The organism is Streptomyces sp. NEAU-174, from assembly GCF_052665095.1.
This window is the reverse complement of record NZ_JBQTCE010000009.1, coordinates 88,442-146,112: the sequence shown is the minus strand read 5'-3', so window position 1 is coordinate 146,112 and position 57,671 is coordinate 88,442. Positions and strand designations below refer to the sequence as shown.

Genomic DNA, 57,671 nt, shown 5'->3' with positions numbered 1-57,671 from the left:
ATGCTGCCCCTGGAGCTGCCCGAGGTCGAGGACTACTCGCCGCGCACCTTCGACCCGGACGACTCCGACACCTCCCCGGAGACCCCCCTGTCCCGGAACGAGGAATGGGTCAACGTGGTGCTGGACCTGGGCGACGGCCGTGGGCCGCGGCCGTTCCGCCGCGAGACCAACACCATGCCCAACTGGGCCGGCTCCTGCTGGTACGAGCTGCGCTACCTGGACCCGCACAACAGCGAGCGGTTGGTCGACCCCGAGGCCGAGCGCTACTGGATGGGGCCGCGCGAGGGTCAGCCGCACGGCGGTGTCGACCTGTACGTGGGCGGCGCCGAGCACGCGGTGCTGCATCTGCTGTACGCCCGGTTCTGGTCCAAGGTGCTGTTCGACCTGGGGCATGTCTCCTCGGTCGAGCCGTTCCACAAGCTGTACAACCAGGGCATGATCCAGGCGTATGTCTACCGGGACAGCCGCGGTATCGCCGTCCCGGCCGCCGAGGTCGAGGAGCGGGACGGCGCCTACTGGTACCACGGCGAGAAGGTCTCCCGGCTGCTGGGCAAGATGGGCAAGTCCCTGAAGAACGCCGTCACGCCGGACGAGATCTGCGCCGAGTACGGGGCCGACACGCTGCGGCTGTACGAGATGGCCATGGGCCCGCTGGACGTCTCGCGGCCCTGGGACACCCGTGCGGTCGTCGGTCAGTACCGGCTGTTGCAGCGGCTGTGGCGCAATGTCGTCGACGAGGGCACCGGAGAGGTCACCGTCGTCGACACCGAGCCCGACGAGGCGACGCTGCGCGCCCTGCACAAGGCGATCGACGGCGTCCGGCAGGACATGGAGGGCCTGCGCTTCAACACCGCCATCGCCAAGATCACCGAGCTGAACAACCACGTCACCAAGGTGCGCGAGGTGCCCCGCTCGGTGGCCGAGGGCCTGGTGCTGCTGATCTCGCCGCTGGCCCCGCATGTCGCCGAGGAGCTGTGGCGCAAGCTGGGCCACTCCGGGTCGGTCGTCCACGAGTCCTTCCCGGTCGCCGATCCGGAGTACGTCGTGGACGAGACCGTCACCTGTGTGGTGCAGGTCAAGGGCAAGGTCAAGGCCCGGCTGGAGGTCGCGCCCTCGGTCTCCGACGAGGAGCTGGAGGCGCTGGCGGTGGGCGACCCGGCGGTCGTGGCGGCGCTGAACGGCGCCGGCATCCGTAAGGTCATCGTGCGGGCGCCGAAGCTGGTGAACATCGTTCCGGCCTGATCGGCTTTTCACGCGCGGGCGGGTTGGGGGTTCGTCAGGAACCTCTGATCCGCCCGGCGCGTTTACGCTGAGAGGACGACCGCCACCGTGCCGTGACCGCCGCCCCAAGGAGCGCACATGGAAGCCATCTGGATCCTGTTGACGCTTTTCGTCCTGATCATGCTGGCGGGGGTCTACGGGGCCGTTCGCGCGGTCAGGGCGGCCAAGCGCGGTATCGACCGTACGGTGCACCAGGCCCGCGTCACGGTGGAGGAGACCAGACTCCGGGCCCGGCAGCTCGCCCAGCCGGGCGCGGCCGGTGAGCTGGCCCAGCTGCGGCTCTCCCTGCGCGGCTCGATGCGCGCCACCGGGCAGGCGTTGCAGGCGGCCGCCCCGCAAGACCGGTCCCTGTCGGAGTCGTTGGGTCTGTTCCAGCGGCTGAGCAGCCATGCGCTGGACCTGGAAGCGGATCTGAAGCGGCTGGAGCAGGAACCCGACAGGTCCCGGCTCGCCGCCCTGCTGCCCGAGATGCGGGAGCGCACGCAGCGGATCACCCACTCGGCCGACTCGCTGCGCTGGGCGGTGCAGGAGCGTACGCATCGGATGGCGCACGACGATCTGGACTCGCTGGGCCGCGAGATCGAGATGGAGGCGGGCGCGCTGCGGCACTGGACGGCGGTGGAGCCCGACGAGCCGTCGGCGGCGCCCGAGACGGGTGCGCGACCTGGGCCGGGCGTGGGGGCGCGCTCTGGGCCCGAGGCGGGTGCACGACCTGGGGCCGGGGCGGGGCAGGAGCCGGAGCCGCCCCGGCCGTCGCTCGGGACGAGGCCGAATACCGAGCCCCAGGCGTGGCAGAAGCCCTGGCAGAAGTCCCCCCGTCCCGAGAACACGGCCTGAGAACAGGATCTGAGTCACGTCTGAACAGGGCATGATCGGCAAGGCAATTGATCACCCCGTGGGGTCGCGCTGTCGGCAGGCGCCATCCCCCGATAACCTCCCAGTCATGTCCCGCCATGTCGCGATCGTGACCGATTCCACGGCGTACTTGCCGCAGGATGCGATGGAGCGGCACCGCATCACCGCCGTGCCGCTGACGGTGGTGCTCGGCGACCGGGCCCTGGAGGAGGGCACCGAGATCTCGGCCCGGTCCCTCGCGCAGGCATTGCAGAAGCGGAAGCCGGTGACGACGTCCCGGCCCAGCCCGGAGATGTTCGCGGCCGCCTATCGGGCCGCCGCCGAGGAGGGTGCGGCGGGCATCGTCTCCCTGCATCTGTCGGCCGAGTTCTCCGGCACCTACGACGCGGCGGTGCTCGCGGCACAGGACGCGCCCGTTCCGGTGCGGGTGGTGGACAGCGGAATGGTCGCGATGGCGCTCGGCTTCTGCGCGCTGGCGGCGGCCGAGACGGCGGAGGGCGGCGGCACGCTGGACGAGGCCGTGGCAGCGGCGGAGAAACGGGCCGACGGCACGGCGGCGTACTTCTACGTCGACACCCTCGACTATCTCCGGCGCGGCGGCCGCATCGGCGCGGCCCAGGCCCTCCTCGGCTCGGCGCTCGCGGTCAAACCGCTGCTCCAGCTCGACGAGGGCCGGATCGAGCTGCGGGAGAAGGTCCGCACCGCCTCGAAGGCCATCGCCCGGCTCGAGGAGATCGTGGTGGAGCGGGCCGGCCGGAGCCCGGTGGACATCGCGGTGCAGCACCTGGCGGCGGGCGAACGGGCGGCGGCGCTCGCGGAACGGCTGCGGGAGCGGGTGCCGGGGCTGGCGGAGCTGTATGTGAGCGAGGTGGGCGCGGTGATCGGGGCGCACACCGGGCCGGGGCTGCTGGGGGCGGTGGTCTCTCCGCGGTAGCGGAGGGTGGGGGAGGCTCTTCACTCGGCCGGGTGACGGAGTTGTCCACAACGCGGGGGTTATCCCCGGAAATTGATGCGGATCGGTGCGATCGGCCGCATGTGTCTACCGTCAGGTGGCATGAGGTCACGATCACGCACAGTAACCACGGGCCCGGGGCGGGGCCGCCATCGCGACGGCGGGGCGGGCCGCCGTCCACGCCCGTCGTCGGGGGCGGGTCCGGTCAGCGCCGGAAGCCGCCACCGCGGCATCCACTGCCAGACGCACCCCGCCGCATCCTCACGCGCGAGCCGCGCGGCGGCGCTCTTCGCCACGCCACCGGCGCCTCGGGCGTCCCCGGTGGGGGCCGGGTCCATCGCTCTGGGCAGCAGGGACGGACCGAAGGGCATCGCGGGGCCGGCTGCGGCGGCGGAGCAGGTACGGGAGGAGGTACGGAACGAGGAGTCGCCCGAGGAGGGGCACGAGGAGTCGCCCGAGGAGGGGCACGAGGAGTCGCCCGAGGAGGGGCACAGGGCGGGGCACGAGGACGGGCGCGAGGAGGAGGGGCCTGAGAACGCGTCCGGAAACGCGTCCGAAATCGCTCCGCTGCGCAGACGCGACCGGGCAGGGCTGGCCCTGCGCGAGCGGCTGCCGTTGTGGCTTCAACTGCGCTGCGGCATGGAGCTGAAGACGGTCGCTGCCCTGGCGGTCGCCCTGCTCACCGCGGTGGCCTTCGCGGCCTACCACTTCTGGACCGGCCGCCCCCAGACCGTGCGTGCCCCGGCCCCGGAGCCCCCGCGCGCCGCGCCCTCCGAACCCGGTCCCACGCCGGGCGGACAGCTCACCTCGTCCGGCGGCGGCCGGAAGGTCGTGGTGGATGTGACGGGCAAGGTCCGCCACCCCGGCCTGCGGAGGCTGCCGCCCGGGTCGAGGGTCGCCGACGCGCTGGAAGCGGCGGGCGGGGTACGGCCGGGCGCCGACCTGAGCGGGCTGAACCGCGCCCGTCCGCTGGTGGACGGGGAACAGCTCGTGGTCGGCGCCCCCGCGGCAGGACCACCGGCGCCGGGCGCGGCGGTCAGCGGCTCGAACGCGCCCAACGCGCCCAACGCGCCCAACGGCCCCAACGCACCCAACGCGCCCAACGCACCGGCCGGACCGGGGGCACCCGGTGGCTCGGTCAGCCTCAACTCCGCGACCGCCGAACAGCTTGACACCCTCCCGGGAGTCGGCCCCGTCCTGGCCCGGCACATCATCGACTACCGCACCCAGCACGGAGGTTTCCGCTCCATCGATGAACTCCGCGAGGTGAACGGCATCGGCGAGCGCCGGTTCGCCGACCTGCGCCCGCTGGTCCAGCCATGACGTCCGAGCGGCCCCCGCGCACCCGCGCCCCGGTCCATGCCGCGGCCGCGTCCCCGCGCGGTGCGTCACACCCACGCCAGGAGGGCCCGCCCGACCTCCGCCTGGTACCCCCGGCCCTGACCACCTGGGCAGCCGCGGCACTGGCCCTGGACGCATCACCCCTAACGGTGGCCCTCGCCTGCACAGCAGCCACCCTCGCAGCGGTGGCCCTGCTCTTCCGGATCCGCCGACGAGCCCCGACACCGGACGGCCCACGCGCGGTCGCCTGGCGTGGGCGCCGTATGGCAGGGGCGATCGCCGCGTCGCTGTTGTGCGGGGCCGTCGCGGGGGCGGTTGCCGGGCTGCACGGGGCGGACGTACGCCGTGGCCCCGTCCTCGCACTCGCCAGGGAGTACGCCGAGGCCACCGCCGAGGTGACGGTCATGGGGGACCCACGGCTCACCCGGCCACGGGTGCGGGGCGCGGCGCTCGCGCCCGCGTCCGTGGTCCTGGAGGCGGAGGCCGATCGGGTCACCGGCCCCGACGGCACCACGACCACCACCCGCACCCCCGTCCTGGTCACGGTCCACCCCGGGTCCGGCAAGGAGCGGACGGCCTGGCTCGGGCTGCTGCCGTCCACACGTCTGCGGGTCCACGGCCGCTTGGCGCCACCGCTGCGCGACGGGGACCGCGTCGCGGCCGTAGTGCGCGTAAGCGGCGGGCCCCCGAAGGTCACGGGCCCGCCCAGCGCGGTCCAGCGGCTGGCCGGGCGGCTGCGCGCCGGGCTGCGCACCGCGACCGACGGGCTCTCCCCGGACGCGCGGGCGCTGCTCCCCGCGCTGGTCGTGGGGGACACCTCACGGGTGCCGCCCGAGCTGGACGAGGCGTTCCGGGCCACGGACATGCTGCACCTCATGGCCGTCTCCGGCAGCAATCTGACCCTGGTGCTCGCACTGCTCATCGGCCCGCCCCAACTGGCCGGGCGCGCCGAGCGGCGCGGTCTCGCGGGCGCGCTCGGCATCCGGCTGCGCACCACCGCCCTCCTCGGCGGCGGGCTCACGCTCGCCTTCGTCATCGTGTGCAGACCCGAGCCCAGCGTGCTGCGCGCCGCCGCCTGCGGGCTGATCACCCTGCTCGCCCTCGGCACCGGCCGCCGCCGCTCCCTGCTTCCGGCCCTGGCCGCCGCCGTCCTCGCGCTGGTGCTCTACGACCCCTGGCTGGCCCGGAGCTACGGCTTCCTGCTCTCCGTGCTGGCCACCGGTGCCCTGCTCACCATCGCGCCGGGATGGAGCGCGGCCCTCCGGCGCCGTGGCGTACCGCCCCGGGTGGCCGAGGCGCTGGCGGCGGCCGCCGCGGCCCAGGCGGTCTGCGCACCGGTCGTCGTGGTGATGGCCGCGCGAGTGAGCCTGGTGGCGATCCCCTGCAACCTCATCGCCGAGGTGGCGGTGGCCCCCACCACCACCCTCGGCTTCGCCGCGCTCGCCGCAGCCGCCGTCGCACCGCCGCTCGCCCAGTGGATCGCCTGGCCGGCGGGCTGGCCCGCCGAGTGGATCGCCCAGGTGGCCCGCACCGGCGCGGCACTGCCCGGAGCCGAGGCGGACTGGCCGGACGGCTGGCCCGGCGCGCTCCTGCTGGCCGCCGTCACCGTGGCCGTGGTCCTCGCGGGCCGCCGACTGCTGCGCCACCGCCTGCTGTGCGCCGTCTGCGCGCTGCTGGTGCTGCTGGCCGTCGTACGCCCGGCACCCCTGGCCCGGGTCATCACCGGCTGGCCACCGCCCGGTTGGCGGATGGTGGCGTGCGATGTGGGCCAGGGCGACGCCCTGGTCCTGGCCGCGGGCCCCGGCACGGCCGTCGTCGTGGACACCGGCCCCGAGCCACGAGCCGTCGACCGCTGCCTGCGCTCCCTGGGCATCGTCCGGATCCCGCTCCTGATCCTGACCCACTTCCACGCCGACCATGTGGCCGGGCTGACCGGTGCGTTACGCGGCCGGGCGGTCGGCGCGATCGAGACCACCACCCTGGAAGAACCACCAGGCCAGGCCGAGTCCGTACGCCGAACCGCCCGGTCGGCGCATATCCCGGCCATCCCGGCGCAGCCGGGGGAGCGACGACGCTTCGGCCCGCTGGCCTGGCAGGTCCTCTGGCCCCCGCCCCCATCCGCCCCGGCCGCGACCGAGGGCCCGAACGACGCGAGCGTCACCCTTCTCGTCCGCACGGCGGGCCTGACCCTGCTCCTCCTGGGCGACCTCGAACCCCCCGCCCAGCAGGCCCTGCTGACGACCCACCCGGCCCTCCCCGAGATCGACGTCCTCAAGGTCGCCCACCATGGCTCGGCCTACCAAGATCCACAGCTGCTCCGGCACCTCAGCCCCCGCCTGGCCCTGATCTCCTGCGGCGCCGACAACCCTTATGGCCACCCCTCGCCCCGCACCATCGCCGCCCTGCGCGCCCAGGGCGCCGCCGTACTGCGGACCGATACCGATGGCCCCATCGCGGTCACACGCGACCGGGGGCTGCGCGCGGTCCTCGGCGGCCGCGGTGGCGATGCGCGACGGTCCGCCCGGACCACCCAAAGCGGTTTCGGCGCGGGCAGGGCGCCACCGGAGCACGCGTCAGTTGCAGTGGCCGTGGCGGCCGAGGGTCTCCACGGGGGTCGCGCCGGGGCGGGTCCACTGCGGTACGGGGCGGCTGGTCGGGCCCCAGGTGGCGTTCCCGTCCGCGTCCGAGCGCCAGGACCAGCACGCGTCGCGCCCCTCGGGCCAGCCCTCGGGGTTGTCCTCCCACGCCTCGCCGCGGCCGTAGGGCGTCATGTCGAGCAGGCCGAGGGACGCGTTGACCCGCTCGTTGCCACGGCCCGTCGTGGAGTAGGTGAGGAACACGCGGTCGCCGTCGCGCAGGTAGCAGGTGAGAAACCCCATGCTGCCGCCGGCCGGCCCGTCCACGTCGCGTACCGAGTACCAGGGCTGGGTGTAGCCCATGAACTCGACATAGGAGGCCACTTCGTCCCAGCGGCCCGTGGTCAGGACGGCGAACGAGACGCCGCGCGCGTTGAGGTAGTCCGCTTCCTTCAGATGCCAGGCCGTGGTGGTGCAGCCCTCGCACTGCCCCTGGTGCGGTGCGCCGTCGTACCACATGTGCTTGTAGACCACGAGCTCGTCGCGGCCCTGGAACAGGTCCAGGAACGGGACCGGGCCGTCGGGTCCGACGACCTCGACCGTCCCGTCGAACTCCACCATCGGCAGCCGGCGGCGGGCCGCGGCGATGGCGTCGCCCTCGCGGGTGTGGGCCTTCTCGCGGACCAGCAGCTCGTCGCGGGCGGCCTGCCAGGTGGCCAGGTCGACCACGGGCGGGCGGCCGGGCAGCGTGGTGGTCGGGTCGTCCGGTGTGGCCGTCATGGTGTCCTCCGTGATGTCTTCTCGTACCGGGCGGCGTCGTACGGCGTTCTACGACGGTCACCAGAAGAGACTCCCGGCCCGGCCGGAACTCATCGCGGCAGGAGGGCCCGCTCTCAGACGCGGTCCAGGGGGCGGTGGGGTTCGGCGGGGAGCTCGGCTTGGATCAGGTCGCCCGGGCGGACGGTGCCGCCCTCCCGCACGACGCTCATGACTCCGGCCTTGCGGATGATGTTCCCGGCCTCGTCGCGGCCGACGACCTGCTTCAGGAGGCCGTTCTGGAAGTGGTCGATCTGGAGGCAGGGATTGCGGAGGCCGGTGACCTCCAGCACTGCCTCGTCGCCGATGCGGAGCAGGGTGCCGACGGGGAGGGCGAGCAGGTCGATGCCGCGGGTGGTGATGTTCTCGCCCAGGTCACCGGGCAGCACCTTGAAGCCCTCCGCACCGACCTCCGCGAAGAGCTCTTCGTGGATGAGGTGGACCTGGCGCAGGTTCGGCTGGGTGGGGTCCTGGGCGACGCGGGAGCGGTGTTTGACCGTTACGCCGGCGTGGACGTCGCCCTCGACGCCGAGGCCGGTGAGCAGGGTGATGCTGTCCCGGTTCGGCTTGGTGAACGAGTACTCGCCGTTGCTGCTGACTGCCGTCACAGTTCCGCTCATCCTCGGAGCCCCCCTCTTCCGCGACTGTCGGTTGGTCATGAGCCTAAGCGCTCCGCGGGAAGTGCCGCGAAATGCCGTCGTGCGTCTGCGGCCGCATCGTGGCTGGTCGCGCCCGCGCGGCGGAGCCGCACATCAACACGGCCCCGCGCCCCTTCGGGGCGCTGCCCGAACCGTAGCGGACTTCCTCCGACCTGCTTGGTCTCGGACGTTATTCGGCCTCCAGCCAACCGTCGTACTCGTCTGCGAGCGCGTCGAGCGCGGTCGGGTCCAGCCCGCCGGCCGGGTCCTCGATCACCACCAGCCACTGGGCGTCCTCGGCGTCGTCCTCACCCGCCAGGGCGTCCCGTACCAGCTGGGGCTCCTGGGTGATGCCGAAGCGCTCGGGGAGGGCCTCGGCCACCTCCTCCGCCGCGTCGCGGTCGGGGAGCACCAGGATGTGCCGGGCGTGGCGGGCGCCGGTCAGTCCTTCATCGATCACCGGAACATTGTCGGACATCCGGACGGCGGGGCTGTCGGTGGTCCGTGGGATGCTGGACCGCGATGGCCAGGAAGACGACGACCGACGATCCACTCGCCCCGGTGACCCTCGCCGTGGGCCAGGAGGAGCTGCTGCTCGACCGCGCCGTGCAGCAGGTGGTGGCGGCCGCGCGCGCGGCCGACCCCGACACCGATGTGCGCGACCTCATGCCCGACGCGCTCCAGCCCGGCACCCTTGCCGAGCTGACCAGCCCCTCGCTCTTCGCCGAGCGCAAGGTCGTGGTGGTGCGCAACGCACAGGATCTGTCGGCCGACACGATCAAGGACGTGAAGGGCTACCTCGGCACCCCCGCCGAGGAGATCACCCTGGTGCTGCTGCACGCGGGCGGCGCCAAGGGCAAGGGGCTGCTCGACGCCGCCCGCAAGGCCGGGGCGCGCGAGGTCGCCTGTCCGAAGATGACCAAGCCCGCCGACCGGCTGGCGTTCGTACGGTCGGAGTTCCGCGCCACCGGCCGGTCCGCCACGCCCGAGGCGTGCCAGGCCCTGGTCGACGCGATCGGGAGCGATCTGCGCGAGCTCGCCAGCGCGGTCTCCCAGCTCGTGGCCGATGTCGAGGGCACGATCGACGAGGCCGTCGTCGCCCGCTACTACACCGGCCGTGCCGAGGCGTCCAGCTTCACCGTCGCGGACCGTGCCGTCGAGGGCCGCGCGGCCGAGGCGCTGGAGGCCCTGCGCTGGGCCGTCTCCACCGGGGTGCCGCCGGTGCTGATCACCAGCGCCCTGGCCCAGGGTGTCCGCTCCATCGGCAAGCTGGCCTCCGCGCCGCGCGGCGCCCGGCCGGGTGATCTCGCCCGTGAGCTCGGCATGCCGCCGTGGAAGATCGACCGGGTGCGGCAGCAGATGCGGGGCTGGTCGGCGGATGGCGTGGCGATCGCGCTGCGCGCTGTCGCCGAGGCCGACGCGGGGGTCAAGGGCGGCGGAGACGATCCGGAGTACGCCCTGGAGAAGGCCGTCGTCACGATCGCCCGCGCTGCCCGGGCGGGCCGCCGCTAAGCGCTCCGCGGGAAGTGCCGCGAATTGCCGTCGTGCGTCTGCGGCCGCATCGTGGCTGGTCGCGCCCGCGCGGCGGAGCCGCACATCGACACAGCCCCGCGCCCCTTCGGGGCGCTGCCCGAACCGAGACTCCGCCCCGGCTCCCGCTTACTCCTTCATCTTCTCCAGCGTCGCCTTCGCGCTCTTCCTGAGCATCTCGGTGGCCTCTTCCGGCGTTTTGGCCGAGGCGTTGGAGGAGGTCGATACGTACTCCGACCAGGTCGACTGATAGGTCATCCAGCCGTCCCGCACGGCGAGGATCACATAGGCGCCGGTGTTGGAGGTGCTGCTCTTGCTCTCCTGCCGCACCACATACGCCTCTTCGCCCAGCCCCCTGACCGGGCTCACCTCATAGCTGTAGGTGGACGTCTTCTGGTCCTCGTACGACCGGTACTGGGCCTCGAACTCGGGGCCGGGGTCGGTCTTCTTGTGCAGCGACGCCGTCGTGTAGAGCCACACCGAGGAGTAGTCGCTGGTGCTCGCGCCGCTCGGCTCGAAGTCGATGTTGCAGGTCATCGAGTCCAGCGCGGGGTTCTCTGAGCTGCTGTGCTGGGGGTTCGACGACGAGCCGCTCTCGTCCTTCTGCTTGTACCCGGAGTCCTCGATGGCCTGGGGGTCCGTCGAGCCGCACAGGTTGGTCATATAGCGGTAGCCCGCGAGATCGGCCTCCGTCTCGTTCCCGTCGAAGCCTCCCGTGGCGAACAGCACCCCGGCCCAGACCGCCGAGGCGACGACGGCCCCGCCAAGGCCCCACAGCCGGCCCTTGCCGCCGCCCCCGGCCCCGCCCCCGGGGCCCATGGGCGGCGCGCCGGAAGGCATGCCCGGTGCGCCCATCGGGCCGTATCCGCCGCCCAGGGGGACGGACGGCATCGTCGGCTGGGCGTACGGATTGTGCTGGGGCGATTGGCTCTGGGGCGGCACCTGCCCGTACGGGCCGGGCGGCGCGCTCTGCGGTGGGCTCGGCGCCGGGCTTTGCCCCGGCCCCTGCGGCGCGCTCTGCGCCGGGCTCTGCTGAGGCGGCTGAGGCGGTTGGGGCGGCTGTGGCGGCCCGTACGGATTGGGTGTTTCCCCCGGTGTCGACATGACGTGAACATACCCGAATTAACCGCGAAAGCCCCGCGCTGTCCTGGGGAAAAGGACAGGCGCGGGGCCTTCGTATCGATCATGTGCGCCGCACCCGCGTGGCGAACGCAGGCCGCGTGCGGCGCGGTGCCGCTGAAGGGGCTGAAGGTGCTGGAGAGGTTCTCGGCTACCGGTTGGAGCGGGTGAGAGGGACCGCTGTGCCCAAACCGGCTGGAGACCATCCCCGGAAGGCGTCAGCCTTCGAGGTCAGCCCCGGAAGGCATCAGCCCCGGAAGGCGTCAGCCCTGGAGGCTGGAGACCTGCTGGGCGAGCGCCGACTTCTTGTTGGCGGCGTTGTTCTTGTGCAGAACGCCCTTGCTGACGGCCTTGTCGAGCTTGCGCGCGGCGATGCGGATGGCTTCGGCGGCCTTCTCGGCGTCACCGGCGGCCACGGCCTCGCGGGTACGGCGGATGGCGGTCTTCAGCTCGGACTTGACCGCCTTGTTGCGCAGGCGCGCCTTCTCGTTCGTCTTGTTCCGCTTGATCTGGGACTTGATGTTCGCCACGTAAAAGCCTTCGCAGGTTCGTTGGGTTTCACTTGCTTCGTGGTGCGTCCGTGCCCATAGAGGCGTCAGAGGCGTCCGTGAAGACATCCATGGCGTCCCCCGTGGAGATGTCCTTGGAGATCTCCGTGAAAGAGGGGGCACGAGACACAGTCGGCCAGGTTACCAGCAGGGTCCATGGCGTCCCAAACCCGGAAGAGGTCGCCATTCATGGGACCATGGACGGGACTGACCCATACCGATAACACCGAGTCCCGCCTAGACACAGGACCCTGCGTGCCCGCGACCCCTACCAATGTGCCGGAGCCGAGCCGTACCGACCCGGCTCTGATCCGTAACTTCTGCATCATCGCGCACATCGACCACGGCAAGTCGACGCTCGCCGACCGCATGCTCCAGCTGACCGGTGTGGTCGAGCAACGGCAGATGCGCGCGCAGTACCTCGACCGCATGGACATCGAGCGCGAGCGCGGCATCACGATCAAGTCCCAGGCGGTCCGGCTGCCCTGGGCGCCGACGAAGGACGAGGGCGGCGAGCCCGCCACCCACATCCTCAACATGATCGACACCCCCGGCCATGTGGACTTCACCTATGAGGTCTCGCGCTCACTCGCCGCGTGCGAGGGGTGCATCCTGCTGGTGGACGCGGCCCAGGGAATCGAGGCCCAGACCCTCGCCAACCTCTATCTGGCGATGGAGCACGAGCTCACGATCATTCCGGTCCTCAACAAGATCGATCTGCCCGCCGCGCAGCCCGAGAAGTACGCCGCCGAGCTGGCCCATCTCATCGGCTGCGACCCCTCCGACGTGCTGAAGGTCTCCGCCAAGACCGGCGAGGGCGTGGCCGAGCTGCTGGACCGGGTCGTCCAGCTGGTGCCCGCCCCGGTGGGCGTCCACGACGCCCCCGCCCGCGCGATGATCTTCGACTCCGTCTATGACGCCTACCGGGGCGTCGTGACCTATGTGAAGGTCGTCGACGGCACGCTCAGCAGGCGCGAGCGGATCAGGATGATGTCCACCGGCGCCGCCCATGAGCTGCTGGAGATCGGCACCAACTCGCCGGAGATGACCCCCGCCGACGGACTGTCCGTGGGCGAGGTGGGCTATCTGATCACCGGTGTGAAGGATGTCCGCCAGTCCAAGGTCGGTGACACGATCACCCAGGTCAGCGGCGGTGCCCAGGAGCCGCTGGGCGGCTACAAGGACCCCAAGCCGATGGTGTTCTCGGGGCTGTATCCGCTGGACGGCTCGGACTACCCCGAGCTGCGCGAGGCCCTGGACAAGCTCCAGCTCAACGATGCCGCGCTGGTCTACGAGCCGGAGACCTCGGCCGCGCTCGGCTTCGGCTTCCGCGTCGGCTTCCTCGGGCTGCTGCACCTGGAGGTCATCCGTGAGCGCCTGGAGCGCGAATTCAATCTCGATCTGATCGCCACCGCACCGAATGTGGTCTATCGGGTGGAGATGGAGGACGGCACCGAGCACACGGTGACCAACCCCAGCGAGTTCCCGGTGGGCAAGATCGACACGGTGCATGAGCCGGTCGTACGGGGCACCATCCTCGCCCCGAGCGAGTTCATCGGCGCGATCATGGAGCTGTGCCAGAACCGCCGAGGGGTGCTGCTCGGCATGGACTACCTCTCCGAGGACCGGGTCGAGATCCGCTACACCCTGCCGCTCGCCGAGGTCGTCTTCGACTTCTTCGACCAGCTGAAGTCCAAGACCCGCGGCTATGCCTCGCTCGACTACGAGCCCACCGGTGAGCAGACCTCCGAGCTGGTCAAGGTCGACATCCTGCTGCACGGCGACAAGGTGGACGCGTTCTCGGCGATCACCCACAAGGACAAGGCGTACGCGTACGGCGTCCGGCTGGTCGCCAAGCTGCGCGAGCTCATCCCGCGGCAGAACTTCGAGGTGCCCATCCAGGCGGCCATCGGCTCCCGGGTGATCGCCCGTGAGACGGTCCGTGCCATCCGTAAGGACGTCCTCGCCAAGTGCTACGGCGGTGACATCTCCCGTAAGCGGAAGCTGCTGGAGAAGCAGAAGGAAGGCAAGAAGCGGATGAAGATGGTCGGCAGCGTGGAGGTGCCCCAGGAGGCCTTCATCGCGGTGCTGTCCTCCGACTCCGACGGCGGTAAGGACTCCAAGGCGAAGAAGTAGATCAAGGCGAAGAAGCGGATATCGCCCACTGGGGCGGGAGGAACCGCCCGCCGGGGCGGGAGGAACCACCCACCGGGACGGGAGGAACCGCCCGCCGGGGACAGTGTGGTCAGTGGGCCTGGCGTGATGGATGCGCCGGGCCCGCCGCCTTCCGGGGCTTCTCTTGGGCATCTCGTGAGAACAACGTGACCCGGCCCCCTTACGCCGTAAGGATTCGGCCCCTACCCTGATCACCTACTCGAAGGTTACTCGCGAGTCACCAAGCAATGATGCGGGCCCCGGAGGATGCCGTGACCGACACACAGAACTTGCTCGAGAACCGGCCGCCGTCCCTGGCGTCGCACTTCCTCCAGCGAGTCGAGGCGACACCGGACAAGGAGGCGTACCGCTATCCGGTGCCTCCTGCCTCGGGCACGGGCCCCGATGAGTGGCGGCCGCTGACCTGGCGGGAAAGCGCGGATCGGGTCTTCGCCATCGCCGCCGGCCTGATCGATCTGGGCATCCGCCCCGAGGAGCGGGTGGCGCTGGCCTCCTCGACCCGGGTGGAGTGGATCCTGGCCGACCTCGGCGTGCTGTGCGCGGGCGCGGCCACCACCACGGTCTACCCGTCCACCAACGCCGACGAGACCTCCTTCATCCTCTCCGACTCCGGCAGCCGGGTGCTGATCGCCGAGGACGCGGCGCAGCTCGCCAAGGTGCGGGCGCAGCGCGAGGAACTCCCCGAGCTGGCCCATGTGGTGGTGATCCAGGCCGACGACGCGGTCCCCGCCGCGGACGACCCCGAGGGCTGGGTGCTCTCGCTCGCCGAACTGGAGAAGCGGGGCGCGGCCCTGCTGGAAGGGCGGCCGGACGCCGTACGGGAGCGGATGGACGCCCTGCGCAGCGATCAGCTGGCGACGCTCATCTACACCTCCGGTACCACCGGGCGCCCCAAGGGCGTACGCCTGGCGCATGACTCCTGGTCTTACATGGCCATTGTGATCGGCAATCAGGACGGACTGCTCTTCCCCGACGATGTGCAGTACCTGTGGCTGCCGCTCGCGCATGTCTTCGGCAAGGTACTGACGGCGGGGCAGATCTACGTCGGCCACACCACGGCGGTGGACGGCCGGGTCGACAAGATCATCGACAATCTGCCGGTGGTCCGGCCGACCTATATGTGTGCCGTGCCGCGGATCTTCGAGAAGGTCTACAACGGGGTGGCCCAGCGGGCGCGCGAGGGCGGGGCGGCCCAGTACAAGATCTTCCAGTGGGCGGCCGAGGTCGCCCGGGAGTACGCCAGGGTCTCCCAGGACAACTTCCGCCGCACCGGCACCGCCTCCGTGCCCTTCGGCCTCCGGGCCCAGCACGCGGTGGCCGACAAGCTGGTCTACGGCAAGCTGCGCGAGGCGTTCGGCGGCCGGCTGCGGGCCGCGGTGTCCGGCTCCGCCGCGCTCGCGCCCGACATCGGCTACTTCTTCGCGGGCGCCGGGATCAACATCCTGGAGGGCTACGGTCTGACCGAGTCCAGCGCCGCCAGCTTCCTCAACCCGGCGGACTACCGCACCGGCACGGTCGGCAAGGCGTTCCCCGGCCTGGAGGTGCGGTTCGCCGATGACGGCGAGGTGCTGCTGCGCGGCCCCGGCATCATGCAGGGCTACCACGGGCTGCCGGACCTGACCGCGCAGGTGCTGGAGTCCGACGGCTGGTTCCACACCGGGGACATCGGCGAGCTGTCCCCCGACGGCTATCTGCGGATCACCGACCGCAAGAAGGACCTGATCAAGACCTCGGGCGGCAAGTATGTGGCCCCGGCGGAGATCGAGGGCCAGTTCAAGGCGGTGTGCCCGTTCGTCTCCAACATCCTGGTGCACGGCGCCGACCGCAATTACTGCACCGCGCTGATCGCCCTCGACGAGCCCACGATCATGAAGTGGGCGGACGACCACGGTCTCGGCGGCAAGACCTACGCGGAGGTCGTGGACACCGATGAGGTGCGGGAGCTGATCGGCGGCCATGTGCAGCGGCTCAACGACGGGTTGCAGCGCTGGCAGACGATCAAGAAGTTCCGGCTGCTGCCCCGCGATCTGGACGTGGAGCACGGGGAGTTGACGCCCAGCCTGAAGCTCAAGCGCCCGGTCGTCGAGCGTGAGTACAAGGACCTGATCGAGGACATGTACGCGGGCACGCGGGAGGTTTAACGGGCAAGGATACGACCCCTCACCGGATTTCGGGTTGACCGGCCCGCCGGACACATGAATTTTCCCCTTATCGCGGTTCACTTGCGTAACCCGGTGCATATGAGGGCGGTCCGTCTGTCACTCTGTCCGTGCCGGATACGGTTACGGATACGGCGTTATGACGGAGCTTCTTCAGGAGCCGCACAGTGGGGACGTCATCTTCTGCCACTTCTGGTGGGTCGGTTGAGGGCGGTGGGGTGGTTCTACCGGTCGGGGGTGGGGTCGGACCCGTCCGTACCAGCGCATCGGCACGCGTCAGCCTGCCCTGTAGTCCGCTCGCGGCCTCGGCCGCGCGCCGGTTCGTCCGCGCCGCCCTCGCCGACTGGGCCGCGCTCGAGGTCCCGGCCGCCGACCGGGTCACCGACCAGGTGGCGGACGAGGCCGTACTGCTGGTGAGCGAGCTGGTCACCAACGCGGTGGTGCACGCCGGCACCGCCGTCGAGGTGAGCTGTGCGCTGGATGTGTCGGACCGCGAGGGCGAGCCGCCGTCCCTGGTGGTGGAGGTGACCGATCACCATCCCACCCGGGTGGTGCGCGGCGATCCGCCGGATGCGGACGAGCCGCCGGAGTACGCCGGGGGCCATGGGCTGCGGCTGGTGGCCGAGGTGGCCGAGTCCTGGGGGACGACCTATCGGCGGGCGACCAAGTCGGTGTGGTTCCAGATGGCGGTGGCGCCCACGGGCCCGGCCGCCGCGGGTGGCATGGGCTCGGCCTTTATGGACGCCGCGGCCGCCGTAGACGCTATGGACGCCATGGATGCCGTGGACGCGGCGAACGCGACCGCGAGCGCGGCCGCGGCCGGGCCGGACGGCGGCTTCGGGCCGGGGGCCGTCCCGGAGGGCCTGGGGCCCGTCGGTGACGACCGTAAGGAGGCCGTGGAGGCCGTCGAGGCGGTCGAGATCGTCGCGCCCGGGCAGGGCCTCGTCCCGGTCCGCCGCGACCCCGAGTGGATCCAGCGCGGCGCGCTCTCCTTCCTCGCCGAGGCGTCCGATCTGCTGGCCGGGCAGTTCGACGAGGACATGGTCACCTCGCTCGCCGGACAGCTGCTGGTGCCCCGGCTCGCCGACTGGTGCGCGATCTGGCTCGACTCCACCAGCGGTCCGCCGCGTCTCGCCCGGGTCTGGCACGCCAGCGAGGGGCGCATCGAGGGCCTGCGGCAGGTGCTGGAGAAGGAGCCGCCCCATGTGCCCACCGCCGTACGCGGCGGCGCCGTGGAGTGGCCCTGGCCGGCCGACCCCGCCGCGTACGGGCCCGGTGGCGCGGCCCTCGCGTGCCGGCTGGTGGCAGGCGGCCGCGCGCTCGGCACGCTGCTGCTGGGGCGGGCCGGGCTGGTGCGGATGCCGGCCGAAGTGGTCGGCCTGATCGAGGACTTCGCCCGCCGCGTCGCCCTGGCGCTCGCCTCCGCCCGCCGCTACACCCGCCAGGCGACCATCAGCCGGGTGCTCCAGCGCGGGCTGCTGCCGTCCGTGATCCCGCGGATCCCCGGGGTCGAGTCCGCGGTGGTGTACGAGCCGACCGGCGAGATCTCGGCCGGGGGCGACTTCTACGACGTCTTCCCGGCCGGTGACGGCCGCTGGTGCTTCGTCCTGGGCGACGTCTGCGGAAACGGCCCGGAGGCGGCCGTGGTGACCGGCCTCGTCCGGCCCTGGCTGCGGCTGCTCGCCCGCGAGGGGTACGGCGTGGGGGAGGTCCTGGACCGGCTCAACCAGCTGCTGGGCGAGGAGGCGGTGGAGCAGGCCGTCGAGGGCGCCGCGGAGGCCGTGGTGGCCGGTGTGGAGGCCGTGGGAGGCTCCGCCGGGGTCGTGGAGCTGGTGGACGGCGGCCTGGTCGGCGGCGCGGGGCTGCCGGCGGGCGGCGGGGTCGCGCGGTTCCTGTCGCTGCTGTACGGGGAGCTGGAGCCGCTGGGCGACGGCCTGGGGGCGCGCTGCACGCTGGCCAGCGCGGGGCATCCGCTGCCGCTCGTGCTGCGGCCGGACGGCGAGGTGCGGACGGTGGCGGCGCCGCAGATATTGCTGGGCGTTGTGGACGATGTGTCGTACGAGAGTGAATCGTTCGATCTGGCGCCCGGGGAAACGCTGCTCTGTGTGACGGACGGGGTGACGGAGCACCGATCTGGTGATCGGCAGTTCGACGACGAGGACGGCTTGGCGGCGACGTTCGCGCTGTGCGTGGGGCTCAGTGCGCGGCAGGTCGCGGAGCGGGTGCGCCGGGCGGTGGACGAGTTCGCGGCGGATCCGCCGGACGACGATTTGGCGATGCTGGTCCTGAAGGTGCTCTAGGGAGGGTGCTCTAGGGGCGTCCGGTGGGTGGTGACGCCTGCGGCGGGCCGTCCCCCTCCCCGCCCCTTCCCGAAACCGGGACTCCGCCCCAGCCCCCGCCCCCGAGGCTCCGCCCCTGGCCCCGCCCCCGGGGCTCCGCCCCTGGCCCCGCCCCCGGGGCTCCGCCCCTGGCCCCGCCCCCGGGGCTCCGCCCCTGGCCCCCGGCCCGGGGGTTCTGCGCTCAGATCCTGGGCCAGGGGCTCCGCGCTCAGGCCCCGGTCTGGGGGCTTCACGCTCAGGCCCCGGGCCAGGGGCTTTGCGCCCAGATCCCGGACGGGGGTGCCGTCCCCAGATCCCGGTCCGGGAGCTCCGCGCCCAGATCCCGGCCCGGGGGCTCCGCGCCCAGACCCCGGGCCGGGGGGCTTCGCGCCCAGATCCTGGGCTCCGCGCCCTGACCCCGGACCCCGGGGCTCCGCCCCCCAGACCCGGGGCTCCGGGCCCCGACCCTCAGATCCGAGGCTCCGCCCTCAGACACCGGGCCGGGGGCTCCGTCCCCAGATCCCGGACTGGGGGCTCCGCACCCTGGCTCCGGACCCCGGGGCTCCGCTCCTTCCCGCGGCATCGATATGTGGCTCCGCCCCGGACGCCGGGGTCCAGGGGCGGAGCCCCTGGTATCGGGAAGGGGCGGGGAGGGGAAAGCACCGCTGCGCGGAGCCCCCGCGTGGTCCGCCGAACGTCCCGTGGGCCTGGATGCCACGACCCCGGCGTCCGGAGCCGGCTCGCGGTCCCGTGTGGGGGCGGGCGTGCCGGACAATGGGGGCATGCCTTCCGTACTGCCTGATGGTGAGCCCATGCCCGAGGACGGCGCACTGCCCGCGACCGCTTTGGCGGGGGCGGAGCGGCGGCCGCTGGGGTTCTATCTGCATGTGCCGTACTGCGCCACCCGCTGCGGCTACTGCGACTTCAACACCTACACCGCCAGTGAGCTGCGCGGCTCCGGCGGTGTGCTCGCCTCGCGGGACAACTACGCCGAGCAAGTCGTCGAGGAGGTGCGGCTGGCGCGGAAGGTGCTCGGGGACGACCCGCGGGCCGTGGAGACCGTGTTCGTCGGCGGCGGAACCCCGACCCTGCTCGCGGCGGCGGACCTCGGGCGGATGCTGGGTGCGATCCGGGATGAGTTCGGGCTGGCCCAGGGGGCCGAGGTCACGACCGAGGCCAATCCGGAGTCGGTCGATCCGCGGTATCTGGCGGAGCTGCGGGAGGCGGGCTTCAACCGGATCTCCTTCGGGATGCAGAGCGCCCGGCAGCACGTCCTGAAGGTGCTGGACCGTACGCACACCCCGGGGCGCCCCGAGGCGTGCGTGGCCGAGGCGCGGGCGGCCGGATTCGGCCATGTGAACCTTGACCTGATCTACGGGACGCCAGGCGAGAGCGACGCGGACTGGCGCGCCTCACTCGAGGCGGCCCTCGGGGCGGGCCCGGACCATGTGTCCGCGTATGCGCTGATCGTGGAGGAGGGCACCCAGCTGGCGCGGCGCATCCGGCGCGGCGAGGTGCCGATGACCGACGACGATGTGCACGCGGACCGCTATCTGATCGCCGAAGAGACCCTGTCGGCCGCCGGGTTCGCCTGGTACGAGGTCTCCAACTGGGCCACCTCGCCCGCCGGGCGCTGCCGCCACAACGAGCTGTACTGGCGCGGCGCCGACTGGTGGGGCGCGGGCCCCGGCGCGCACAGCCATGTGGGCGGCGTGCGGTGGTGGAACGTGAAGCACCCCGGGGCGTACGCACAGGCCCTGGGTGAGGGCCGGTCGCCCGGCGCGGGCCGGGAGCTGCTGTCCGCCGAGGAGCGCCGGGTGGAGCGGATCCTGCTGGAGCTGCGGCTGGCCGAGGGCTGTCCACTGGAGCTGCTGCGCCCGGCCGGGGCGGCGGCCGCGGCACGGGCCCTGGAGGACGGCCTGCTGGAGCCGGAGCCGTACGGGCGCGGGCAGGCCGTGCTCACGCTCCGGGGGCGGCTGCTGGCGGACGCGGTGGTGCGGGACCTGGTGGACTGAGACGCGGCGCGGCGCGGCGGGGCGGGGCCGCCATCCCGTACGGGAGCCCGTACGGCAGCGGTCAGCCCGTACCCCGGCGGTCAGCCCGTACGGCGGCCGTCAAGCCGTGTACGGCGGCCGTCAGCCCCTTACCGAGACCGTCAGCCCCGTACGGAGACCGCCAGCCCCTTACGGCGGCCATCAGCCCCGTACGCAGGCCGCCACCCCACCCCCGTACGGAACCCTCAAGCCCCATACCAAGACCGTCAGCCCCGCCCGGCGGCCATCAGCCCCGTGGGGCCGTCACGAAGTCGATCAGCTCCTCCACCCGCCCCAGGAGCTCCGGCTGGAGGTCCTTGTAGGAGTGGACCGAGGACAGGATCCGCTGCCAGGCGGCCCCGGTGTTCTCCGGCCAGCCCAGGGCGCGGCAGACGCCCTTCTTCCAGTCCTGGCCGTGCGGCACCGTCGGCCAGGCCGGGATGGAGAGGGAGGACGGCTTCACGGCCTCCCAGATGTCGATGTAGGGGTGGCCGAGGACCAGCACATGCTCGCCGGTGACCTGCGCGGCGATACGGGACTCCTTGGAGCCCGTCACCAGATGGTCGACGAGGACGCCGAGCCGGGCGTCCGGGCCGGGGGCGAAGTCGTCCACGATGGCGGGCAGGTCGTCGACGCCCTCCAGGTACTCCACGACGACGCCCTCGATGCGCAGATCGTCGCCCCAGACCCGCTCGACCAGCTCCGCGTCATGGCGCCCCTCGACATAGATGCGACCCGCGCGGGCGACCCTCGCACGGGCTCCCGGCACGGCGATCGACCCCGAGGCCGTGCGCCGCGGCGCGCTGGGGGCCGCCGCGCGCGGGCGTACGAGCGTGACGACACGCCCCTCGAGCAGAAAACCGCGCGGCTCCATGGGGAAGACGCGATGTTTGCCGAAGCGGTCCTCCAGAGTGACCGTCGGACCCTGGGCGGTCTTCTCACAGCGGATCACGGCACCACAGAATCCGGTGGTGACCTCCTCCACGACGAGGTCCGGTTCGGCGGGGACCTCAGGGGCGGGCCGCTGCCGCTTCCAGGGCGGGGTCAGGTCCGGGTCGTACTGTCGCATCCGGATGACGATAGCGCGCGCCGGCCACCCGCTCCCGCAGACGCGCAACCGGGCGAACGACTAGGCGAACGCCTAGACCGACGGCTACCGACGGCTACCGAAGGCTAAGCGGATCGGTGGAAGTCGGCCGCGGTTCGGGTGCGTCCCGAAGGGGCGCGGGGCTGTGTCGATATGCGGCTCCGCCGCGGCTGTGTCGATATGCGGCTCCGCCGCGTGGGACCAGCCACGACGGCGCCGCAGACGATCGACGGCAGGTCGGGGCACTTCCGGCGAAGCGCTTAGCCGGACACGCCGAAGCGGGCGGCCAGTTCGTCGCGTTGGGCCCGTACGAACGCGGCGTCCACCACGGAGCCGTGCCCCGGGACGTACCGCGCGTCCGTGCCGCCGAGGGCGAGCAGCCGGTCGAGGGCGGCGGGCCAGTGGCCGGGGATCGCGTCGGGCCCGGCCTGGGGCGTCCCGGACTCCTCCACCAGATCGCCGCAGAAGACCACCTCGGGCCGGCCGGGCACCAGGACGGCCAGGTCATGGGCGGTGTGGCCCGGCCCCACATTGGCCAGCAGCGCCGTACGGCCGCCCAGGTCGAGGCTGAGCTCCCCGCAGACCAGGTGGTGCGGGGAGACCAGATGGTCCACCGCCTCGGTGGCGGCGTCCCGGTCCACCCCGTGGCGGATCGCGTCCTCGCGCAGCGTCTCCCGCTCACGGCGCAGCAGCTCGTCCAGGCCCGTGGCCCCGTAGACCTCGCAGCCCGCGAAGGCGGCCGAGCCCAGGACATGGTCGAAGTGCGGATGGGTGAACGCGATCCGGGTGGGGCGGCGGCCGGTCAGCCGGGTGATCCCGGAGCGCAGTTCGGCCCCGGCGCGCAGGGTCGCGCCGGTGTCCACGACGAGGATGTCGGTCCGTCCGACGACCACGCCGACCGTCTCGTCCCACTCCGGCATCCGACGGCGGGCCACACCGGGCGCGAGCCGCTCCCAGCCGGCCTCTTCCCAACACGTCTCCATACCGCGACGCTAGCTCAACGGGGGTGGGGGAGAGTTGCTGCCGACGGCGGCTCTTGCCCATGCCACCGCACCCCGCCGTACACTGGCGGAGGGGCTCTGGCACTCGTGCCCGGTGAGTGCCAGACGGATGACCTGATGAGACCGCTGGACTGGAGGTGCGCGGGGTGCTCAGCGAACGCAGACTCGAGGTGCTGCGTGCCATTGTCCAGGACTATGTGGGGACGGAGGAGCCGGTCGGCTCCAAGGCGCTCACCGAGCGGCATCGGCTGGGGGTCTCGCCGGCCACGGTGCGTAACGACATGGCCGCTCTGGAGGACGAGGGGTTCATCGCCCAGCCGCATACGAGCGCCGGGCGGATCCCCACGGACAAGGGCTATCGCCTCTTCGTGGACAAGCTGGCCGGAGTCAAGCCGCTGTCCAGCCCGGAGCGGCGGGCCATTCAGAACTTCCTGGACGGTGCGGTCGACCTCGACGACGTGGTGGGGCGCACGGTCCGGCTGCTGGCGCAGCTGACCCGGCAGGTGGCGGTGGTGCAGTATCCGTCGCTGACCCGCTCGACGGTGCGCCATGTGGAGCTGCTCCCGCTGGCCCCGGCCCGGGTGATGCTGGTGCTGATCACCGACACCGGGCGGGTGGAGCAGCGCATGGTCGACTGCCCCACTCCGGTCACCGAGGATTCGCTCGCCGATCTGCGCGCCCGGCTCAACAGCCGGGTCGTGGGGCGGCGTTTCGCGGATGTGCCGCAGTTGGTGCAGGATCTTCCGGAGTCCTTCGAACAGGAGGACCGGGGGACCGTCTCGATCGTGTTGTCGACCTTGCTCGAGACGCTCGTGGAGGAGACCGAGGAGCGGCTGATGATCGGCGGCACCGCGAACCTCACGCGTTTCGTGCATGATTTCCCCCTGACGATCCGGCCCGTTCTGGAGGCACTCGAGGAGCAGGTCGTCCTCCTCAAGCTGCTGGGCGAGGCCAAGGACTCGGGTATGACCGTGCGGATCGGGCATGAGAATGCTCACGAGGGGCTGACTGCCACCTCGGTCGTCGCGGTCGGCTACGGTTCCGGCGACGAGGCGGTCGCCAAACTCGGCGTGGTCGGACCGACCCGCATGGACTACCCCGGAACGATGGGAGCGGTACGCGCAGTGGCACGTTACGTCGGACAGATCCTGGCGGAGTCGTAAGTGGCGACGGACTACTACGCAGTCCTGGGCGTGCCTCGTGATGCCTCGCAGGACCAGATCAAGAAGGCATTCCGGCGGCTCGCCCGAGAGCTGCATCCGGACGTGAACCCGGATCCGAAGACCCAGGAGCGGTTCAAGGAGATCAACGCCGCTTATGAGGTCTTGTCGGACCCGCAGAAGAAGCAGGTCTACGACCTGGGCGGGGACCCGAACGCCGGGCCGGGCGGCGGTGGCGCCGGTGGCTTCGGCGCGGGTTTCGGCAACTTCTCCGACATCATGGACGCGTTCTTCGGCACCGCCTCGCAGCGCGGTCCGCGTTCCAGGACCCGGCGCGGTCAGGACGCGATGATCCGGCTGGACGTGGAGCTCAGCGAGGCCGCGTTCGGGACCACCAAGGACATCCAGGTCGACACCGCGGTCGTCTGCACGACGTGCAGCGGCGAGGGCGCGGCGCCGGGCACCTCGGCGCAGACCTGTGACATGTGCCGTGGCCGCGGTGAGGTCTCCCAGGTGACGCGGTCCTTCCTGGGCCAGGTCATGACCTCGCGGCCGTGCCCGCAGTGCCAGGGCTTCGGCACCGTGGTGCCGACCCCGTGCCCGGAGTGCGCGGGCGACGGCCGGATCCGCTCGCGGCGCACCCTTACGGTGAAGATCCCCGCCGGTGTGGACAACGGCACCAGGATCCAGCTGGCCGGTGAGGGCGAGGTCGGACCGGGCGGCGGCCCGGCGGGCGACCTGTACGTGGAGATCCACGAGGTGCCGCACCCCGTCTTCCAGCGGCGCGGCGACGACATGCACTGCACGGTGACGATCCCGATGACCGCGGCGGCCCTCGGCACCAAGGTGCCGCTGGAGACGCTGGACGGCCTGGAGGAGATCGACATCCGGCCCGGCACCCAGTCCGGCCAGTCGGTCCCGCTGCACCAGCGCGGCGTCACCCATCTGCGCGGCGGCGGCCGGGGCGACCTGATCGTGCACGTCGAGGTGACCACCCCGACCAAGCTCGACCCGGAGCAGGAGGAGCTGCTGCGGCGGCTGTCCAAGCTGCGCGGCGAGGAGCGCCCGACCGGCGAGTTCAAGCCGGGGCAGCAGGGGCTGTTCTCGCGGCTGAAGGACGCGTTCAACGGACGGTAGGCACTCCGGGCCGGGAGACGGACCGCGGGGAGCCGCTGATCTCCGCGCCGCCCTTGATCCGGTGGTGAGCCCGTGCGGAGGGCATGACACGATGTGGCCATGTCCTCCGCGCTGACCGATCTCTACCGGTACCCGATCGTGCAGGCGCCGATGGCGGGTGGAGCCTCCTGCCCGCAGCTCGCCGCCACTGTCTCCGAGGCCGGTGGCCTCGGTTTCCTCGCCGCCGGCTACAAGACGCCGGAGGCGATGTATGAGGAGATCAAACAGCTGCGGGGGCTGACCGACCGGCCCTTCGGCATGAATCTGTTCATGCCGCAGCCGCCCAACCCCGACCCGGCCGCCGTCGCGGCCTACGGCGAGCGGCTCGCGGGCGAGGCGGCCTGGTACGAGACCTCGCTGGGCGACCCGGAGTCGGGCTCGGACGACGCGTACGACGCCAAGCTCGCCGTGCTTCTCGACAACCCCGTTCCGGTCGTCTCGTTCACCTTCGGCTGCCCGACCCGCGCCGTCCTCGACGCCCTCGCCAAGGTCGGCACCCGTACGGTCGTCACCGTGACCTCGCCCGTCGAGGCGCAGACCGCCCAGTGGGCGGGCGCCGACGCCGTCTGTGTGCAGGGCGTGGAGGCCGGCGGCCACCAGGGCACGTACAGCAATGACCCGGCCGCGGACGGGATGGGTGTCGGACTCGGGCTGCTGTCGCTGATCACGCTGGTCCGTGAGTACGTCCAGATCCCGATCATCGCGGCGGGCGGGATCATGCGCGGTTCGCAGATCGCCGCCGCGCTGTCCGCGGGCGCGGTCGCGGCCCAGCTGGGGACCGCGTTCCTGGTGTGCCCCGAGTCCGGGGCGAACGCCCTGCACAAGCAGGCGATGACGGATCCGCTGTTCGGCCGCACCGAGCTGACCCGCGCCTTCTCCGGGCGCCCGGCCCGGGGCCTGGTCAACCGCTTCATGCGCGAGCACGCCCCGTACGCGCCCGCCGCCTACCCCCAGCTGCACCACATGACTTCCGGCCTCCGTAAGGCGGCCGCCAAGGCGGGTGACCCCCAGGGGATGGCGCTGTGGGCCGGGCAGGGTCACCGGCTGGCGCGTGATCTGCCCGCCGCGCGGCTGGTGGAGATGCTCGCGATGGAACTCGACGCGGCTCGGGCCGCGTTGGGCCTTCAGCCCCAGCGGGGTGCGGTGTCGTGACCGCCCCGGTGTTCGTGGCCGACTCCCTGGCGGGGGCGGCCGCGGGGGCCCGGGTCCGGCTGGAGGGCCCGGAGGGACGCCACGCGGTGTCCGTAAGGCGGCTGCGCGTCGGTGAGCCGGTCGTGCTGACGGACGGCCACGGTACGGGCGTCCAGGGCACCGTGGCGGCCGTGGAGGGCAAGGACCGGCTGGAGGTCGCGGTGGACGAGGTGCGCCGGGAGACGGCCCCGGACCCGAGGATCACCGTCGTCCAGGCGCTGCCCAAGGGCGACCGGGGCGAACTGGCGGTGGAGACCATGACGGAGACCGGCGTGGACGCCGTCGTGCCGTGGTCGGCCGCCCGCTGTATCACCCAGTGGAAGGGCGAGCGCGGACTCAAGGCGCTCGGCAAGTGGCGGTCGACCGCGCGCGAGGCGGGCAAGCAGTCCCGTCGGCTGACCTTCCCCGAGGTCACGGACGCGATGACGACCCGGCAGGTCGCCCGGCTGCTCGCCGAGGCCCGATTCGCCGCCGTGCTCCACGAGGAGGGCGGCGAACCGCTCGCGACGGCCCAACTGCCCACGAGTGGCGAGATCGTGCTGGTCGTCGGGCCCGAAGGGGGCGTATCTCCCGAGGAGTTGGCCGCCTTCGCCGAGGCGGGCGCGCGGCCGTACCGGCTGGGCCCGAGCGTGCTGCGCACCTCCACGGCCGGAACGGCGGCCGCCGCGCTGCTGCTCGGCCGCACCGGCCGCTGGGGCTGAGAGACCCCTCCGGGGGCCATCCGTCGGGCACGCCCGCACCTGGCCGAGGACGGCCTTCCGGTTGGCGGCGGCCGATGGGAACCTACCCCCATGGGGGTATTGAGCCAGGCAAGGCAGGCACGACGGGCACGGTGGGCACGGCAGGCACGAGGAGGACGGACGCTCTTCGCCGTCGCGGCGGTCGGCGCGGCGGTGGCCGTGGTGACGGCATGTGAGCCCACGGGCGGCGGCATCAGCTCCGTGACGATCGCGATCACCACGGACCAGGTCGCCACCGAGGCGCTGGAGCGGGGCGGTGTCGGCGTCCGCTGGATGAGCTGCAACGCCGAGTTCCGGCACGGCCGTACGGCGGGTGCCGCTTCGCCCTCGCAGAGCGAGCGGGCCGGGGAGACCGACGCACGGGTGGACTGCCACGGCAGGACCGACAACGACAAGGACGTCCGGATCAGGGGCCGGGTCACCTACGTCCGGGAGGACCATTGCGTCCGGGGCGACTTGACCGGCCAGGTGGACGGCCGGAAGGTCTTCGAGGCGAATGTGATCGGGGAGTGCCAGGGCGGCGGCCCGGACACCGAGAGCCCCCGGCCGACCCGTAGTCGCCCCTGGGAGCACCGGACCACGGAGCCCCCTGAGCCGACCCGTAGCCGCCCTTGGGAGCACCGGACGACCGAGGCCCCTGAGCCGACCCGTAGCCACCCCTGGGAGCACCGGACCACGGATGCTCCCGAGCCGACCCGCAGCCACCCCTGGGAGCATCCGACCACCGAGGGCGGCGCCGGCCAGGTCGGTGCCGCCGACGGCGCCGGTGAGGACGGTAAGGGCGGCACCGGAGGCGGCGGCCGGAGCGAATAACCCGCGATCGCTTCCGTCGGCAGGCCCTCCCGGTACCATCCGGACCGTACGTGCCGACGATCCCTGAGGAGCCACCGGTGGCGGGAGAACCGCAGGCCGACTGCCTGTTCTGCAAGATTGTGTCGGGGGAGGTGCCGGCCACCGTCGTCCGCGAGACGGACACCACCGTCGCCTTCCGCGACATAAACCCCCAGGCGCCCACGCACATCCTGGTGATCCCCAAGGTGCACCACCCGGACGCGGCCTCACTCGCGGCGGCCGAACCGCAGGTCACCGCGGATGTGCTGCGCGAGGCGGGCGCGGTCGCCGCGGATGAGAAGCTCGTCGAGACGGGCTACCGCGTGGTGTTCAACACCGGCTCCGGCGCCGGTCAGACCGTCTTCCACGCGCACGCCCACGTCCTGGGCGGCCGCGGGCTCAACTGGCCCCCCGGATAACCCTTGTCCGCGCGGGAACTGATCGTCCTCGGCACCGCCAGCCAGGTGCCGACCCGGCACCGCAACCACAACGGCTATCTGCTGCGCTGGGACGGCGAGGGCCTGCTGTTCGACCCCGGCGAGGGCACCCAGCGCCAGATGCTGAGGGCCGGGGTCGCCGCCCATGACATCGACCGGATCTGTGTCACCCACTTCCACGGGGACCACTCCCTGGGCGTGGCCGGGGTGATCCAGCGGATCAACCTGGACCGGGTGCCGCACCGGGTGACCGCCCACTACCCGGCGAGCGGACAGCGGTTCTTCGAGCGGCTGCGCTACGCGACCGCCTACCGCGAGACGGTGGCGCTGAGCGAGGAGCCGGTCGCCGGTGACGGCGCGCTGCTGGCCCGCACCCCCGCGTACACGCTGGAGGCCGTCCGGCTCTCGCACCCCGTCGAGTCCTACGGCTATCGCCTGATCGAACCCGACGGCCGCAGGATGCTGCCCGAGCGGCTCGCCGCGTTGGGCGTCCGCGGCCCGGACATCGGCCGGCTCCAGCGGGACCGGGTGCTGGAGATCGAGGGGCGCACAGTGGCGATCGAGGAGGTCAGCGAGGTGCGCCGGGGGCAGCGCTTCGCGTTCATCATGGACACCCGGCTGTGCGACGGCGCCGACGCGCTGGCGCAGGGGTGCGATCTGCTGGTCATCGAGTCGACCTTCCTGGACGAGGATGAGGCCCTGGCCGTCGAGTACGGGCATCTGACCGCCGGGCAGGCCGCCCGGCTCGCCGCCGGGGCGGGGGTGCGGCATCTGGTGCTGACGCACTTCTCGCAGCGCTACGGCGACCCCTCCGAGTTCGAGCGCCAGGCGCGGGACGCGGGGTTCGAAGGGGAGCTCACGATCGCCCAGGACCTGATGACGGTGGCGCTGCCCAAACGGCGCTGAGGGCGCCCGGGCGGGGCGTGGGGGCCGATGGGCCGCAGCGCCCCGGCGAGGGCGCCCGGGACCGGTGACCGCCGAGGGTGACGGTGGCCGGACCCCGGCCCGTTGTCGGTGCCATCGTGCACACTGGCCGCACCCGCATCAGACGGCGGCGGGCAGACCGGCAAGACCTGGGAGAGCGCGGTGACGACACACGAGGGCGACAAGCTCACGGCGGGCTACCACCTGCTCGACCCGCTCGCGGACGTGCGCCGCCCCGGCGACGCGGACTGCGACGTCTATCTCACCGGCACGGTCTTCCTGGACATCATCTTCACCGGTCTGGACAGCGCCCCCGTCCGCGGCACCGAGTCCTGGGCACGCGGCATGGGGTCGAGCCCCGGCGGCGTCGCCAATATGGCCACCGCCCTGGCCCGGCTCGGCCTGCGCACCTCGCTCGCCGCCGCCTTCGGCGACGACCACTACGGGGACTACTGCCGGGACGCCCTGGACCACGGCGAGGGCATCGATCTCTCGCTCTCCCGCACGATCCCCGGCTGGCACTCCCCGGTGACCGTCTCCATGGCCTACGAGGGCGAGCGGACCATGGTCTCGCACGGCCATGAGGCCCCGCCGCCCGAGGAGCCCGCGCCCAGCTGCCCGCCCCCGGCCCGCGCCGCCGTGGCCTCCCTGGTGCCCGGCGGCGGCCAGGGGTGGGTCGCCGAGGCCGCCCGCCGCGGCAGCAGGATCTTCGCGGACGTCGGCTGGGACGACACCGGCCGCTGGGACCCGGCCGACCTCGCCGAGCTGGAGCACTGCGAGGCGTTCCTGCCCAACGCCGAGGAGGCGATGCGCTACACCCGCACCGACTGCCCGCGCGCCGCCGCCCGGGCCCTGTCCGACCTGGTGCCGCTGGCCGTCGTCACGCTCGGCTCCGAGGGGGCGTACGCGGTCGACGGCCGCACCGGCGAGACCGCCGAGGTGCCCGCGATCTCCGTGGAGGCCCTGGACCCGACCGGGGCCGGGGATGTGTTCGTCGCCGGTTTCGTCACCGGCACGCTCGCCGGGTGGCCGCTCGCCGACCGGCTGGCCTTCGCCGGGCTGACCGCGGCGCTGTCGGTGCAGGAGTTCGGCGGCTCGCTGTCGGCGCCCGGCTGGGTCGAGATCGCCGCCTGGTGGCAGCACGCCCGCGCCTACGACGACCAGCCCGCCCGCGCGCTGCGCCGCTACGCCTTCCTCGACCGGCTGCTCCCGGCCGCCGCCCGCCCGTGGCCGCTGCGCCGGGCCGTGCCGACGATCGGTTTCCGCCAGGCGTAGCGCGGGCCGCGTGGCGGGCGTGGCGGGCCCCGGATGAGCGGGGCGATGAGCGGATAGGAGTAAAAGCGCTCGGGTGTTGTCGGTGCTCCGTCGTACCCTGGAACCCAAGGTTGTCGAGCGGCGAGAACCCTGTAGCGGGAGGTAGAAGCAGGCCAGAGAGCCGGCCCATGACGCAACCAACCACAGCACCGCAGGCGCATGCGCAGTTCACGGTCCCGAGCAAGCACCCCATGGTCATGGTCCTGGGATCCGGTGACGCGCTGCTCCGTGTGATCGAGAACGCGTTCCCGGCGACCGATATTCATGTACGGGGCAACGAAGTCAGCGCCACCGGGGATCCGACGGAAGTAGCCCTGGTCCAGCGTCTGTTCGATGAGATGATGCTGGTGCTCCGCACCGGTCAACCGATGACGGAGGATGCGGTGGAGCGCTCGATCTCCATGCTGCGCGCGGCTGAGAACGGCGGGAGCGAGGTGCAGGAGACGCCCGCCGAGGTGCTCACCCAGAACATCCTCTCCAACCGCGGCCGCACCATCCGCCCCAAGACGCTCAACCAGAAGCGCTATGTCGACGCCATCGACAAGCACACGGTCGTCTTCGGCATCGGCCCCGCGGGCACCGGCAAGACCTATCTCGCCATGGCCAAGGCGGTCCAGGCGCTGCAATCTAAGCAGGTCAACCGGATCATCCTCACCCGGCCCGCGGTCGAGGCGGGGGAGCGGCTCGGCTTCCTGCCCGGCACCCTCTACGAGAAGATCGACCCGTATCTGCGGCCGCTCTACGACGCGCTGCACGACATGCTCGACCCCGACTCCATCCCGCGCCTGATGGCCGCGGGCACGATCGAGGTCGCGCCGCTGGCGTACATGCGTGGCCGTACGCTCAATGACGCGTTCATCATCCTCGACGAGGCCCAGAACACGAACCCCGAGCAGATGAAGATGTTCCTCACCCGGCTCGGCTTCGACTCCAAGATAGTGATCACCGGCGACATCACCCAGATCGACCTCCCCGGCGGGACCAAGAGCGGTCTGCGCCAGGTGCGGGAAATCCTGGACGGCGTCGACGATGTTCACTTCTCCATGCTCACCAGCACCGACGTGGTCCGTCACAAGCTGGTCGGCCGGATCGTCGACGCATACGACCAGTACGACAGTCGCAACGGAAAGTAACCGCGAACCCCCATGGCGATCGACGTCAACAACGAATCCGGTACCGATATCGACGAGCGGGCGGTGCTGGACATCGCCCGCTACGCGCTCGCCCGGATGCGTATCCACCCGCTCTCCGAGCTCTCGGTGATCGTCGTCGACGCCGACGCCATGGAGCAGTTGCACATCCAGTGGATGGATCTGCCGGGTCCGACCGATGTCATGTCCTTCCCGATGGACGAGCTGCGCCCGCCGGCCAAGGACGACGAGGAGCCCCCGCAGGGCCTCCTCGGGGACATCGTGCTCTGCCCCGAAGTGGCCAAGAAGCAGGGGGAGGAGGCGCCGACCGGGCACTCCATGGACGAGGAGCTCCAGCTGCTCACCGTCCACGGCGTCCTCCACCTCCTCGGCTATGACCACGAGGAGGCGGACGAGCGCGCCGAGATGTTCGGCCTCCAGGCCGCCATCGTCGACGGCTGGCGCGCGGAGCAGGGCGTCACCGGCCCCTCCCCGGCCCCCACCGTCCGATGAGCGCGCAGCTCGTCACCGCGGCCGTCCTGCTGGTCGTGGTGGCCTGGCTGGCGGCGTGCGCGGAGGCCGGTCTCGCCCGCACCACCCGGTTCCGCGCCGCGGAGGCCGTGCGCTCCGGGCGCCGGGGCAGCGCCAAGCTGATGCTCGTCGCCGAGGACCCCACCCGCTATCTCAACGTGGCCCTGCTGGTCCGGGTCGCCTGCGAGGTCGCGGCGGGCGCGGTCGTCACCTTCGCGAGCCTGCGCGAGTTCCCCGAGACCTGGAAGGCGCTGACCGTCGCGATCGGCGTGATGGTCCTGGTGTCGTATGTGGCCGTCGGCGTCTCCCCGCGCACCATCGGCGCCCAGCATCCGCTCAACACCGCGACCGTCGCCGCCTATGTGCTGATCCCGCTGGCCCGGGTCATGGGCCCCATCCCGCCGCTGCTGATCCTCCTCGGTAACGCGCTGACGCCCGGCAAGGGCTTCCGCAAGGGCCCGTTCGCCTCCGAGGCCGAGCTGCGCGCCCTGGTGGACCTCGCCGAGCAGGAGTCGCTGATCGAGGACGAGGAGCGGCGCATGGTCCACTCCGTCTTCGAGCTCGGCGACACCCTGGTGCGCGAGGTGATGGTGCCGCGCACCGACCTCGTGGTCATCGAGCGCTTCAAGACCATCCGGCAGGCCCTCACCCTCGCGCTGCGCTCCGGCTTCTCCCGGATCCCGGTCACCGGGGAGAACGAGGACGACATCGTCGGGATCGTCTACCTCAAGGACCTGGTCCGCAAGACGCATATCAACCGCGAGGCCGAGGCCGAGCTGGTCTCCACCGCGATGCGGCCCGCCGCCTTCGTCCCGGACACCAAGAACGCGGGCGATCTGCTGCGCGAGATGCAGCAGGAGCGCAACCACGTGGCCGTGGTGATCGACGAGTACGGCGGCACGGCGGGGATCGTCACCATCGAGGACATCCTGGAGGAGATCGTCGGCGAGATCACCGATGAGTACGACCGCGAGCTGCCGCCCGTCGAGGACCTCGGCGACGGCACCCACCGGGTGACCGCCCGGCTCGCCCTGGGCGACCTGGGGGAGCTGTACGGCACGGAGCTGGAGGACGAGGACGTCGAGACGGTGGGCGGGCTGCTCGCCAAGGCGCTGGGCCGGGTGCCGATCGCGGGCGCCAAGGCCGAGGTCGACGTCCCCGAGGGCGGGGTGGACCCCGCGCTCAAGGCGCTGCGGCTGACCGCCGAGTCCCCGGCGGGCCGCCGCAACCGCATCGTCACGGTGCTGGTCGAGCCGATTCGCGAAACCGCCGCGGCCGAGCCGGAGTAACCCGCGCGCACGCCGTGATGCGGCCCCGTCCACACCCCGTGGGCGGGGCCGCGCTGTGCTCCGGCCCGGCCCGCCTGCCGCGCGCTCCCGCCTCCCGCGCTCCCGCCTCCCGCCTGCCGCGCGCTCCCGCCTCCCGCGCTCCCGCCTCCCGCCTGCCGTGCTCCCGCCTGCCGCGCTCCCGCCGTACGCGCCGGGGCGCGGCGCCCGCCCGTACGACAGCGGGCCGTCGCGCCAGCGCATCGGCAACGCGCGGGCCGCGCTGCGCCATCCGGGTGGAATAGCCGTCCGCTCCCTGGCCCATCTGGCGTAGGCGCCCGCTTACTTGCAGATACCGACTGGTGGGTCGCCCATACCTCTGTCGGGGGACAGTCGGCCTGTCTGCTTTGACGTAGACAGGTCGGCCGTATGGGCACCCCCGCACAGAGGCCATGGCTCCGCGCGGCAGGTTCCGCGCGGAGCCGGGCGGCTCATCCCCCTGAGCTCAGGAAAGGGCGGCCGCTTCCATGTCCACCACCACGGTGACCTCCACGCCGAATCCTTCCGTCTTCGGTCAATCCGTCACCTACACCGCCACCGTCACCGGCATCACCGCCGGAACCCCTCCATGGGGCGATGTGACCTTCGTCATCGCCGGTGGTCCGACCATCGGCCCCGTGGCGCTCACCCAGACCGGGGTCGACTCCGGCACGGCCAGCGTGACCGACTCCAGCCTCGGCGTCGGCTCCCATCTGGTCACGGCGAACTTCGTCAACTCCAGTGATCCTCTGGACAATTCGTCCGGCACGACCATCCAGCAGGTCAACCAGGCCGCGACCACCACCACCGTCACCTTCGTCCCACCCGCGCCCGTCTGCGGCGAGACCGTGACCCTGACCGCCAGTGTGGCGGCGGTGCCCCCGGGCAGCGGCACCCCCACCGGTACGGTCACCTTCATCATCAGCGCGGACGGGCCCACGGTGACCGGGGCCCTCGACGGGTCCGGGAACGCCTCCGTCACCGTTCCCGCCCTGAGCGTGGGCACGCACCAGGTCGCCGCGTTCTACAACGGCGACACCAACTTCGCCCCGTCCAACTCGCCCTTGACGCCGCTGACCATCAACCCGGCGTCCTCCACCACGACCCTCACGATCTCCCCCGCCTCGCCGGTCTGCGGTGAGGCGGTGACCCTGTGCGCGCAGGTGACCACGACACCGCCCGGCACGTGCGCGCCGACCGGGACGGTGACGTTCACGATCGCGGGCGGTCCGACCCTCACCGGGACGCTTGACGCGACCGGCCAGGCGTGCGTGACGACCAGCGCCATCCCGGTGGGTACCCATGCCGTGACGGCCACCTACGCCGGAAACGGAGATGTCGCGGCCTCGACCGACACCGGCTCGGTCACGGTCGGTCAGGGAGCCTCGACGACGACGGTCTCGGTGTCCCCCGCTTCGCCGGTCTGCGGTGAGGCGATCACCATCTGCGCCCAGGTGACAGTGTCGCCCCCGAGCACCTGTACGCCCACGGGCACGGTGACCTTCGTGATCACCGGTGGTCCGACCCTGACGGGCACGCTGAACGCGAGCGGCCAGGCGTGCGTGACCACCAGCGCGCTGACCGCAGGGTCGTACACCGTGACCGCCACGTACGGTGGCAGCACGGACATCGCGGGCTCCACCGGCACGGCGTCGGTCACCGTGGGCCAGGGCGTCTCGGGTATCTCGGCGAGCATCTCGCCCAGCCCGTCCGTCTGCGGTGAGCCGGTGACCATCTGCGCGGACGTGAGCGTCGCGCCGCCGAGCACATGTATCCCCACCGGGAACGTGACGTTCGCCGTCTCCGGTGGCCCGACCCTGACGGGCACGCTGGACGCGGCCGGTCAGGCGTGCGTGACGACCAGTGCCATTCCGGTCGGCACCCACAGCGTGACCATCACCTACCCGGGCGACGGGGACGTCCTGGGCTCGGCGACGACGCTCCCCCTGACGGTGAATCAGGCGTCCTCGACGACCACGCTGACCATCACACCCCCCTCGTCGTCGTGCGGAGAGTCGGTGACCCTGTGCGCGCAGGTGACCACGACACCGCCCGGCACCTGCGCGCCGACCGGGACGGTGACGTTCACGATCGCGGGCGGTCCGACCTTGACCGGGACGCTGAACGGCAGTGGTCAGGCGTGTGTGACGACCAGCGCCATTCCGGTCGGCACCCACGCGGTGACGGCCACCTACTCCGGTGACACCGGCGTCGCCGGTTCGTCCGCCTCCGGGTCCGTCACGGTCAACCAGGGCGTCTCCACCACGACGCTGAGCTTCCTGCCCACCTCTCCGGTGTGCGGCCAGCCGGTGACCCTGTGCGCCCAGGTGACGGTCTCGGCGCCCAGCACCTGCACCCCGACCGGAACGGTGACGTTCACGATCGCGGGCGGTCCGACCCTGACCGGAACGCTCGACGCGACCGGTCAGGCCTGTGTGACGACCAGCGCCATTCCGGTGGGCACGCACGCGGTGACGGCCGCGTACGCGGGCAACACGGGCGTGGCGGGCTCCTCGGCCTCCGGATCCATCACCGTCGGCCAGGCCGCGTCCACGACCGCGCTGACCATCACGCCCGCCTCCCCGGTGTGCGGCCAGCCGGTGACCCTGTGCGCGCAGGTGACCACGACGTCGCCCGGCACCTGCACCCCGACCGGGACGGTGACGTTCACGATCGCGGGTGGTCCGACCCTGACCGGGACGCTGAACGCCAGCGGTCAGGCGTGCGTGACGACCAGCGCCATCCCGGTGGGCACCCACGGCGTGACGGCCTCGTACGGGGGCAACACGGGTGTGGCGGGCTCCTCGGCGTCCGGCTCCGTCACCGTCGGCCAGGCGAGCACCACGACCACGCTCACCTCCTCGCCGAACCCGTCCGCCCCCGGCCAGAACGTGACCTTCACCGCCACCGTGACCGCGGTGCCGCCGGCGACGGGCATCCCGACCGGGAACGTCACCTTCGTGATCAGCGGCGGGCCCACCCTCATCGGCACGCTCAACGGCGCGGGACAGGCCACCGTCAGCACCAACACCCTCACCACCGGCGCGCACACGGTCACCGCCACCTACGGCGGCGACACCTGCTTCGCCGGTTCCACCTCGCCGACCATCACCCAGAACGTGGTCGTGGCGCCGACCGGGACCACCGTGACCGCCACCCCGGCCACCATCCGGCTGCGGATCAACGGCACGCTGATCATCCCGACCCTGAGCGCGACGCTGAGGGACGCGTCGAACAACCCGATCCCCGGCCAGACCCTCACCTTCGTCGCCAACTCCGTCCTGGGCCCGATCGCGCTGGGCAGCGCGGTCACCAACGCCAGCGGTACGGCGACGCTCAGCAATGTCACCGTCTCACCGACCGTGCTCACCGCCTCGACGTACACCGCCTCCTTCGCGGGGGCTCCGGGCCTGAGCCCGTCGTCGGGTTCGGCCTCGCTGACCTTCCAGCCGTCGCCGATCCTCCCGTAAGGAGCCGACCCCCCGTAGGGAGCTGAGCACAACCGCGAAACGCGCACACAACCGCGCATCGCCCGCGCCGGGCCGCCGTACCGCGGCCCGGCGCGGGCCGCCGTGTGCCCACCGGCGTCACCGCCGGTCAACGCCCCGCATATGCTCATCCGCATGAGCGAAGCAGCGCAGTTGGACCCCGAAGACCGCAAGATCATCACGCTGGCCCGCTCCGTGCGGGCCCGCAACTCCGTGCCGGAGGGCGCCGCCGTCCGTGACGAGACGGGGCGTACGTATGCGGCCGGGACCGTGGCCCTCGACTCGCTGAAGCTGAGCGCCCTCCAGACCGCCGTCGCCATGGCCGTGGCGAGCGGTGCCACGTCCCTGGAGGCCGCGGCCGTGGTGACCGACGCGGAGAGCACCTCGGAGGAGGACCGCGCGGCCGTCCGGGACCTCGGCGGGGCCGGGACCCCGGTGCTGCTGGCGGGCCCCGACGGCACCCTGCGGGCCACGTTGGACGCCTGACCCCGGCCCACCCGCCCCCGGCGGCCGTACGAGGCCGGGAAGGCTGGTCCGAGCGGGTCGGGGCATCGGGGAGAATGGGGGCCATGACTGCCGGTACCTCCCCGTCCCCGACCGAGCAGCGGGAGACCCCGCACCGCTCGGGCTTCGCCTGCTTCGTCGGCCGCCCCAACGCGGGCAAGTCGACCCTGACCAACGCGCTGGTGGGGACGAAGGTCGCGATCACCTCGAACCGCCCGCAGACCACCCGTCACACCGTCCGCGGCATCGTGCACCGCCCCGACGCCCAGCTGGTGCTCGTGGACACCCCCGGTCTGCATAAGCCGCGCACCCTGCTCGGCGAGCGGCTCAACGATGTGGTGCGCACCACCTGGGCCGAGGTCGACGTCATCGGCTTCTGCCTGCCCGCCGACCAGAAGCTGGGCCCCGGCGACCGCTACATCGCCACCGAGCTCGCGGGGATCAAGAAGACCCCCAAGGTCGCGATCGTCACCAAGACCGACCTGGTCGAGCCCCAGCAGCTGGCCCAGCAACTGATCGCCATCGACCGGCTCGGCAAGGAGCTGGGCATCGAGTGGGCCGAGATCGTCCCGGTGTCGGCGGTGGGTGCGGAAAAAATGGGGGCGGGACGCAGTCCCTCGGCTGAGGGTGGTGGTGGGAGAGGGGCTGGCCAGGTGGATCTGCTGGCGGATCTGCTGGTCCCGCTGCTGCCCGAGGGCCCGACGCTGTACGCCGAGGGCGACCTCACGGATGAGCCAGAGCAGGTCATGGTGGCCGAGCTGATCCGGGAGGCCGCGCTGGAGGGGGTACGGGACGAACTGCCGCACTCCATCGCGGTGGTGGTGGAGGAGATGCTGCCCCGCGAGGACCGCCCCGCGGACCGGCCGCTCCTGGACATCCACGCCAACCTCTACATCGAGCGGCCCAGCCAGAAGGGCATCATCATCGGCCCCAAGGGCCGCCGCCTGAAGGACGTGGGCACCAAGTCCCGCAAGCACATCGAGGCGCTGCTGGGGACGCCGGTCTTCCTGGACCTGCATGTGAAGGTCGCCAAGGACTGGCAGCGCGACCCGAAGCAGCTGCGGAAGCTGGGGTTCTGACCCCGGCGCGTAGGGCCCTGCCCGCGTAGGCCCCATCCGCGTAGGCCCCGCCCGCGCGGGCCCCTACGCGCCCTCCTTCAGCACCGCGCGGATCAGTTCCCGCTGAGCGTCGCTCAGCTGGGGATCCGCGGCGTGGACGGTGCGGCCGTCGATGGTGATCTCGTACTGGAAGCCGTCCGGGACGCCGCGGGGCGCCGTGGTGTGGCCGGTCTCGACGGCCTGGTGGGCCAGGGCGTCCAGATGGGTGGCGTCGGGCCGGCCGGCGGTGTCCAGCTCGGCCCGGCGCTCGATTCCGGCGAATCCGCCGGTGCGGGTGACGGAGATGCGCATGGCTCCATCACTACCCGATGGCGCGCCCTAGCGCGCGCCCACGTGGGCCCGCAGATCGGTGATGCCCACCCCGGCCCATGCCTCCCGCACCGCCGCCTGCTCCTCGCCCTCGCCGTACCGGGCGTGCGCCGCGGCCACCGTGAGCTGGGCGAAGTCGGCGAACTCCGCGTCGGAGGCCAGATCGCCGCCGGTCAGCACGTCGTACCAGATCTGCCCGGCGCGCTCCCAGGCGTTGCCGCCCAGGGCGGTGGCGGCCAGGTAGAAGGCGTGGTTGGGGATGCCGGAGTTGATGTGGACGCCGCCGTTGTCACGTGCGGTGTGGACGTAGTCGTCCATCGTGCCCGGCTGCGGGTCCTTGCCCAGCACATCGTCGTCGTACGCCGTGCCCGGGGCCTTCATCGAGCGCAGGGCCACCCCGGTGACCCGGTCCGTCAGCAGCCCCGCGCCGATCAGCCAGTCGGCCTCCTCGGCGCCGTGGCCGAGCACATGCTGCTTGACCAGGGAGCCGAAGACGTCGGACATCGACTCGTTGAGCGCCCCGGACTGGCCGAAGTACTCGAGGTTGGCGGTGTACTGCGTGACGCCGTGGGTGAGCTCGTGGGCCATCACGTCGACCGGGAGGGTGAAGTCCAGGAAGACCTCCCCGTCCCCGTCGCCGAAGACCATCTGCTCGCCGTCCCAGAAGGCGTTGTTGTAGCCCTCGCTGTAGTGGACGCTCGCGTTCAGCGGCAGCCCGGAGTCGTCGATCGAGCGCCGGCCGTACGCCTTGAAGAAGAGCTCGAAGGTCGCGCCCAGCCCGTCGTACGCGCGGTTCACCGAGTCGTCCCCGCCCGCCTGGTCGCCCTCGCCGCGCACCTTCCTGCCCGGCAGTGAGGTCCTGTGCTGGGCGTCGTAGATGGTGCGCCGGGGCTTTTCGGAGGGCGCGGCGGCCCGCGCGGCGGGGACGCCGCGCACGGTGGTGATCCGGCGGCGGGTGCGCTGGAGGGCGTCGTGCTCGAGCGTGCGGCGGGCGGGTTCGGCCAGCGACGCGTCCTCGGCATGGGACAGCTTGTCCAGGACGTGCGGCGGCACGATCGTGCAGAAGGCGGTGTGGCGGTGACCGCGGGCAGTGCGGGTCCGGCGGGCATTGGCAATGGCGTCCATGGCTGGCAATGTCGCATCGCGTGACGCCCGTGTCACGCCTTGCGGTCATGATTGCTGAAATCGAGTGGAAGATGTGTATTCCTCCGAAGCACATGCTTCGGTCCGCATAGTGATACGGGTCCGCTCCGCCCGCGCGTCTCGGTTAGGCTGCTCTCCATCATGCGTTTCGGGCTGCTTCTTCTTAGCTGCCGCGGCGAGGGCCTGTAGTCGTAGGCCGACCCCCTCCCCGCGGAGTTCGGTGTTGCGGTGTTTTCGCCCCGTCGGCCGCCCAGCGGACATACGAGGAGCCCTACGCATCATGAGCACGTCTGATCATTCCGCGAGCGCCCAGAGCCCCGTCGGCCGTCGTACGCCGATCACCGCCGCGACCGTCACCCAGCGCCCCTCGGGGATGCCGATCCACAAGTACGGCCCGTACGAGGCCGTCGACATCCCGGACCGCACCTGGCCGGACAACCGCATCACCGTCGCCCCCCGCTGGCTGTCCACCGATCTGCGGGACGGCAACCAGGCGCTGATCGACCCGATGTCCCCGGCCCGCAAGCGCGAGATGTTCGACCTGCTGGTGCGCATGGGCTACAAGGAGATCGAGGTCGGCTTCCCCTCCTCCGGCCAGACCGACTTCGACTTCGTACGGTCGATCATCGAGGAGGGCGCGATCCCGGAGGACGTGACGATCTCCGTCCTCACCCAGGCGCGCGAGGAGCTGATCGAGCGCACCGTCGAGTCGCTGCGCGGGGCGCACAAGGCCACCCTGCACCTGTACAACGCCACCGCCCCCACCTTCCGGCGCGTCGTCTTCCGTGGCACCCGGGAGCAGGTCAAGCAGATCGCGGTGGACGGCACCCGGTTGGTGGTGGAGTACGCCGACAAGATCCTCGGCGATGACACGGTCTTCGGCTACCAGTACAGCCCGGAGATCTTCACCGACACCGAGCTGGACTTCGCGCTGGAGGTCTGCGAGGGCGTCATGGACGTCTGGCAGCCCGAGGAGGGCCGCGAGATCATCCTGAATCTGCCGGCCACCGTCGAGCGCTCGACCCCGTCCACCCACGCGGACCGCTTCGAGTGGATGTCACGCCATCTGTCCCGGCGCGAGCACATCTGCCTGTCGGTGCATCCGCACAACGACCGCGGCACCGCCGTCGCCGCCGCCGAGCTGGCGATCATGGCCGGGGCGGACCGCATCGAGGGCTGCCTGTTCGGCCAGGGCGAGCGGACCGGCAATGTGGACCTGGTGACGCTGGGCATGAACCTGTTCTCCCAGGGCGTCGACCCGCAGATCGACTTCTCGCAGATCGACGAGATCCGCCGCACCGCCGAGTACTGCAACCAGATGGAGATCCACCCGCGCCACCCCTACGCGGGCGATCTGGTCTACACCGCCTTCTCCGGCTCCCACCAGGACGCCATCAAGAAGGGGTTCGAGGCGCTGGAGGCGAGCGCGGCCGAGCAGGGCAAGACGGTGGACGAGATCGAGTGGGCCGTCCCGTACCTGCCCATCGACCCCAAGGACGTCGGCCGCTCCTACGAGGCGGTCATCCGCGTCAACTCGCAGTCCGGCAAGGGCGGCATCGCCTATGTCCTGAAGAACGACCACAACCTGGACCTGCCGCGCAGGATGCAGATCGAGTTCTCCAAGACGATTCAGGCCAAGACCGACGCCGAGGGCGGCGAGGTCACCCCGGGCCAGATCTGGGCGGCCTTCCAGGACGAGTACCTGCCGACCGACGACAACCAGTGGGGCCGGATCTCGCTGCGCAGCGCGCAGACCTCGACCACCACCGAGGGCACCGACGCGCTCACCGTCGAGGCGGTCGTGGACGGCGCCGAGACGGTGCTGACCGGCACCGGCAACGGCCCGCTGGCGGCCTTCTTCGACGCCCTGGGCGCGATCGACGTGGACGTACGGCTGCTGGACTACTCCGAGCACACCCTGAGCGAGGGCGCCGCGTCCCAGGCCGCCGCGTACATCGAGTGCGCGATCGGCGGGCAGGTGCTGTGGGGTGTCGGCATCGACGCCAACATCGTGCGCGCCTCCCTGAAGGCCGTCGTCTCCGCGGTGAACCGGGCGCGCCGGTGATCCTTTCGGAATCCTTCGGATTCCTTTCAGATGCGTAGGTGATCTTTCACCGGTCTGATCGGATGACTTCATCACCCCGTTGACCTGGTCACCCACATGGGCCCCGTTCACCCCGCGAGGTGGGCGGGGCCTCGGGTTTGGCCTGTTGTCTCCGTTCGGGGTACTGACGTCACATCATGGATGTGGCTAGCATCACGTCAACGCGGCAACGTGGCCGAAGCGTTATGGAGGTGTGACGTGGTGCACCGGCGAGCCCGCCGTGACCGGGACCTGTGTGTGGTAGGCGTACGCACTCTGTGGCGGACCGTCGGCGATGGTGAGTTCTTCTGCCCCGAATGCGGAGGTGACCGCAATTACCGCCGCCGTACCGGCCGTCGCCGCATCGTGGTGCTCGGGCTGCCGGTGCTGCCGCGCGGACCGGTCGCGCCCATCGTGGAATGCGCGGCCTGCGGCAGCCGCTACGGCACGGAGGTGCTCGACCACCCCACCACGACCCGCTTCTCCGCGATGCTGCGCGACGCGGTGCACACCGTGGCCCTCGCGGTCCTCGCCGCGGGCGGCACCGAGGCGACGGCGGTGCGGCAGGTCGCGGTCGGCGCGGTGCGCGCCGCCGGGTTCGCCGACTGTAGCGAGGAGCAGCTGCTCGCGCTCATCGAGGCCCTCGCCGCCGACACCGGGCGGCTGCCGGGCGCGTGCGGTGAGCGCGACGGCCTGGACCCGTGCGGCACGGCGCTGGCCATCGAGCTGCACGAGGCCCTGGAGCCGCTGGCCCCGCATCTGGCCCCCACCGGCCGGGAGGCCATCCTCCTCCAGGGCGCCCGGATCGCCGTGGCCGACGGCCCGTACCGCCCGGCCGAGCGCGCGGTCCTGGAGACGGTCGGCCGGGCCCTGATGATCTGTCCGGACGACACGGCCCGCCTGCTCGCCGCCACAAGGGCGGCGTTCTGAGCGGAGGGTTCCGGTCCGCTCTCCGTACTCCCCAGGGAGTAATCACCCCCGTCCCGCCCCCGGCGTAGTAGTCGCCATTTCCGTCGTCGGCGCGAGGTATCGGCGCACGGGCGCCGGAAGCCTGGGGGCATGCAGACGACATCGTCAGGGATCGCTGGAGATCCCCAACAACCGGACGCGCCGCCGCCCGCCGCGGCCGGCGGCAAGCGGCGGCGCTCGCTGCCCTGGGCGGTCATCGCGGGCTGGGTGCTGCTGCTCCTCGTCGCCGTCCCCTTCGCGGGCAAGCTCGAGGGCGCCAAACGGGACACGGCCGTCGACTACCTCCCGGCGGGCGCCGACTCCACCCAGGTGGCCCGGCTCCAGGAGCGGCTGCCCGGCGGCGACACCATCGACCTCGTCCTCGTCTTCCACCGCGACGGCGGGCTGACCGACGCCGACCGTAAGGCGGCCGGCGGGCGGGTCGCCGAGGTGGCGGGGCGCCATGACCTCGTCGGTGGCACGGCCCCGCGCGCCGTCCCGTCCAAGGACGGCACGACCGTGATGTACCCCATGGCGCTCACCGGCCTGACGGACGAGAAGGAGCGGGCCGACGCCGTCAAGGACGTCCGCGCCGAGCTCGCCTCCCACCCCGAGGGCCTGACCGTCCAGGTCGGCGGCCCCGGGGCGCTCAGCGCCGACTCGCAGGAGGTCTTCGCCTCCACCGACGGCACGCTGATGTTCGCCACCGCCGGGGTGGTCGCCCTGCTGCTGATCATCACCTATCGCAGCCCGCTGCTGTGGCTGGTGCCGCTGGGGGTGGTCGGCGTCGCCGCCATGGCCGCGATGGCGATCGTCTACGGCCTCGTCCAGGGCTTCGACCTCATCGTCACCAGCATGAGCTCCTCGATCATGACGGTGCTGGTCTTCGGCGCGGGCACCGACTACGCCCTGCTGATCGTGTCCCGCTACCGCGAGGAGCTGCGCCGCCATAACGCCCCCTACGACGCGATGCGCGAGGCCCTGCGCGGCTGCGGTCCGGCCGTGCTCGCCTCCAGCGGCACCGTGGCCGCCGGGCTGCTGTGTCTGCTCGCCGCCGACCTCAACAGCAGCAGCGGACTGGGCCCGGTCGGCGCGGTCGGGGTCATCTGCGCGCTGGCCGCGATGATGACGCTGCTGCCCGCGGTGCTGGTGCTGCTGGGGCGGCGGGTGTTCTGGCCGCTGATCCCCGTCCACGGCAGTGAACCGCGGGCCACCCGGCGCGGGTTCTTCGAGGCGATGGGCAGCTCGGCCCGCCGCCGCCCCGGGGCCGTACTCCTCGGCGGTGCCGCGCTGCTGGGCGTCCTCGCCCTCGGGGTGCTCAATCTGCCGGGCAACCTCAAGCAGGAGGACACCTTCACCGACAAGCCCGAGTCGGTGGCCGCCACCCAGACCCTCGCCGACGCCTATCCGGACAGCAGCAGCCAGCCCATCAGCGTGATGGCGCGCACCGCGGGGGCGGACGAGGTGCTGCGGCGGGCGCGGGACACGGAGGGGGTCGCGCGGGCGGACACCGGGCGCAGCGGCGGCGGCTGGACCGAGATCGACGTCTTCCCCCGGGGCGCCCCGCAGTCGGCGGAGGAGACGGCCGCGCTGCACGCCCTGCGCTCGGGTCTGGTGCGGGTCGAGGGCGCCGACGCGCTGGTCGGCGGGCCCAGCGCCCAGCAGCTCGACCTGAAGGACACCAACGCCCGCGACCGGATGCTGGTCATCCCGCTGGTGCTGATCGCCGTACTGCTCATCCTCGCCGCCCTGCTGCGCAGCCTCGTCGCGCCGCTGGTCCTCGTGGTCGCCGTGGTCGCCGTGTGGGGCGCGGCGATGGGGCTCGGCGGGCTCTTCTTCGACCCGGTCTTCGGCTTCGCCGGGGTCGACCCCGGACTGCCGCTGTTGTCCTTCGTCTTCCTGGTCGCCCTCGGCGTGGACTACGGCATCTTCCTGATGCACCGGATGCGGGAGGAGTCGCTGCGCGGGGCGGACGTCCCGGACGCGGCGCTGACCGCCCTGCGCACGACGGGCGGGGTGATCGCCTCGGCCGGTCTGGTGCTGGCGGCGACCTTCGCGGTGCTGGCCACGCTGCCGATGGTGATGCTGGTCGAGATGGGGTTCGTGGTGGCGGTCGGCGTGCTGCTCGACACGTTCCTCGTGCGGACGTACCTGGTGACGTCGGCGAGCCTGCTGCTGAAGCGGTGGGTGTGGTGGCCGGGCGCCCTCTTCCGCCGTACGCCCGCCTCGGCGGCCCCGCCCGCCCAGGACGGGCCGGCCGCCGGGTCCCCCGGCGGGTCCCGTCCCGAACCGGCCGTACGCGGCGGCTGACGCCCTTCCTCGGCCCGGACCGGCCGCACAGGGGACGGCCGGTCCGGGACACGCTTCGTGCTGCCCCTGGCCGCACCTGGCCGCTCTGCGGCCGCTCTACGGGGGCCGTACCGTCCCATGGGATCCATGGGATCCGTACCGCCCTATGGAACGCATACAGCCCCATGGCAGCCCTATAGACAGCCCTATGGCAGCCCTATGGATCGGCCCGAGGCGGATCCCCGAGGATGGAGCCCGTGCCCGTACCTCCTACGACCCACTCGCCGACCACCCCGCCGGAGCGTGCCGCCGACGCCCGGTACCCCGCCGCGCGCGCCGCCGTCCACCGCGCGATCGCCTCCGCGTCGCGCGCCCTGCACAACGGCCCCCGTCCCGCCGAGGCCCCGGAGGAGGCCCGCAGGCGGCGGCGGGTGGACGCCCGGATCGCCGGTGCGGTGCTGGTCCTCCAGGTCGTCCTGGCGCTGCTCAACCCCGACCGGAACGGCCACCGCCCGGACGCCTTCGGGTGGGTGCTGCTCGCTGCCAGCGCCACGGTGCTCATCGGGCGGCGGCACAGCCCGATGGTGGTCACCGTGCTGGTGGTGTTCATGGTCGGGCCGTACCACGCCATGGACAACGTCCATCTCGCGGTCGTCCCGGCCGGGCTCCTCGCCGTCTACACGCTCGCCGTCATGGGCCCGCCGCTGCGGTCCTTCCTCACCGTCACCGCCGTGATCTCGATCATGGTGTCGGTGATGGCCCTGAGCGGGAAGCCGCACGCCGGTCTCGACATGCTGCGCACCTCGGGCTGGGTGCTGTCGGTCGTGGTGATCGGCGAGGCGGTCCGCATCCACCGCAAGTACATCGCCGCGATCCTGGAACGGGCCGAACGCGCGGAGCGGACCCGCGAGGACGAGGCGGCCCGGCGGGTCGCCGAGGAACGGCTGCGCATCGCCCGCGATCTGCACGATCTGCTCGCGCACAGCATCACCCTCATCGGCGTCCAGACCTCCGTCGCGGCGCATGTCCTGATCGCCGACCCCGAGCGGCTGGACCGCGAGGCGATGGCCAAGTCTCTCGACTCGATCGCCGACACCTGCCGGGACGCCCGCGCCGAGCTCCGGGCCACCCTCCAGGTGCTCCGCGGCGGCGCGGGTGGCGACGCCGAGCGCGCGGACGAGGAGGACACCGGGCCGCTGCCGGGGCTCGCCGGACTCGCCGACCTGGCCGCGGCGGCGGAGGCGGCGGGCGTCCGTGTGGACCTTACGGTCGACGTGGAGGCGTCGGAACTGTCGCCCGCCGTGGGCGCGGCCGCGTACCGGATCGTGCAGGAGGCCCTGACCAACGCGGTCCGCCACGCGCCCGGTACGAGGGTGCGGATCACGCTCGTACGGGACGAGGGGGAGCTGAGCGTCGCCGCCGTGGACGACGGGCCGAGGGGCGAGGACGCGCCCCTTACGTCGCCCGCGGAAACGGGCTACGGCATCGTGGGCATGCGCGAGCGGGCCCGCAGCGTCGCGGGCACCCTGTCCGCAGGACCGCGCGAGGACGGGCCCGGCTTCGCGATCAGGGCCACGCTGCCGTGGGGGAGGAGCGGCCCGCCGGGCGGCCGTACGGCCGCTGGCACTGGTACGGGGGCTGGCACTGGTACGGGAACGGGCGCTGGTACAGGCGCTGGCACCGGCAGGGGTCCTGCCACCGCCGCGGGCACCGCGACCGGTACTGGCACGGGCACGGGCGCTGGTACGGGCACGGGTACCGGCACGGGCCCTGTTACCGCCGCGGGAACCGGCACCGGTACGGGCGCCGGTACTGGCTCTGCCACCGGCACCGGCACCGGCACCGGCACCGGCACCGGTACGGGCCCTGCCACCGCCGCGGGCACGGGTACTGGCTCTGCCACCGGCACCGGTACCGGGCAGACCGCCGTACCGCCCAGGGAGGCCACCGCATGACCACGCCACCGGACCCGGCGTCCGGGACCAGCCCCGCCGACCCGTCCTCAGGGGCCACCCCACCGGCCCCCGCGCCCGGGGCCGCCGTGCCGATCAGGGTGTTGCTCGCGGACGACCAGACGCTCGTCCGTTCCGCCTTCGCCATGCTGGTGTCCTCGGCCCGCGACATGGACGTGGTCGGGCAGGCGGGCACCGGTCGCGAGGCCGTCGAACTGGCCCGTACCGCCCGCGCCGACCTCGTGGTCATGGACATCCGGATGCCCGATCTCGACGGCATCGAGGCCACCCGCCGCATCGCCGCCGACGAGGATCTCGCCGGGGTCAAGGTGCTCGTGCTGACGACGTACGACACCGATGAGCACATCGTCGAGGCGCTGCGCGCGGGCGCGTCCGGCTTCCTGGTGAAGGACACCAGGCCCGCCGAACTCCTGGACGCCATACGGACCGTGGCGGCGGGGGAGTCCCTGCTCTCGCCCGGTCCCACCGCCCGGCTCATCGCGCGTGTCCTGCGACTGCCGGAGGCCCCGCCGACTGGCGTTCCCGCGCCCGCCGCGCTGGCCGCGCTCTCCGAGCGCGAACGGCAGGTGCTCGCCCTTGTCGCCCGGGGCCTCAACAACGCGGAGGCCGCGCAGACCCTCGGGCTCTCACCGCTCACCACCAAGACGCATGTCAGCCGCATCATGGGTAAGTTGGGCGCCCGCGACCGCGCCCAACTCGTCATCGCGGCCTATGAGTCCGGCCTGGTGACTCCGACTTGTCGGTCGGAATCTCCTTGATCTCGGCCGTCGGGGCGCCGGCGGGTGTCTTGTCGCCTGCGGCGGGCTGCTCCCCTCCCCGCCCCTTCCCGAAGCTGGGGCTCCGCCCCGGACCCCGCTCCTCAAGCGCCGGAGGGGCTGGAAAGCGGGGTTTCGCCCCGGACCCCGCTCCTCAAGCGCCGGAGGGGCTGGACAGAGCCCGCTCCTCAAGCGCCGGAGGGGCTGGATGGCGGGGTTTCGCCCCGGACCCCGCTCCTCAAGCGCCGGAGGGGCTGGAAAGTGGGGTTTCACCCCAGAGCCCGTTCGTCAAGCGCCGGTGGGGTTGGGTGGTGGGGTTTGGTCCCGGGTCTCGTTCGTCATGTGCCGGTGGGGCTGGGTGGTGGGGTTTGGCCCCGGATCCCGCTCCTCAAGCGTCGGAGGGGCTGGATGGTGGGGCTCTTCGCCCCCAACCCCGCTCCTCAAACTCCCCCAGCCACCGCTGGGAGGTGCCCCCGGAGGGGCTGGAAGGTGGGGCTCCGCCCCAGGCCCTGGGGTCCAGGGGCGGAGCCCCTGGTAGCGGGAAGGGGCGGGGAGGGGAGAGCACCGCCGCCTCGGCCCCCAAACCACCGCAGAGCGGGCAATGCGGGCTCGCACTCCCGCAGCCCTAGGACGGCACGCCCAAACCGCGTCAGGATGCGCCGAACAGCGCGCGGCACGGCTCCAGTCCGGCGGTCTCGACCGGTGTGGCGCGGTGCTCCTCCCAGGCCGCGCGGTCCAGCCGCAGTCGCTGAAGGGTGCGGGCCTCGCCCCGTACGGCGAGTACGGACAGCCCGTCGGGGCGGTAGCCGAGCCGCCGGGACACCCCCAGCGAGCGGCCGTTCTCCACCATCGCGCCCGAGACCAGCGACCGCGCGCCCAGCCCCTCGAACGCCAGGTGCGCCACCGCCGCCCGCATCTCCGTGCCCAGCCCCTTGCCCTGGTGGGCGGTGCCAAGCCAGGAGCCGGTCTCGGCCTCCCGCGTGACGGCGAACTCGGTCGCGAACAGGTCCTGCCGCCCGATCACCGCCCCCTCGTGCAGCACCGCGAGGCTCAGCGTCCACTGCTCCGGCCGCCATTCGGCGATCGTGCGCAGCACATGCTGGAAGGTGCCGCGTCCGCGCTCCTCGGGGGGCGCGTCGGTCCACGGGACGCCGAAGGGCATCTCGTCCGGATCGTGCACCCCGCCCGCCGCGACGGCGGCGAGTTCGTCGAGCAGGGGGACGTCGGGAAGCCGCAGCTCCAGGCGTGGCGTACGCAGGCGAAGCCCGTACAGGGGCCAGTAATGGGGGTCCATGACGGGAGGTTGCCGGAGCCGCGGCCGCCGAGTCGAACCAATTACGGCCGCCCGCGCCGCCCGCGCCCCCCGCCCCGACTGCCCCGCGCGCCAGCGCACAATCCGTTTGCCGTGGTGCGGTATCCGGACGCATCCTGACCCGATGCTGATCCGACGAGAGACCCGCTCCGACATCGACGCCGTACGGACCGTCACCTCGGCCGCGTTCGCCAAGTCGGACACCTCGGACACCGTGAACGGCCCAACCCCGCCACCGCCGATCGAGGCCACGCTGCTGGACGAGCTCCGGATCAGCGACGGCTGGTTGCCCGCGCTGTCGTTCGTCGCCACCGGCGACCGCGGTGAGGTGATCGGACATGTCGTGTGCACCCGCGGCCATGTCGGCTCGGATCTGTCCCTCGCCCTCGGCCTCGGCCCGCTCAGCGTGCACCCCGCCCACCAGGGCCGTGGTGTGGGCCTCGCGCTCGTCCACGCGGTGCTCGGCGCCGCGGACGCGTTCGGCGAATCGCTGGTCGCCCTGCTGGGCAGCCCCGCCTACTACGGCCGGTTCGGCTTCCGCCCGGCGTCCGAGTACGGCATCACGGCCCCGGATCCGGCCTGGGGCGAGTACTTCCAGGTCCGGACCCTGACCGCCTACCAGCCGACCGTCAAGGGCCCCTTCAAGTACGCCGAGCCGTTCGACCACGTCTGATCGCGGCAGGTCGCTCCGCCGGGGCTCACTGAAGCGGCGCGTCGGGCGGCGGCAGCCGGACGATCCGCTCCCGGTCCACCGACTCCACCCCGTCCACCGCCTCCAGCACCGGGATCCGGTCCTCCGCGATCGTCCCGGACAGCGAGCCCAGGATCGGCTGCTCACCGGTGACCGTCAGCCCGACCCGGCGCGCGGCCTCCACCACCTGCGCGAACCGGTCCGGGTCGACCGAGAGGATGACCCCGACCGGCCCGGACCGCGCCGTCCGCCCCATGGCGCCGCCGCTCACGGGGCCTGGAGCAGACCGGCGCCGATGTCCGCGCCCGGTTGCGCCAGCGGATGGGCGCCGGACAGCAGACGGGTGCTCAGGTCGGCCGCCGAGGCGTCCGGATGCGCCTGCGCCAGCAGCGTCACCACACCGGCGGCATGCGGCGTCGCCATGCTGGTGCCGCTCATCGTCTGGTACGTCCCGTCGGGCGCGGCCGAGAAGATGTCCACCCCGGGCGCCGCGATATTGACCTCCCCGCCCGCGCCGTTGATGGCGCCGCAGGAGAAGAACGCGGTCCCCAGGTCCTTGCCGAGCGCCGCCACCGCCAGGATGGACGGGCAGTTGGCGGGCCGCCCCACCGGCGCCACGAAGCCGGGCCGCCGGCTCTCGTTGCCCGCCGCGGCCACGATCACGGTGCCGCGCCGCAGCGCGCGCCGCGCCACGTTCTCGTACGTCTGCGGGAACAGCTCGCCCGGCTCCACCGGAGCCCCGAGCGACATGGAGACCACCCGGGCGCCCTGGGCGACCGCCCAGGCCATCCCCGCCAGGATCCCGCCGTCGGAGCCCACGCCCTGGTCGCTGAGCACCTTGCCGACCAGCACCCGGGCCTCACCTGCCACGCCGTACCGCGGCGCGTGCCCGGGTTTGGCCGGACCGGCCACGGTGCCGACGCAGTGGGTGCCGTGGCCATGGCCGTCCTCGACGCTCGCCCCGGACACGAAGGAGGCCGTCGCCTCGACGCATCCGGTCAGATCCGGGTGGTCGGTGTCCACCCCGGTGTCCAGCACGGCGACCTTCACCCCGCTGCCCGTCAGATGCGACCAGTTGGCGCGGATCCCCTGGATACCCCAGGTGGTGTTCTGCTCGTCCCACGCCGGTCCCAGCGAGGTGGCGAGCTCGGCCCGGGTGTGCCGGGACACCTCGTCGTCGTCGCTGCGGTACGTCGGGAAGAAGCCGGTCAGCGTGCGCTGTGGCTCCGTGATCACCGACGCGTACACCACGCGCTCCGGCTCCGTCGCGACGATCGTCGGCTCCGCCTCCGCCGTGGTGACCAGCGCATGGCGCTGGTCCGGCTGCACATCGACGACGGCGACGCCGAGTTCGTCGAAGACCACCGACACATCGGTGCGCCCCAGCAGCTCCGCCGCCCCGGGCTCGGCCCCGCGGACGCGCTCCACGGACGAGATCCCCACGGACGAGCGCAGCGCCTCCATACCGCGGTCGGGCTCCTGCTGATCGAGCAGGACCACATACCGCCCGGTGTATTCGGTCTGCTGCGCCCCCAGCGGCATTCCGGCCCGCTGCTGCGGCCGCTCCCCGTTCGGCCCCTTACCCATGGGCCCCACGGGCCCAGGTCCGTTCGTCATTGCCTTTCTCCGCTCCTGTGCGCGGTCAGTGTGCTCCCCGGGATGTCAGTGCGCTCCCCGGGGTGTTTCACCCGCCCCACAGCCCCCGAGCCCCCACAAGCTCCCCGAGCCCCCACGTCCCCCTTATGCCCACCGTCACCCCCCGCGTGGGGGCCCGCAACTCGGGGCCCGGTCACCCCGCGCATCGATTGATCCGAGCGCCCGTCACGCGCCGCTCGGCGCGGCGCGTGACGGGCGCTCCGGGCTCCGGGCGCAGGGCTCCGGGCCTCAGCCGAACTGGCCGGGCTGGTAGTCGCCGGCGGGCTGCTGGACGATGACGTTCAGCCGGTTGTAGGTGTTGATGATGGCGATGATCGACACCAGAGCGGCGAGCTGCTCCTCGTCGTAGTGCTCGGCGGCCTTCGCCCACGCCTCGTCCGTGACACCACCGGCCGCGTCGGCGATGCGGGTGCCCTGCTCGGCCAGCTCCAGGGCGGCGCGCTCGGCGTCGGTGAACACCGTGGCCTCGCGCCAGACCGCGACCAGGTTCAGGCGCGTCGAGGTCTCCCCGGCCTTCGCGGCGTCCTTGGTGTGCATGTCGGTGCAGAAGCCGCAGCCGTTGATCTGGCTGGCGCGGATCTTCACCAGCTCCTGCGTCGCGGCGGGCAGCGACGAGTCGCCGATCACCTTGCCCGCGGAGTTGAGGTGCTTGAGGAACGTGCCGAGGAGCGGGTTGCCGAAGAGGTTCAAGCGAGCGTCCATGATGGGCTCTCCTATGTGGTTGCCGTGGTTACACCTCCCTGACGGAACGGCTCGGAGAGATGTGACAGGCCCGAATGTGACCCGCGTCTCTCCGGGATGGGTGAGCCGCCGTCCCCGGGCCCCGGGCCCCGGGGACGGCGGCTTCTCGGCCTCGCTGCCGCGCTGCGGGCCCCGCGGGGGGCCTCAGCAGGTCGGAGGAAGTCCGCTACGGGCTACGGTTCGGGCAGCGCCCCGAAGGGGCGCGGGGCCGTGTCGATGTGCGGCTCCGCCGCGCGGGCGCGACCAGCCACGATGCGGCCGCAGACGCACGACGGCATTTCGCGGCACTTCCCGCGGAGCGCTTAGTGCGTCAGCGCGTACCAAGCGGTGCTGCCCACCGTGATGCACACGGCCCAGGCCCACCGCAGCGCTTTGGGGGAGATGCGGACGGAGAAGGTCACGTGCTCGTCGAGGTTGACCTCGAGGTGTCGCCGGCGCTTGCGTTCGGCCATACAGGTTCTCCCTGGATTTCATGGCCCTCGGTCATGTGCCGGGGCCCGTCTGGTGAGGGGCTGACGGGGTGTTCGGCTCCAACTGCCAGGAAGGGGGGAACACCACGTCGGAACGTACGCCTGCCCGCGGACAGGTGTCGTGTAGTTAACGCAGCCACGTCGCTCGACGCAACTAAACCCGCACTAACCACTGACAAAGCGTCAGCCGTCGGCTGTCGGAGGGTGTCACTACAATTCCCCTCCGCTTCAGGGACATTGACCGCATAGCTCTCATCGCACGCCATAGTGGCCATACTTACCGGCGGGTATTCCGCAACTTTGCGATAGGGAGCGCATGTAAATGCACTTAACGCGCCACTTGGCCCCTCGTTCGGTATGGCCAACGCCACATACGAAACACCTCAAGGGCCGCTTGGCTCGCATATTCGGCGTGTCTTCGCGAAGGCGTCATGTCCGGCATGGGGTGCGGCGACGCTCAGCAGGAGTTTTTGGCTCTCCGGCGTCGGCTAATTGCCACTCAAATTGGCGGCTGCCTGCCGCTCGGCTAAGTGATTGCCCGGGCGATCTATCCATAGCGCATGCAACGAGATGATCGCGAATGCAAATCATCTGTGGATGGTGCGCGTGAGTGATGAGCAATGACGGTGTTGGCCGGAAACCGCCGCCCCTCCCTTCCTGGCAGTTGGAGCAGGGGCGGCGGCCCTCACCAGACGTGGAGAACCACGCCCGCTTACTTCGTCGTTGACCCCACGGATGTGCGGGCAGCGTCGCTGTTCCGGCCTCCGCCCAGTCAACGACTGGACCGAGGATAGTGTTTTTCTGTGCGGTTCGGATGCACTACAAGGGGTGAATATGTGTTATTCGCAACACTGTTCTGACCGTTCAGAAGAATGAAAAACCTCGGTTCTGGGCCCGATCTATCGACGCGTTCTGATAGCGGAACCTCTGATCCCGCCAGGGGGTCGAGGGGCCGCATGATGAGCATGTGGCCGGTTTTCGTCACCTTCTAATAGGGCGGCCGAATTGCCGATGGTCGCCCCGTCCCGCCGGTGACCCGCCCACCCCCTCGGGCCGTTTTGACCTGTACGCCGACGGCCTGGCCGATCTGGTCGATCAACTCGACAGGAGCTTGCTCCCGCAATAGGCGGCGCTTGCAATCATCTGCGTGTGCAACTATCGTCTCGAATCATCTCGCGTATCCGCGAAACAACCCGCGAACGGAACGGCTGGAGCGATGACGACCCGGACCCCCGAGCAGATCTTCCATGACCACGGCCAAGCGCTCGGCTCGGGCGACCTGGACAGGATCAGCGCCAACTACGCGGAGGACGCGGTCTTCGTCACGCCCTCCGGTGTGCTGCGGGGCCGCGAAGGGGTGAAGCGGGGCATCGGCGCGCTGCTCGGCGATCTCCCCGACGCCGCTTGGGAGTTGAAGCCCCAGTTCGCGGATGACGTCCTCTTCCTCGAATGGTCGGCGGCCACCGCCCATGCGCGGGTGGAGGACGGAGTCGACACCTTCGTCTTCCGTGACGGCCTCATCCAGGCCCAGACCGTGCGCTACACGCTGGTCGCCGAAGAGGGCTGACCCGCCGCGCCCAGGGAGTGTCCGGCGGGTCGTGGCGCCTGCGGCAGGCTGTCCCCTCCCCGCCCCTTCCCGACACCTGACGATATGCGGCTCCGCCGCGTGGGGGGCTCCGCCCCGGGCCCCGTGCCGGGCTCCGCCCCGGGCCCTGTTCCGCCGCGCGGGCGCGACCAGCCACGACGGCGCCGCAGTCGGCCGACGACGCATCGCGACACTTCCAGCGGAGCGCTTAGCGCACCAGGGGGAGGAAGACCGTGTCCACGATCTCTTCGAGGGCGTCGTCGGGCACAGGGGCGAAGGTCGTGAGGATTTCATGGCGCAGCAGGTCGAAGGGGAGCGACTTGACGCGCTCGGTGAGGCGTTCCGGTGTGACCTCGCCGCGGTCGACGGCGCGGGCGAAGAGCGCGTCGAGAGCTTCCGCGCGTCCCGTCACCAGGGGGTCGCGCAGATCGCCGGGGCTGTTTCCGGTCGCCTGGTGGTAGTCGGCCAGGTGCATGCTCATGATGGTGATGAACTGGACGCGGGTGGAGTTGATCTCCCGCATGAGGGTGAGGACGTCCTCCCGCAGGCTCCCCGTGTCGGGAACGTCGAGGCGGGACTCCTTCAGGGTGTGGACGATGGCCGCCCGGACGAGGTCGTCGCGGTTGGACCAGCGGCGATAGAGAACGGGCGGGCTGGTGCCCGCGCGCTTGACGACGGCATCCATGGTGAACCTGGCGTAGCCGGTGTCCGCGAGTTCTTCCCAGGCTGCGTCGAGGAGCGCCTTCTCCAGTGCCGCTCCGCGGCGTCGCTCGGGCATGCGCCCCTCCCTTAGATAGACTTGTCTTTCTTATCCTAGCGCCTTACCCTGTCCGCCGTAAGATAGATCGCTGTATCTTAAGGTGGCTGCTCATGAGCACTCCTCCCAACCGGTCCGACCCCACATCCGCGGCGGCGGACCCCGATCGTGTGGCTCCCGGTCGCGTAGACCCCGATCGCGTGGATCCTGATCGCGTAGGTGCCGATCGCGTAGATCCCGCCGTGTGGCGCATGGCGATCACCCTCATCGTGGGCGCCCTCGCCGCCGTCTTCGACACCACCATCGTCAGCGTCGCGCTCAACGACCTGGCGAGGGAACTCGACGCCCCGCTGGCCACCATCCAGTGGGTGAGCACCGGCTATCTGCTGGCGGTGTTCGTGACCATCCCACTCGCCGGATGGGCCCAGTCGCGGCTCGGCGGCCGGCATCTGTGGATCGCGGCCCTGGTCGTGTTCCTGCTCGGCTCGGTCCTGAGCGCGCTGGCATGGAACGCGCCCAGCCTGATCGCCTTCCGCATCGTCCAGGGCGGCGCGGGCGGCATGATGATGCCGCTCATGGCCACGTTGCTCATGCAGGCCGCCCGGGGCCGCAATATCGGCAAGGTCATGGCCATCATCACCGTGCCCACCGCACTCGGCCCGATCCTCGGCCCGGTGCTGGGCGGCCTCATCCTGCATCTGGCCGACTGGCGCTGGCTGTTCTTCGTCAACATTCCCTTCTGCGTCGTCGGCGCCTGGCTCGCCTGGCGCAATCTGCCCGACGACCGACCGGCGCCCGACCGCCCCCGCGCCCGTCTGGACACCGTCGGCCTGCTCCTGCTCTGCCCGGGCTTCGCCGCCCTCGTCTACGGCCTCTCCCAGGTCGAGGGCAGCGCGGGCTTCGCCGACGCCAAGGTCCTCGTCCCGCTGGTCGGCGGACTGGTCCTGGTCGGGGGCTTCACCGCCTGGGCGCTCACCCGCACCACCGCCGCCCTGGTCAATGTGCGGCTGTTCCGCCATCGCGCGGTGGCTTCCTCCGCCACCCTGCTCCTCCTGGGAGGCATCTCCCTGTACGGGTCGATGATGCTGCTGCCCCTGTACTTTCAGCAGGTCCGCGGCGAGGACGCCCTCGGCGCCGGGCTGTTGCTCATCCCGCAGGGCGTCGGCGCGCTCCTGGCCCGCGGCTTGGCGGGCACGTACACCGATCGCATCGGCCCCCGAGGGGTCGCCTTCGCGGCATTCGCCTTCGTCGCCGCGGCCACCGTGCCGTTCGCCTACGTCACCGCCGACACCAGCGAGGCCCTGCTCATGGCCGCGCTGTTCGTCCGCGGCATCGCCTTGGGCGCCGCCATGATCGCGCCCATGGGCGCCGCGTACGTCGGGCTGGAGCACGGGGAGATCCCCGACGCCAGCATCATCACCCGCGTCGCCCAGCAACTCGGTGGCGCGGTGGGTATCGCCGTCCTTGCCGTCATCCTCCAGCACAGCACCGGCGGCGCCCACACCCCGGGCGCCCTGGCCGACGGCTTCGGCACCGCCTTCTGGTGGTCGGTGGCCCTCACCGCCGTCGCCGTCCCGCTGTGCCTGCTCCTGCCCAGCCTCCCGGAACCGGCGGCCCCCGACGACGCCGTTGAAGCGGAAGCCGCCGCCAAGGCCTGAAACGCGACCGCTGGGCCCGACCCGAATGGCCGCGGACGGCGTGCACCCGGCGCCGGCCGGTCACGCCGCACTCGCGTCGCCTGGCCGCGCCTGGTCGCCTGATCGTGTCGCGTCCTTGTCCCTGCTCACGGCCGTGTCAGCCGTGTTAGCCGACCGTTAGCGGGGCGGCAGCCTCGCGGTAGCGGGCCCGACCAGAGTTGGTGAGGCACCGAGAAGACCACCACATCGACTGCCCCCGGGGGGACCCGAAATGAGCTCCAACACCGCCGTCCGCACCGTTCGTCGCCGCACCCTGCGCGTTGCCGCCGCGGTCCTGATCGCAGCCGCCGGCTTCAGCCTGACCGCCTGCAACGACTCGGACGCCGCGAGCTCGAAGCCCGCGGCCTCCTCCGCGAGCTCCGGCAGCGCGGACTCCTCCACCGGTGCGAAGGACTCCGGTGGCAACGGAGCGAACGGCTCGGACGCCAAGACCGACGCCAAGACTGACGCCAAGACCGACACCGAGTCGGGCGCCGCGGACGAGGCGGCATCCCCGGACCGCACCGAGACCCTGGCGGACGGCAGCACGGGCGAGATCTACAAGCTCGGCGACCAGCACTATCGCCTCAAGATCGTCAACGACGGTGACGTCCTGGCCACGTTCGAGGCGAACGGGCAGGACGCCGGGCTCGACGGCAACGGCATGTATGTCGTGCTCACGATGGGCGGCGAGGTCCAGTCCTGGATGGGCGGCGAGCACCAGGGGCCGGGCACCTTCGAGCTCGCGGGCGGTTGGACGGCCAAGGTGACGAAGGTCGGCGAGGGCCACTTCCGTGCGGAGATCATTGGCCACGGTGACGTCATGGGCACGATGGAGGCGAACGGACACGACGCCGGGCTCGACGCCAACGGCGTGTACATCGTGCTCAGCGCCGGCGGTGTGATCAGCGCCCACGAGTAGCTCACGAGTAGCCCACGAGAAACGTCAATGCCCGCCCGGCCGCGGGGGGGGGGGGTGTTTTTCTTTTTTCTTCCCCCCCCTCCC

General features: G+C 71.9%; 48 protein-coding genes and 1 pseudogene (1 of these 49 cut by a window edge). 34 read left to right on the top strand and 15 right to left on the bottom strand.

All coding sequences use genetic code 11. From position 1 onward, the window contains the following. The 5 genes and pseudogenes from leuS to ACT2CW_RS26470 form a co-directional block, all read left to right on the top strand. On the top strand, positions 1-1,242 hold the end of the coding sequence (gene leuS, locus ACT2CW_RS26490; RefSeq protein WP_445518501.1) for a leucine--tRNA ligase. It extends 1,635 nt beyond the left edge of the window; only the last 1,242 of its 2,877 coding nucleotides appear in the window; its start codon lies beyond the left edge, outside the window; its stop codon occupies positions 1,240-1,242. Positions 1,243-1,359: 117 nt separating this feature from the next. Next, positions 1,360-2,118: a hypothetical protein gene (locus tag ACT2CW_RS26485; protein WP_445518500.1), complete on the top strand. Its 759-nt coding sequence runs from the start codon at positions 1,360-1,362 to the stop codon at positions 2,116-2,118. A 106-nt stretch (positions 2,119-2,224) separates the two neighbouring features. After that, a complete protein-coding gene (locus ACT2CW_RS26480; protein ID WP_182470368.1) occupies positions 2,225-3,070 on the top strand; it encodes a DegV family protein in 846 nt (281 codons plus the stop codon). A gap of 339 nt (positions 3,071-3,409) precedes the next feature. Beyond that, a complete protein-coding gene (locus ACT2CW_RS26475) occupies positions 3,410-4,411 on the top strand; it encodes a helix-hairpin-helix domain-containing protein (protein ID WP_445518499.1) in 1,002 nt (333 codons plus the stop codon). Beyond that, positions 4,408-6,924 (top strand): annotated as a pseudogene (locus ACT2CW_RS26470) (ComEC/Rec2 family competence protein); the annotation flags it as partial. The gene ACT2CW_RS26475 and the pseudogene ACT2CW_RS26470, both read left to right, overlap by 4 nt. Positions 6,925-7,002: 78 nt before the next feature. Here ACT2CW_RS26470 and ACT2CW_RS26465 read toward each other — a convergent pair. The 3 genes from ACT2CW_RS26465 to ACT2CW_RS26455 form a co-directional block, all read right to left on the bottom strand. Then, a complete protein-coding gene (locus ACT2CW_RS26465; RefSeq protein ID WP_445518498.1) occupies positions 7,003-7,785 on the bottom strand; it encodes a DUF899 family protein in 783 nt (260 codons plus the stop codon). Positions 7,786-7,898: 113 nt separating this feature from the next. Then, positions 7,899-8,441, bottom strand: a complete 543-nt coding sequence (locus tag ACT2CW_RS26460) for an MOSC domain-containing protein (protein WP_086886446.1) — start codon at positions 8,439-8,441, stop codon at positions 7,899-7,901. Positions 8,442-8,649: 208 nt separating this feature from the next. After that, positions 8,650-8,937, bottom strand: a complete 288-nt coding sequence (locus ACT2CW_RS26455) for a hypothetical protein (RefSeq protein WP_164429525.1) — start codon at positions 8,935-8,937, stop codon at positions 8,650-8,652. A 44-nt stretch (positions 8,938-8,981) separates the two neighbouring features. Between ACT2CW_RS26455 and holA the strand changes: the two genes are divergently transcribed. Further along, complete coding sequence (gene holA / locus ACT2CW_RS26450; RefSeq protein WP_020871375.1) at positions 8,982-9,971, top strand: DNA polymerase III subunit delta; 990 nt, start codon at positions 8,982-8,984, stop codon at positions 9,969-9,971. A gap of 147 nt (positions 9,972-10,118) precedes the next feature. On the opposite strand, the gene ACT2CW_RS26445 is transcribed toward holA, so the two are convergent. Together ACT2CW_RS26445 and rpsT are read right to left on the bottom strand one after the other, a co-directional pair. Next, complete coding sequence (locus tag ACT2CW_RS26445) at positions 10,119-10,880, bottom strand: hypothetical protein (RefSeq protein WP_445518497.1); 762 nt, start codon at positions 10,878-10,880, stop codon at positions 10,119-10,121. Between the two features lie 491 nt (positions 10,881-11,371). Then, a complete protein-coding gene (rpsT, locus tag ACT2CW_RS26440) occupies positions 11,372-11,638 on the bottom strand; it encodes a 30S ribosomal protein S20 (protein ID WP_138915696.1) in 267 nt (88 codons plus the stop codon). 273 nt (positions 11,639-11,911) lie between these two features. Here rpsT and lepA point away from each other — a divergent pair, with 273 nt between their 5' ends. From lepA to hemW, 4 genes are all read left to right on the top strand, one after another. Continuing rightward, positions 11,912-13,792: a translation elongation factor 4 gene (lepA, locus tag ACT2CW_RS26435; RefSeq protein WP_164429519.1), complete on the top strand. Its 1,881-nt coding sequence runs from the start codon at positions 11,912-11,914 to the stop codon at positions 13,790-13,792. Positions 13,793-14,082: 290 nt separating this feature from the next. After that, positions 14,083-15,972 (top strand): AMP-dependent synthetase/ligase, encoded by a 1,890-nt coding sequence (locus ACT2CW_RS26430; RefSeq protein WP_445518496.1) that lies wholly within the window; start codon positions 14,083-14,085, stop codon positions 15,970-15,972. A 236-nt stretch (positions 15,973-16,208) separates the two neighbouring features. After that, positions 16,209-18,290 (top strand): SpoIIE family protein phosphatase, encoded by a 2,082-nt coding sequence (locus tag ACT2CW_RS26425; protein WP_445518495.1) that lies wholly within the window; start codon positions 16,209-16,211, stop codon positions 18,288-18,290. A gap of 800 nt (positions 18,291-19,090) precedes the next feature. Next, positions 19,091-20,323 carry a radical SAM family heme chaperone HemW gene (hemW, locus tag ACT2CW_RS26420; protein WP_445518494.1) on the top strand — a complete coding sequence of 411 codons (1,233 nt, stop codon included), beginning with the start codon at positions 19,091-19,093 and terminating at the stop codon, positions 20,321-20,323. 265 nt (positions 20,324-20,588) lie between these two features. Here hemW and ACT2CW_RS26415 read toward each other — a convergent pair whose 3' ends face one another. Next, positions 20,589-21,410 carry a DUF3097 domain-containing protein gene (locus ACT2CW_RS26415; protein WP_037946008.1) on the bottom strand — a complete coding sequence of 274 codons (822 nt, stop codon included), beginning with the start codon at positions 21,408-21,410 and terminating at the stop codon, positions 20,589-20,591. A 278-nt stretch (positions 21,411-21,688) separates the two neighbouring features. After that, positions 21,689-22,411 (bottom strand): MBL fold metallo-hydrolase, encoded by a 723-nt coding sequence (locus ACT2CW_RS26410; protein WP_330807824.1) that lies wholly within the window; start codon positions 22,409-22,411, stop codon positions 21,689-21,691. 164 nt (positions 22,412-22,575) lie between these two features. On the opposite strand from ACT2CW_RS26410, the gene hrcA reads away from it, so the two are divergent. The 15 genes from hrcA (at position 22,576) to ACT2CW_RS26335 (ending at position 38,238) form a co-directional block, all read left to right on the top strand. Beyond that, complete coding sequence (gene hrcA / locus ACT2CW_RS26405) at positions 22,576-23,592, top strand: heat-inducible transcriptional repressor HrcA (protein ID WP_086884076.1); 1,017 nt, start codon at positions 22,576-22,578, stop codon at positions 23,590-23,592. Continuing rightward, a complete protein-coding gene (gene dnaJ, locus ACT2CW_RS26400) occupies positions 23,593-24,726 on the top strand; it encodes a molecular chaperone DnaJ (RefSeq protein ID WP_037946013.1) in 1,134 nt (377 codons plus the stop codon). It begins immediately after the preceding gene. A gap of 99 nt (positions 24,727-24,825) precedes the next feature. Next, complete coding sequence (locus ACT2CW_RS26395; RefSeq protein ID WP_445518493.1) at positions 24,826-25,917, top strand: nitronate monooxygenase; 1,092 nt, start codon at positions 24,826-24,828, stop codon at positions 25,915-25,917. Further along, on the top strand, positions 25,914-26,657 hold the full coding sequence (locus ACT2CW_RS26390) for a 16S rRNA (uracil(1498)-N(3))-methyltransferase (protein ID WP_414084238.1): 744 nt from the start codon (positions 25,914-25,916) through the stop codon (positions 26,655-26,657). The genes ACT2CW_RS26395 and ACT2CW_RS26390 overlap by 4 nt, the downstream gene beginning before the upstream one ends. A 90-nt stretch (positions 26,658-26,747) precedes the next feature. Further along, entirely contained in the window at positions 26,748-27,509 is a 762-nt protein-coding gene (locus ACT2CW_RS26385) for a hypothetical protein (RefSeq protein WP_445518492.1), read from the top strand. A 77-nt stretch (positions 27,510-27,586) separates the two neighbouring features. Beyond that, a complete protein-coding gene (locus tag ACT2CW_RS26380; RefSeq protein WP_037946019.1) occupies positions 27,587-27,946 on the top strand; it encodes a histidine triad nucleotide-binding protein in 360 nt (119 codons plus the stop codon). 3 nt (positions 27,947-27,949) lie between these two features. Continuing rightward, the gene (locus ACT2CW_RS26375; protein WP_182470378.1) at positions 27,950-28,870 is read left to right on the top strand and encodes a ribonuclease Z; all 921 of its coding nucleotides are present in this window, start codon (positions 27,950-27,952) and stop codon (positions 28,868-28,870) included. Positions 28,871-29,050: 180 nt separating this feature from the next. Continuing rightward, positions 29,051-30,163 (top strand): carbohydrate kinase family protein, encoded by a 1,113-nt coding sequence (locus ACT2CW_RS26370; RefSeq protein ID WP_182470379.1) that lies wholly within the window; start codon positions 29,051-29,053, stop codon positions 30,161-30,163. 167 nt (positions 30,164-30,330) lie between these two features. After that, complete coding sequence (locus tag ACT2CW_RS26365; RefSeq protein ID WP_164429506.1) at positions 30,331-31,335, top strand: PhoH family protein; 1,005 nt, start codon at positions 30,331-30,333, stop codon at positions 31,333-31,335. Positions 31,336-31,347: 12 nt separating this feature from the next. Further along, positions 31,348-31,845 (top strand): rRNA maturation RNase YbeY, encoded by a 498-nt coding sequence (gene ybeY, locus ACT2CW_RS26360; RefSeq protein ID WP_020871394.1) that lies wholly within the window; start codon positions 31,348-31,350, stop codon positions 31,843-31,845. Continuing rightward, complete coding sequence (locus ACT2CW_RS26355; protein WP_164429504.1) at positions 31,842-33,152, top strand: hemolysin family protein; 1,311 nt, start codon at positions 31,842-31,844, stop codon at positions 33,150-33,152. The genes ybeY and ACT2CW_RS26355 overlap by 4 nt, the downstream gene beginning before the upstream one ends. 157 nt (positions 33,153-33,309) lie before the next feature. Then, positions 33,310-33,462, top strand: coding sequence for a hypothetical protein (locus tag ACT2CW_RS26350; protein WP_445518491.1), 153 nt, complete (start codon positions 33,310-33,312; stop codon positions 33,460-33,462). A gap of 193 nt (positions 33,463-33,655) precedes the next feature. Further along, a complete protein-coding gene (locus tag ACT2CW_RS26345) occupies positions 33,656-36,637 on the top strand; it encodes a beta strand repeat-containing protein (protein ID WP_445518490.1) in 2,982 nt (993 codons plus the stop codon). A 153-nt stretch (positions 36,638-36,790) separates the two neighbouring features. Continuing rightward, complete coding sequence (locus tag ACT2CW_RS26340; protein WP_445518489.1) at positions 36,791-37,141, top strand: cytidine deaminase; 351 nt, start codon at positions 36,791-36,793, stop codon at positions 37,139-37,141. Between the two features lie 83 nt (positions 37,142-37,224). Then, positions 37,225-38,238: a GTPase Era gene (locus ACT2CW_RS26335; RefSeq protein ID WP_445518488.1), complete on the top strand. Its 1,014-nt coding sequence runs from the start codon at positions 37,225-37,227 to the stop codon at positions 38,236-38,238. 63 nt (positions 38,239-38,301) lie between these two features. On the opposite strand, the gene ACT2CW_RS26330 is transcribed toward ACT2CW_RS26335, so the two are convergent. Both ACT2CW_RS26330 and ACT2CW_RS26325 read right to left on the bottom strand, forming a co-directional pair. Continuing rightward, positions 38,302-38,568 carry a protealysin inhibitor emfourin gene (locus ACT2CW_RS26330; RefSeq protein WP_164429493.1) on the bottom strand — a complete coding sequence of 89 codons (267 nt, stop codon included), beginning with the start codon at positions 38,566-38,568 and terminating at the stop codon, positions 38,302-38,304. Positions 38,569-38,595: 27 nt separating this feature from the next. Next, positions 38,596-39,711: a M4 family metallopeptidase gene (locus ACT2CW_RS26325; protein ID WP_445518487.1), complete on the bottom strand. Its 1,116-nt coding sequence runs from the start codon at positions 39,709-39,711 to the stop codon at positions 38,596-38,598. Between the two features lie 298 nt (positions 39,712-40,009). Here ACT2CW_RS26325 and leuA point away from each other — a divergent pair, with 298 nt between their 5' ends. From leuA to ACT2CW_RS26300, 5 genes are all read left to right on the top strand, one after another. Next, the gene (gene leuA, locus ACT2CW_RS26320; RefSeq protein ID WP_182470384.1) at positions 40,010-41,794 is read left to right on the top strand and encodes a 2-isopropylmalate synthase; all 1,785 of its coding nucleotides are present in this window, start codon (positions 40,010-40,012) and stop codon (positions 41,792-41,794) included. Between the two features lie 237 nt (positions 41,795-42,031). After that, positions 42,032-42,742 carry a TerB family tellurite resistance protein gene (locus ACT2CW_RS26315; protein WP_044575485.1) on the top strand — a complete coding sequence of 237 codons (711 nt, stop codon included), beginning with the start codon at positions 42,032-42,034 and terminating at the stop codon, positions 42,740-42,742. Positions 42,743-42,871: 129 nt separating this feature from the next. After that, positions 42,872-45,070, top strand: a complete 2,199-nt coding sequence (locus ACT2CW_RS26310) for an MMPL family transporter (protein ID WP_445518486.1) — start codon at positions 42,872-42,874, stop codon at positions 45,068-45,070. Positions 45,071-45,306: 236 nt separating this feature from the next. After that, positions 45,307-47,004: a sensor histidine kinase gene (locus ACT2CW_RS26305; RefSeq protein WP_445518485.1), complete on the top strand. Its 1,698-nt coding sequence runs from the start codon at positions 45,307-45,309 to the stop codon at positions 47,002-47,004. Positions 47,005-47,147: 143 nt separating this feature from the next. Beyond that, positions 47,148-47,780 carry a response regulator transcription factor gene (locus tag ACT2CW_RS26300; RefSeq protein ID WP_233361691.1) on the top strand — a complete coding sequence of 211 codons (633 nt, stop codon included), beginning with the start codon at positions 47,148-47,150 and terminating at the stop codon, positions 47,778-47,780. A gap of 646 nt (positions 47,781-48,426) precedes the next feature. On the opposite strand, the gene ACT2CW_RS26295 is transcribed toward ACT2CW_RS26300, so the two are convergent. Next, positions 48,427-49,071, bottom strand: a complete 645-nt coding sequence (locus ACT2CW_RS26295; protein ID WP_445518484.1) for a GNAT family N-acetyltransferase — start codon at positions 49,069-49,071, stop codon at positions 48,427-48,429. A 142-nt stretch (positions 49,072-49,213) separates the two neighbouring features. Between ACT2CW_RS26295 and ACT2CW_RS26290 the strand changes: the two genes are divergently transcribed. Continuing rightward, positions 49,214-49,762, top strand: a complete 549-nt coding sequence (locus ACT2CW_RS26290) for a GNAT family N-acetyltransferase (RefSeq protein ID WP_445518483.1) — start codon at positions 49,214-49,216, stop codon at positions 49,760-49,762. Between the two features lie 25 nt (positions 49,763-49,787). Here the strand turns inward: ACT2CW_RS26290 and ACT2CW_RS26285 are convergent, their stop codons facing one another. The 4 genes from ACT2CW_RS26285 to ACT2CW_RS26270 all read right to left on the bottom strand — a co-directional run bounded on the left by ACT2CW_RS26285 (position 49,788) and on the right by ACT2CW_RS26270 (position 52,629). Next, positions 49,788-50,036: a hypothetical protein gene (locus ACT2CW_RS26285; RefSeq protein ID WP_037946045.1), complete on the bottom strand. Its 249-nt coding sequence runs from the start codon at positions 50,034-50,036 to the stop codon at positions 49,788-49,790. Positions 50,037-50,047: 11 nt separating this feature from the next. Beyond that, positions 50,048-51,397, bottom strand: a complete 1,350-nt coding sequence (locus tag ACT2CW_RS26280; RefSeq protein WP_164429483.1) for a S8 family peptidase — start codon at positions 51,395-51,397, stop codon at positions 50,048-50,050. A gap of 267 nt (positions 51,398-51,664) precedes the next feature. Next, positions 51,665-52,138: a carboxymuconolactone decarboxylase family protein gene (locus ACT2CW_RS26275; protein ID WP_164429481.1), complete on the bottom strand. Its 474-nt coding sequence runs from the start codon at positions 52,136-52,138 to the stop codon at positions 51,665-51,667. A 341-nt stretch (positions 52,139-52,479) separates the two neighbouring features. Beyond that, positions 52,480-52,629 (bottom strand): hypothetical protein, encoded by a 150-nt coding sequence (locus ACT2CW_RS26270; protein WP_164429479.1) that lies wholly within the window; start codon positions 52,627-52,629, stop codon positions 52,480-52,482. A 1,234-nt stretch (positions 52,630-53,863) separates the two neighbouring features. On the opposite strand from ACT2CW_RS26270, the gene ACT2CW_RS26265 reads away from it, so the two are divergent. Further along, positions 53,864-54,214: a nuclear transport factor 2 family protein gene (locus ACT2CW_RS26265; protein ID WP_138915716.1), complete on the top strand. Its 351-nt coding sequence runs from the start codon at positions 53,864-53,866 to the stop codon at positions 54,212-54,214. Positions 54,215-54,440: 226 nt separating this feature from the next. Here ACT2CW_RS26265 and ACT2CW_RS26260 read toward each other — a convergent pair whose 3' ends face one another. Beyond that, on the bottom strand, positions 54,441-55,010 hold the full coding sequence (locus tag ACT2CW_RS26260) for a TetR/AcrR family transcriptional regulator (RefSeq protein WP_445518482.1): 570 nt from the start codon (positions 55,008-55,010) through the stop codon (positions 54,441-54,443). Between the two features lie 230 nt (positions 55,011-55,240). Between ACT2CW_RS26260 and ACT2CW_RS26255 the strand changes: the two genes are divergently transcribed. Then, entirely contained in the window at positions 55,241-56,647 is a 1,407-nt protein-coding gene (locus ACT2CW_RS26255) for an MDR family MFS transporter (protein WP_445518481.1), read from the top strand. Between the two features lie 250 nt (positions 56,648-56,897). After that, on the top strand, positions 56,898-57,587 hold the full coding sequence (locus ACT2CW_RS26250; RefSeq protein ID WP_445518480.1) for a hypothetical protein: 690 nt from the start codon (positions 56,898-56,900) through the stop codon (positions 57,585-57,587). The last annotated feature ends 84 nt before the right edge of the window (positions 57,588-57,671 follow it).

What these genes read in the sequence shown, in the direction of transcription:
- leuA (WP_182470384.1), top strand. Translation starts at nt 40,010, where the DNA reads ATGAGCACGTCTGATCATTCCGCGAGCGCCCAGAGCCCCGTCGGCCGT.
- ACT2CW_RS26410 (WP_330807824.1), bottom strand. Translation starts at nt 22,411, where the DNA reads ATGGAGACGTGTTGGGAAGAGGCCGGCTGGGAGCGGCTCGCGCCCGGT.
- ACT2CW_RS26290 (WP_445518483.1), top strand. Translation starts at nt 49,214, where the DNA reads ATGCTGATCCGACGAGAGACCCGCTCCGACATCGACGCCGTACGGACC.
- ACT2CW_RS26335 (WP_445518488.1), top strand. Translation starts at nt 37,225, where the DNA reads ATGACTGCCGGTACCTCCCCGTCCCCGACCGAGCAGCGGGAGACCCCG.
- ACT2CW_RS26295 (WP_445518484.1), bottom strand. Translation starts at nt 49,071, where the DNA reads ATGGACCCCCATTACTGGCCCCTGTACGGGCTTCGCCTGCGTACGCCA.
- ACT2CW_RS26345 (WP_445518490.1), top strand. Translation starts at nt 33,656, where the DNA reads ATGTCCACCACCACGGTGACCTCCACGCCGAATCCTTCCGTCTTCGGT.
- ACT2CW_RS26385 (WP_445518492.1), top strand. Translation starts at nt 26,748, where the DNA reads ATGGGGGTATTGAGCCAGGCAAGGCAGGCACGACGGGCACGGTGGGCA.
- ACT2CW_RS26480 (WP_182470368.1), top strand. Translation starts at nt 2,225, where the DNA reads ATGTCCCGCCATGTCGCGATCGTGACCGATTCCACGGCGTACTTGCCG.
- ACT2CW_RS26445 (WP_445518497.1), bottom strand. Translation starts at nt 10,880, where the DNA reads ATGCCGTCCGTCCCCCTGGGCGGCGGATACGGCCCGATGGGCGCACCG.
- ACT2CW_RS26460 (WP_086886446.1), bottom strand. Translation starts at nt 8,441, where the DNA reads ATGAGCGGAACTGTGACGGCAGTCAGCAGCAACGGCGAGTACTCGTTC.
- ACT2CW_RS26455 (WP_164429525.1), bottom strand. Translation starts at nt 8,937, where the DNA reads ATGTCCGACAATGTTCCGGTGATCGATGAAGGACTGACCGGCGCCCGC.
- ybeY (WP_020871394.1), top strand. Translation starts at nt 31,348, where the DNA reads ATGGCGATCGACGTCAACAACGAATCCGGTACCGATATCGACGAGCGG.
- hemW (WP_445518494.1), top strand. Translation starts at nt 19,091, where the DNA reads ATGCCTTCCGTACTGCCTGATGGTGAGCCCATGCCCGAGGACGGCGCA.
- ACT2CW_RS26355 (WP_164429504.1), top strand. Translation starts at nt 31,842, where the DNA reads ATGAGCGCGCAGCTCGTCACCGCGGCCGTCCTGCTGGTCGTGGTGGCC.
- ACT2CW_RS26415 (WP_037946008.1), bottom strand. Translation starts at nt 21,410, where the DNA reads ATGCGACAGTACGACCCGGACCTGACCCCGCCCTGGAAGCGGCAGCGG.
- ACT2CW_RS26255 (WP_445518481.1), top strand. Translation starts at nt 55,241, where the DNA reads ATGGCGATCACCCTCATCGTGGGCGCCCTCGCCGCCGTCTTCGACACC.
- ACT2CW_RS26250 (WP_445518480.1), top strand. Translation starts at nt 56,898, where the DNA reads ATGAGCTCCAACACCGCCGTCCGCACCGTTCGTCGCCGCACCCTGCGC.
- ACT2CW_RS26285 (WP_037946045.1), bottom strand. Translation starts at nt 50,036, where the DNA reads ATGGGGCGGACGGCGCGGTCCGGGCCGGTCGGGGTCATCCTCTCGGTC.
- ACT2CW_RS26330 (WP_164429493.1), bottom strand. Translation starts at nt 38,568, where the DNA reads ATGCGCATCTCCGTCACCCGCACCGGCGGATTCGCCGGAATCGAGCGC.
- holA (WP_020871375.1), top strand. Translation starts at nt 8,982, where the DNA reads ATGGCCAGGAAGACGACGACCGACGATCCACTCGCCCCGGTGACCCTC.
- ACT2CW_RS26325 (WP_445518487.1), bottom strand. Translation starts at nt 39,711, where the DNA reads ATGGACGCCATTGCCAATGCCCGCCGGACCCGCACTGCCCGCGGTCAC.
- ACT2CW_RS26275 (WP_164429481.1), bottom strand. Translation starts at nt 52,138, where the DNA reads ATGGACGCTCGCTTGAACCTCTTCGGCAACCCGCTCCTCGGCACGTTC.
- ACT2CW_RS26310 (WP_445518486.1), top strand. Translation starts at nt 42,872, where the DNA reads ATGCAGACGACATCGTCAGGGATCGCTGGAGATCCCCAACAACCGGAC.
- ACT2CW_RS26300 (WP_233361691.1), top strand. Translation starts at nt 47,148, where the DNA reads ATGCTGGTGTCCTCGGCCCGCGACATGGACGTGGTCGGGCAGGCGGGC.
- ACT2CW_RS26485 (WP_445518500.1), top strand. Translation starts at nt 1,360, where the DNA reads ATGGAAGCCATCTGGATCCTGTTGACGCTTTTCGTCCTGATCATGCTG.
- ACT2CW_RS26465 (WP_445518498.1), bottom strand. Translation starts at nt 7,785, where the DNA reads ATGACGGCCACACCGGACGACCCGACCACCACGCTGCCCGGCCGCCCG.
- ACT2CW_RS26365 (WP_164429506.1), top strand. Translation starts at nt 30,331, where the DNA reads ATGACGCAACCAACCACAGCACCGCAGGCGCATGCGCAGTTCACGGTC.
- ACT2CW_RS26340 (WP_445518489.1), top strand. Translation starts at nt 36,791, where the DNA reads ATGAGCGAAGCAGCGCAGTTGGACCCCGAAGACCGCAAGATCATCACG.
- ACT2CW_RS26260 (WP_445518482.1), bottom strand. Translation starts at nt 55,010, where the DNA reads ATGCCCGAGCGACGCCGCGGAGCGGCACTGGAGAAGGCGCTCCTCGAC.
- ACT2CW_RS26270 (WP_164429479.1), bottom strand. Translation starts at nt 52,629, where the DNA reads ATGGCCGAACGCAAGCGCCGGCGACACCTCGAGGTCAACCTCGACGAG.
- ACT2CW_RS26265 (WP_138915716.1), top strand. Translation starts at nt 53,864, where the DNA reads ATGACGACCCGGACCCCCGAGCAGATCTTCCATGACCACGGCCAAGCG.
- ACT2CW_RS26395 (WP_445518493.1), top strand. Translation starts at nt 24,826, where the DNA reads ATGTCCTCCGCGCTGACCGATCTCTACCGGTACCCGATCGTGCAGGCG.
- ACT2CW_RS26280 (WP_164429483.1), bottom strand. Translation starts at nt 51,397, where the DNA reads ATGACGAACGGACCTGGGCCCGTGGGGCCCATGGGTAAGGGGCCGAAC.